This window comes from Pseudomonas sp. NFIX28 (assembly GCF_900107395.1).
GTDB lineage: Bacteria > Pseudomonadota > Gammaproteobacteria > Pseudomonadales > Pseudomonadaceae > Aquipseudomonas.
The window spans coordinates 1-53,852 of the sequence record NZ_FNPW01000007.1 but is presented as its reverse complement, the minus strand read 5'-3'; the positions used below and the strand labels follow the sequence as shown (position 1 = coordinate 53,852).

General features: G+C 56.5%; 61 protein-coding genes, 1 tRNA gene and 2 pseudogenes. 35 read left to right on the top strand and 29 right to left on the bottom strand.

Annotated elements, in window-relative coordinates; genetic code table 11:
- Nucleotides 1–185: 185 nt before the first annotated feature.
- The 10 genes and pseudogenes from BLV20_RS15160 to BLV20_RS15105 all read right to left on the bottom strand — a co-directional run bounded on the left by BLV20_RS15160 (nt 186) and on the right by BLV20_RS15105 (nt 13,103).
- The gene (locus BLV20_RS15160; protein WP_092302765.1) at nt 186–1,640 is read right to left on the bottom strand and encodes a DEAD/DEAH box helicase family protein; all 1,455 of its coding nucleotides are present in this window, start codon (nt 1,638–1,640) and stop codon (nt 186–188) included.
- 7 nt (nt 1,641–1,647) lie between these two features.
- The gene (locus tag BLV20_RS15155) at nt 1,648–1,875 is read right to left on the bottom strand and encodes a hypothetical protein (RefSeq protein WP_081232213.1); all 228 of its coding nucleotides are present in this window, start codon (nt 1,873–1,875) and stop codon (nt 1,648–1,650) included.
- A 119-nt stretch (nt 1,876–1,994) separates the two neighbouring features.
- Nucleotides 1,995–2,279 (bottom strand): hypothetical protein, encoded by a 285-nt coding sequence (locus tag BLV20_RS15150; protein WP_092302763.1) that lies wholly within the window; start codon nt 2,277–2,279, stop codon nt 1,995–1,997.
- The gene (locus tag BLV20_RS15145; protein ID WP_092302761.1) at nt 2,276–2,713 is read right to left on the bottom strand and encodes a hypothetical protein; all 438 of its coding nucleotides are present in this window, start codon (nt 2,711–2,713) and stop codon (nt 2,276–2,278) included. The genes BLV20_RS15150 and BLV20_RS15145 overlap by 4 nt, the downstream gene beginning before the upstream one ends.
- A 633-nt stretch (nt 2,714–3,346) precedes the next feature.
- Nucleotides 3,347–4,305 (bottom strand): annotated as a pseudogene (locus tag BLV20_RS32060) (tyrosine-type recombinase/integrase).
- A gap of 701 nt (nt 4,306–5,006) precedes the next feature.
- On the bottom strand, nt 5,007–7,457 hold the full coding sequence (locus BLV20_RS15125) for a fimbria/pilus outer membrane usher protein (protein ID WP_175540211.1): 2,451 nt from the start codon (nt 7,455–7,457) through the stop codon (nt 5,007–5,009).
- Between the two features lie 193 nt (nt 7,458–7,650).
- The gene (locus BLV20_RS15120; RefSeq protein WP_371914320.1) at nt 7,651–8,394 is read right to left on the bottom strand and encodes a fimbrial biogenesis chaperone; all 744 of its coding nucleotides are present in this window, start codon (nt 8,392–8,394) and stop codon (nt 7,651–7,653) included.
- A gap of 72 nt (nt 8,395–8,466) precedes the next feature.
- Nucleotides 8,467–9,057, bottom strand: a complete 591-nt coding sequence (locus BLV20_RS15115; protein WP_092302752.1) for a fimbrial protein — start codon at nt 9,055–9,057, stop codon at nt 8,467–8,469.
- 157 nt (nt 9,058–9,214) lie between these two features.
- On the bottom strand, nt 9,215–9,859 hold the full coding sequence (locus tag BLV20_RS15110) for a response regulator (RefSeq protein WP_092303170.1): 645 nt from the start codon (nt 9,857–9,859) through the stop codon (nt 9,215–9,217).
- Nucleotides 9,860–9,866: 7 nt separating this feature from the next.
- The gene (locus BLV20_RS15105) at nt 9,867–13,103 is read right to left on the bottom strand and encodes a hybrid sensor histidine kinase/response regulator (protein WP_092302750.1); all 3,237 of its coding nucleotides are present in this window, start codon (nt 13,101–13,103) and stop codon (nt 9,867–9,869) included.
- A gap of 402 nt (nt 13,104–13,505) precedes the next feature.
- On the opposite strand from BLV20_RS15105, the gene BLV20_RS15100 reads away from it, so the two are divergent.
- The 5 genes from BLV20_RS15100 (at nt 13,506) to BLV20_RS15080 (ending at nt 17,414) form a co-directional block, all read left to right on the top strand.
- Complete coding sequence (locus BLV20_RS15100; protein ID WP_092302748.1) at nt 13,506–13,868, top strand: NUDIX hydrolase; 363 nt, start codon at nt 13,506–13,508, stop codon at nt 13,866–13,868.
- Between the two features lie 136 nt (nt 13,869–14,004).
- Nucleotides 14,005–14,355, top strand: a complete 351-nt coding sequence (locus BLV20_RS15095) for a hypothetical protein (protein WP_092302746.1) — start codon at nt 14,005–14,007, stop codon at nt 14,353–14,355.
- 323 nt (nt 14,356–14,678) lie between these two features.
- A complete protein-coding gene (locus BLV20_RS15090; RefSeq protein WP_092302744.1) occupies nt 14,679–15,308 on the top strand; it encodes a lytic polysaccharide monooxygenase auxiliary activity family 9 protein in 630 nt (209 codons plus the stop codon).
- A gap of 46 nt (nt 15,309–15,354) precedes the next feature.
- Complete coding sequence (locus tag BLV20_RS15085) at nt 15,355–16,818, top strand: glycosyl hydrolase family 18 protein (protein WP_092302742.1); 1,464 nt, start codon at nt 15,355–15,357, stop codon at nt 16,816–16,818.
- A 134-nt stretch (nt 16,819–16,952) separates the two neighbouring features.
- Nucleotides 16,953–17,414 (top strand): DUF2214 family protein, encoded by a 462-nt coding sequence (locus BLV20_RS15080; RefSeq protein ID WP_092302740.1) that lies wholly within the window; start codon nt 16,953–16,955, stop codon nt 17,412–17,414.
- Nucleotides 17,415–17,462: 48 nt separating this feature from the next.
- Here the strand turns inward: BLV20_RS15080 and BLV20_RS15075 are convergent, their stop codons facing one another.
- On the bottom strand, nt 17,463–17,711 hold the full coding sequence (locus BLV20_RS15075) for a hypothetical protein (RefSeq protein ID WP_092302738.1): 249 nt from the start codon (nt 17,709–17,711) through the stop codon (nt 17,463–17,465).
- Nucleotides 17,712–18,058: 347 nt separating this feature from the next.
- Nucleotides 18,059–18,253 (bottom strand): carbon storage regulator CsrA, encoded by a 195-nt coding sequence (csrA, locus tag BLV20_RS15070; protein WP_007920550.1) that lies wholly within the window; start codon nt 18,251–18,253, stop codon nt 18,059–18,061.
- A gap of 268 nt (nt 18,254–18,521) precedes the next feature.
- On the opposite strand from csrA, the gene BLV20_RS15065 reads away from it, so the two are divergent.
- Nucleotides 18,522–18,878: a penicillin-binding protein activator LpoB gene (locus BLV20_RS15065; protein WP_092302736.1), complete on the top strand. Its 357-nt coding sequence runs from the start codon at nt 18,522–18,524 to the stop codon at nt 18,876–18,878.
- A 127-nt stretch (nt 18,879–19,005) separates the two neighbouring features.
- Here BLV20_RS15065 and BLV20_RS15060 read toward each other — a convergent pair whose 3' ends face one another.
- The 3 genes from BLV20_RS15060 to BLV20_RS15050 form a co-directional block, all read right to left on the bottom strand.
- Nucleotides 19,006–19,695, bottom strand: coding sequence for an endonuclease (locus tag BLV20_RS15060; protein ID WP_092302734.1), 690 nt, complete (start codon nt 19,693–19,695; stop codon nt 19,006–19,008).
- 4 nt (nt 19,696–19,699) lie between these two features.
- Complete coding sequence (locus tag BLV20_RS15055; protein WP_092302732.1) at nt 19,700–19,972, bottom strand: DUF1654 domain-containing protein; 273 nt, start codon at nt 19,970–19,972, stop codon at nt 19,700–19,702.
- A 201-nt stretch (nt 19,973–20,173) separates the two neighbouring features.
- A complete protein-coding gene (locus tag BLV20_RS15050; RefSeq protein ID WP_092302730.1) occupies nt 20,174–21,262 on the bottom strand; it encodes an asparaginase in 1,089 nt (362 codons plus the stop codon).
- Between the two features lie 323 nt (nt 21,263–21,585).
- Between BLV20_RS15050 and BLV20_RS15045 the strand changes: the two genes are divergently transcribed.
- The 8 genes from BLV20_RS15045 (at nt 21,586) to BLV20_RS15010 (ending at nt 29,274) form a co-directional block, all read left to right on the top strand.
- Nucleotides 21,586–22,035: a hypothetical protein gene (locus tag BLV20_RS15045; RefSeq protein ID WP_092302728.1), complete on the top strand. Its 450-nt coding sequence runs from the start codon at nt 21,586–21,588 to the stop codon at nt 22,033–22,035.
- A gap of 269 nt (nt 22,036–22,304) precedes the next feature.
- The gene (locus tag BLV20_RS15040; protein ID WP_092302727.1) at nt 22,305–23,258 is read left to right on the top strand and encodes a sugar ABC transporter substrate-binding protein; all 954 of its coding nucleotides are present in this window, start codon (nt 22,305–22,307) and stop codon (nt 23,256–23,258) included.
- Nucleotides 23,259–23,315: 57 nt separating this feature from the next.
- Nucleotides 23,316–24,869, top strand: coding sequence for a sugar ABC transporter ATP-binding protein (locus tag BLV20_RS15035; protein WP_092302725.1), 1,554 nt, complete (start codon nt 23,316–23,318; stop codon nt 24,867–24,869).
- Nucleotides 24,866–25,843, top strand: a complete 978-nt coding sequence (locus BLV20_RS15030; RefSeq protein WP_092302723.1) for an ABC transporter permease — start codon at nt 24,866–24,868, stop codon at nt 25,841–25,843. The genes BLV20_RS15035 and BLV20_RS15030 overlap by 4 nt, the downstream gene beginning before the upstream one ends.
- A gap of 3 nt (nt 25,844–25,846) precedes the next feature.
- Nucleotides 25,847–26,866: a LacI family DNA-binding transcriptional regulator gene (locus BLV20_RS15025; RefSeq protein ID WP_092302721.1), complete on the top strand. Its 1,020-nt coding sequence runs from the start codon at nt 25,847–25,849 to the stop codon at nt 26,864–26,866.
- Between the two features lie 23 nt (nt 26,867–26,889).
- Nucleotides 26,890–27,807 (top strand): ribokinase, encoded by a 918-nt coding sequence (gene rbsK, locus BLV20_RS15020; protein ID WP_092302719.1) that lies wholly within the window; start codon nt 26,890–26,892, stop codon nt 27,805–27,807.
- Complete coding sequence (gene rbsD, locus BLV20_RS15015) at nt 27,804–28,208, top strand: D-ribose pyranase (protein WP_092302717.1); 405 nt, start codon at nt 27,804–27,806, stop codon at nt 28,206–28,208. The genes rbsK and rbsD overlap by 4 nt, the downstream gene beginning before the upstream one ends.
- A 37-nt stretch (nt 28,209–28,245) precedes the next feature.
- On the top strand, nt 28,246–29,274 hold the full coding sequence (locus BLV20_RS15010) for a nucleoside hydrolase (protein ID WP_092302715.1): 1,029 nt from the start codon (nt 28,246–28,248) through the stop codon (nt 29,272–29,274).
- A gap of 34 nt (nt 29,275–29,308) precedes the next feature.
- Here BLV20_RS15010 and BLV20_RS15005 read toward each other — a convergent pair whose 3' ends face one another.
- Complete coding sequence (locus BLV20_RS15005) at nt 29,309–29,521, bottom strand: hypothetical protein (RefSeq protein ID WP_092303168.1); 213 nt, start codon at nt 29,519–29,521, stop codon at nt 29,309–29,311.
- A gap of 161 nt (nt 29,522–29,682) precedes the next feature.
- On the opposite strand from BLV20_RS15005, the gene BLV20_RS15000 reads away from it, so the two are divergent.
- Both BLV20_RS15000 and BLV20_RS14995 read left to right on the top strand, forming a co-directional pair.
- Entirely contained in the window at nt 29,683–29,988 is a 306-nt protein-coding gene (locus BLV20_RS15000; protein WP_092302714.1) for a hypothetical protein, read from the top strand.
- Nucleotides 29,989–30,149: 161 nt separating this feature from the next.
- A complete protein-coding gene (locus tag BLV20_RS14995) occupies nt 30,150–30,461 on the top strand; it encodes an I78 family peptidase inhibitor (RefSeq protein WP_092302712.1) in 312 nt (103 codons plus the stop codon).
- A 72-nt stretch (nt 30,462–30,533) separates the two neighbouring features.
- Here BLV20_RS14995 and BLV20_RS14990 read toward each other — a convergent pair whose 3' ends face one another.
- Nucleotides 30,534–30,746 (bottom strand): cold-shock protein, encoded by a 213-nt coding sequence (locus BLV20_RS14990; protein WP_003179963.1) that lies wholly within the window; start codon nt 30,744–30,746, stop codon nt 30,534–30,536.
- Between the two features lie 294 nt (nt 30,747–31,040).
- Nucleotides 31,041–31,340 (bottom strand): hypothetical protein, encoded by a 300-nt coding sequence (locus BLV20_RS14985; RefSeq protein ID WP_092302710.1) that lies wholly within the window; start codon nt 31,338–31,340, stop codon nt 31,041–31,043.
- Nucleotides 31,341–31,725: 385 nt separating this feature from the next.
- On the opposite strand from BLV20_RS14985, the gene thrS reads away from it, so the two are divergent.
- From thrS to BLV20_RS14940, 9 genes are all read left to right on the top strand, one after another.
- A complete protein-coding gene (gene thrS / locus BLV20_RS14980; RefSeq protein WP_092302708.1) occupies nt 31,726–33,648 on the top strand; it encodes a threonine--tRNA ligase in 1,923 nt (640 codons plus the stop codon).
- Nucleotides 33,648–34,199, top strand: a complete 552-nt coding sequence (infC, locus tag BLV20_RS14975) for a translation initiation factor IF-3 (RefSeq protein ID WP_169914426.1) — start codon at nt 33,648–33,650, stop codon at nt 34,197–34,199. The genes thrS and infC overlap by 1 nt, the downstream gene beginning before the upstream one ends.
- A 60-nt stretch (nt 34,200–34,259) precedes the next feature.
- Nucleotides 34,260–34,454, top strand: coding sequence for a 50S ribosomal protein L35 (rpmI, locus tag BLV20_RS14970; RefSeq protein WP_002553160.1), 195 nt, complete (start codon nt 34,260–34,262; stop codon nt 34,452–34,454).
- A 30-nt stretch (nt 34,455–34,484) separates the two neighbouring features.
- Complete coding sequence (rplT, locus tag BLV20_RS14965) at nt 34,485–34,841, top strand: 50S ribosomal protein L20 (protein ID WP_007905879.1); 357 nt, start codon at nt 34,485–34,487, stop codon at nt 34,839–34,841.
- A gap of 109 nt (nt 34,842–34,950) precedes the next feature.
- The gene (pheS, locus tag BLV20_RS14960; protein WP_092302706.1) at nt 34,951–35,967 is read left to right on the top strand and encodes a phenylalanine--tRNA ligase subunit alpha; all 1,017 of its coding nucleotides are present in this window, start codon (nt 34,951–34,953) and stop codon (nt 35,965–35,967) included.
- A 36-nt stretch (nt 35,968–36,003) separates the two neighbouring features.
- Nucleotides 36,004–38,382, top strand: coding sequence for a phenylalanine--tRNA ligase subunit beta (pheT, locus tag BLV20_RS14955; protein ID WP_092302704.1), 2,379 nt, complete (start codon nt 36,004–36,006; stop codon nt 38,380–38,382).
- Between the two features lie 3 nt (nt 38,383–38,385).
- Nucleotides 38,386–38,688, top strand: coding sequence for an integration host factor subunit alpha (gene ihfA, locus BLV20_RS14950; protein ID WP_002553164.1), 303 nt, complete (start codon nt 38,386–38,388; stop codon nt 38,686–38,688).
- On the top strand, nt 38,669–39,025 hold the full coding sequence (locus tag BLV20_RS14945; protein ID WP_007920509.1) for a MerR family transcriptional regulator: 357 nt from the start codon (nt 38,669–38,671) through the stop codon (nt 39,023–39,025). Before ihfA ends, BLV20_RS14945 begins: the two co-directional genes overlap by 20 nt.
- A 91-nt stretch (nt 39,026–39,116) precedes the next feature.
- Nucleotides 39,117–39,193 (top strand) — tRNA-Pro (locus BLV20_RS14940).
- A gap of 87 nt (nt 39,194–39,280) precedes the next feature.
- On the opposite strand, the gene BLV20_RS14935 is transcribed toward BLV20_RS14940, so the two are convergent.
- From BLV20_RS14935 to BLV20_RS32055, 5 genes are all read right to left on the bottom strand, one after another.
- Nucleotides 39,281–40,393, bottom strand: coding sequence for a phage integrase Arm DNA-binding domain-containing protein (locus BLV20_RS14935; protein ID WP_092302702.1), 1,113 nt, complete (start codon nt 40,391–40,393; stop codon nt 39,281–39,283).
- Nucleotides 40,393–40,605, bottom strand: a complete 213-nt coding sequence (locus BLV20_RS14930) for a hypothetical protein (RefSeq protein ID WP_087088479.1) — start codon at nt 40,603–40,605, stop codon at nt 40,393–40,395. The genes BLV20_RS14935 and BLV20_RS14930 overlap by 1 nt, the downstream gene beginning before the upstream one ends.
- Nucleotides 40,606–40,626: 21 nt before the next feature.
- On the bottom strand, nt 40,627–40,830 hold the full coding sequence (locus tag BLV20_RS14925) for a hypothetical protein (RefSeq protein ID WP_092302700.1): 204 nt from the start codon (nt 40,828–40,830) through the stop codon (nt 40,627–40,629).
- A gap of 279 nt (nt 40,831–41,109) precedes the next feature.
- Entirely contained in the window at nt 41,110–41,487 is a 378-nt protein-coding gene (locus BLV20_RS14920) for an ASCH domain-containing protein (protein WP_092302698.1), read from the bottom strand.
- Complete coding sequence (locus BLV20_RS32055; RefSeq protein WP_218190302.1) at nt 41,435–41,854, bottom strand: endonuclease VII domain-containing protein; 420 nt, start codon at nt 41,852–41,854, stop codon at nt 41,435–41,437. The genes BLV20_RS14920 and BLV20_RS32055 overlap by 53 nt, the downstream gene beginning before the upstream one ends.
- 458 nt (nt 41,855–42,312) lie before the next feature.
- On the opposite strand from BLV20_RS32055, the gene BLV20_RS31005 reads away from it, so the two are divergent.
- Nucleotides 42,313–42,966, top strand: a complete 654-nt coding sequence (locus BLV20_RS31005) for a hypothetical protein (RefSeq protein WP_139192708.1) — start codon at nt 42,313–42,315, stop codon at nt 42,964–42,966.
- A gap of 154 nt (nt 42,967–43,120) precedes the next feature.
- Here the strand turns inward: BLV20_RS31005 and BLV20_RS14910 are convergent, their stop codons facing one another.
- Nucleotides 43,121–43,627 carry a hypothetical protein gene (locus tag BLV20_RS14910; protein ID WP_092302694.1) on the bottom strand — a complete coding sequence of 169 codons (507 nt, stop codon included), beginning with the start codon at nt 43,625–43,627 and terminating at the stop codon, nt 43,121–43,123.
- A gap of 54 nt (nt 43,628–43,681) precedes the next feature.
- Between BLV20_RS14910 and BLV20_RS14905 the strand changes: the two genes are divergently transcribed.
- Entirely contained in the window at nt 43,682–43,969 is a 288-nt protein-coding gene (locus tag BLV20_RS14905; protein ID WP_092302692.1) for a hypothetical protein, read from the top strand.
- A gap of 16 nt (nt 43,970–43,985) precedes the next feature.
- Here BLV20_RS14905 and BLV20_RS14900 read toward each other — a convergent pair whose 3' ends face one another.
- A complete protein-coding gene (locus tag BLV20_RS14900) occupies nt 43,986–44,909 on the bottom strand; it encodes a DNA cytosine methyltransferase (RefSeq protein WP_092302691.1) in 924 nt (307 codons plus the stop codon).
- 54 nt (nt 44,910–44,963) lie between these two features.
- Here BLV20_RS14900 and BLV20_RS14895 point away from each other — a divergent pair, with 54 nt between their 5' ends.
- The gene (locus BLV20_RS14895; RefSeq protein ID WP_092302689.1) at nt 44,964–45,347 is read left to right on the top strand and encodes a hypothetical protein; all 384 of its coding nucleotides are present in this window, start codon (nt 44,964–44,966) and stop codon (nt 45,345–45,347) included.
- Entirely contained in the window at nt 45,344–45,724 is a 381-nt protein-coding gene (locus BLV20_RS14890) for a hypothetical protein (RefSeq protein WP_092302687.1), read from the top strand. Before BLV20_RS14895 ends, BLV20_RS14890 begins: the two co-directional genes overlap by 4 nt.
- A gap of 33 nt (nt 45,725–45,757) precedes the next feature.
- Here the strand turns inward: BLV20_RS14890 and BLV20_RS14885 are convergent, their stop codons facing one another.
- Nucleotides 45,758–46,558 (bottom strand): GIY-YIG nuclease family protein, encoded by an 801-nt coding sequence (locus BLV20_RS14885; RefSeq protein ID WP_092302685.1) that lies wholly within the window; start codon nt 46,556–46,558, stop codon nt 45,758–45,760.
- Between the two features lie 105 nt (nt 46,559–46,663).
- Here BLV20_RS14885 and BLV20_RS14880 point away from each other — a divergent pair, with 105 nt between their 5' ends.
- A complete protein-coding gene (locus tag BLV20_RS14880; protein WP_092302683.1) occupies nt 46,664–47,032 on the top strand; it encodes a hypothetical protein in 369 nt (122 codons plus the stop codon).
- A gap of 12 nt (nt 47,033–47,044) precedes the next feature.
- Here BLV20_RS14880 and yejK read toward each other — a convergent pair whose 3' ends face one another.
- Nucleotides 47,045–48,052, bottom strand: coding sequence for a nucleoid-associated protein YejK (yejK, locus tag BLV20_RS14875; protein ID WP_092302681.1), 1,008 nt, complete (start codon nt 48,050–48,052; stop codon nt 47,045–47,047).
- A gap of 108 nt (nt 48,053–48,160) precedes the next feature.
- On the opposite strand from yejK, the gene BLV20_RS14870 reads away from it, so the two are divergent.
- Entirely contained in the window at nt 48,161–48,601 is a 441-nt protein-coding gene (locus tag BLV20_RS14870) for a hypothetical protein (protein ID WP_092302679.1), read from the top strand.
- A 147-nt stretch (nt 48,602–48,748) separates the two neighbouring features.
- Here the strand turns inward: BLV20_RS14870 and BLV20_RS14865 are convergent, their stop codons facing one another.
- Both BLV20_RS14865 and BLV20_RS14860 read right to left on the bottom strand, forming a co-directional pair.
- Nucleotides 48,749–49,063: a hypothetical protein gene (locus tag BLV20_RS14865; RefSeq protein WP_092302677.1), complete on the bottom strand. Its 315-nt coding sequence runs from the start codon at nt 49,061–49,063 to the stop codon at nt 48,749–48,751.
- 69 nt (nt 49,064–49,132) lie between these two features.
- Nucleotides 49,133–49,660 carry a hypothetical protein gene (locus BLV20_RS14860; protein ID WP_139192707.1) on the bottom strand — a complete coding sequence of 176 codons (528 nt, stop codon included), beginning with the start codon at nt 49,658–49,660 and terminating at the stop codon, nt 49,133–49,135.
- Nucleotides 49,661–49,699: 39 nt separating this feature from the next.
- On the opposite strand from BLV20_RS14860, the gene BLV20_RS14855 reads away from it, so the two are divergent.
- The 4 genes and pseudogenes from BLV20_RS14855 to BLV20_RS31735 form a co-directional block, all read left to right on the top strand.
- Entirely contained in the window at nt 49,700–50,059 is a 360-nt protein-coding gene (locus BLV20_RS14855; RefSeq protein WP_092302673.1) for a hypothetical protein, read from the top strand.
- A 56-nt stretch (nt 50,060–50,115) separates the two neighbouring features.
- Entirely contained in the window at nt 50,116–52,254 is a 2,139-nt protein-coding gene (locus tag BLV20_RS14850) for a GDSL-type esterase/lipase family protein (RefSeq protein WP_175540204.1), read from the top strand.
- A gap of 49 nt (nt 52,255–52,303) precedes the next feature.
- A complete protein-coding gene (locus BLV20_RS14845; RefSeq protein ID WP_092302669.1) occupies nt 52,304–53,665 on the top strand; it encodes a GDSL-type esterase/lipase family protein in 1,362 nt (453 codons plus the stop codon).
- 56 nt (nt 53,666–53,721) lie between these two features.
- Nucleotides 53,722–53,852: pseudogene (locus BLV20_RS31735) on the top strand (structural protein); the annotation flags it as partial.

Here is a 53,852-nt window from a genome sequence, read left to right as displayed (position 1 = left end):
TGTCGGCTGTGCCGACGTTGCTTTTGCTTTTAAACTCATGAGTGGTAATCTAGAGTTCTAGGTGCCTTGCTAGTTAAATCTTGGTGAGAATACCTAGTAAGCTATACAAATTGTGCAATTTCTCTTAAGGAGTCTTTAAGGAAAAGTGCACAAAATATGACGACGTTGCACAATTTAAACAGCCCTTAAACAGCCCGTTGTAGCTTTGCAGTCCAGCGTCTAACCTGATGATAGGGAATGTTTAGCTTTGCAGCTATTGTCTGTCTGTCAATGCCTTCAGATTGAAACATACTCACTGCTTCTGCTTGAATGATAGCTTTAGCTTTCTTCTTTTCAGATTGCTGTTTCTCCCAAGGAGTCATTAGCAACTCGGTGCTGATTATTGCTAAGCGGCCAAGCATTCCTTGGAGGTATTTAGCCATATCCATATTCTGAACGAATAAGGTGACAGGCTCTAGATTGTCTCTGTCTCTCAAAGAGGTGCGAGCAATAGCCTGTAGTGTGCTTTCATAAAAGCGTTCAAACTCAATTGCTTTTCTGATCTCTGCTACAGGTACTCCTAGCATCTCGCTTAAGGTATGTAAGCTAAGCGCAATATCAGGGCTCACATTGCCATGCTGAAGGCAGATAGCAATTCGTCTATCTTGATAACCGTTAATGCCTCTGCTATCTATTGGGAGTTTAGTTACGTTAGCATCGAATTTGAACTTAACCCATTCATGCATAAAGGCTAAGCTTTCTTCATCTCCAATCATCGCTATAACACCACGCAACCACGCTGCTAGCTGTACTTCATCGTCCCAGGCTTCTGCACTATCACCATTGCGTTGCATCATGCTTTGGGTCTTGGAGTAGCGACCAGTTAGAAATGGATGTAACTCGACACGCTTGCCGTATCCATCAAACATGGGAGTGAATTCAGATGGTTCAAATTCCCAGCCTTGATACTTGGCATGCACCCCTAGGAGGGTGTCCTGTACGTTGTTAGCAAGGACATGAACACTGTTAGCGTATGAGAAGGCTGGTAGGAAATCTCTATAGCTTACGATGCGTACCAAGCGCTTACCCTTGGTGCTCTGTGCTTCTACCTCAACGCTACACTTAGGTGTGAGCATAGCTTGAAGCACTTCAAGAGCGGGCTTGCTGAGAGCGCTGGTGTCCTTAGCCCTAATCATGGTTTCGACCAAGGCAATGTGTTCAGGATTCAGTGAGGCTTTCTTGTCAGGTCCAATAGTCAGGTAGTTGGCAAGACTCCCGAGATAGCTGGTGCTATCAAATGGGTGTGTCTTACAGTCTGAGACGCTAGGCACCTCATCCACTACAAGCTCCCAGCCTTCAAGGAGGCGAGGGTCTACAAGTCTTAGCGCCTCATGAGTAACCATAATCAATGGTTGTTTATTTGCAGCTAGGACCTTTTCAAGGTGTGCTGTCACATGATCCACAGTCTCAGATGTGATGACTATAGGTGAGATGCCAGCGTTGATTTTTATATTCAGTTCAAGCTCTCTAATAAGAGCGTTCGTAGGCATTGCATACACAATCTTGCTGGTGTGCATCAGTGTAGGTAGCGCCTCAATAAACTTTGTAGATTTTCCACTTCCAGGAAGGGACTCTGCTATAAATATTGTCTTAGGATTCATAATGTCCTTATTTGTATTTGATTGACCGTTCTATCTCTGCTAGCTCCAAGTTGGATATATAGCTAGCGGCCTGGAGAGGAACCCTGTATTGTAATGAAAGTTTATAAATGGCCTGGCTGTTGCCTTTTGCTGCTACCAGTTCTTTTGCTATCCATCGTTTGATGGCTATAGGTCTCAAAAATCGTGTGTTGGGAATGAGGTTGGGTACTAGAATAAAGTCTTCATCTGAAGCCATATTTATTCCTTATTAAATGATGTAGGAGATGGCGCTAATGACTAGTTTGGCGAGTGTTAGTAAGGTTAGACATAAGGCGTATACGATGAAGGCTGTAGTCAGCCAGCTAATGAGTAGTTTCACTTCCCTATTTTAGGAAGCTTCTTCAGTCTTTCCATGTCGTCGATGATCTTATGTAGAGCAAAGGCAGAAGTGAATGAGCCTTCTAGCCCGCTAAGAGACGGAAGATTAAGGCATACGTATGTGCCCCTTGGTTCCATCTGATAGTTAATGCCCTTGTAAGTCTTAACATCTCCTACCAATCTGCTGTTCTTGGTTTCAATGAGGAGAGCCAGGGCTGCTGATTCAGCTTTACGCTTCTCAAGATACTGACGCTCTCCATCAGACATATAGTGCGCAGTCATTCGTCCACTCCAAATCGTTTGTAGATATCCGCCTTGATTGCTTTCATTGCGTCGGTTTGATGCTTGCCAGTGGCGTGTATACCATTGATAACGCTTTTCTTAAGTCCTTTGAAATTCCCATGCTCGTCATAGATTAGATTGGTGGGTTTGCTTGTTTCTTGACTAGTGCGTGCTTGTTCAATTGCTGAGTGAGCATTGATGCTTTCACGAATCAGCGGATCATTCTGATACAGGTTGGAGAGAGTTTGTTCCTTAACCTGTTTCATCATGGTGTAAGCGTCAGCAGCATTATCAAGGCCACGCAAGCGTTTAGCAGGTTCTGTAGCCTCTGAATAATTCCAGCCTGATTGCTGGGCAATCTGCATTACTTCGTAAATGGAGCGACCAGTGGCTTGTGATAGTTCTATAAGATCATTACGGTTTAGAGTTTTCATTGTTTTCTTCCTTAGGATTAGGGATTAATTACACGATATTGATATGGAGAGGAGTGTTGAGTGCCTGACTTGCGACGCTCTACCATTGCTGTCTTGGTAAGGTGCTTTACAATGGATTCTACAGAGCGTCGAGAGAGTGCCGTTGCTTTGCAGAAATCCATGCTTGAGATAGTGGACCACCCTTCTTGATTGACTTGGTTTCTCATCATCAAATAAACGATTTTTCGAGAGAGTGTGTTAAGTTGCTGATGTTGGAGTGCTACAATTTCTTCTAGTGTGATACTCATTATTACTACCTATGGTTATTGTTAATATGGTGCGGCTGCCCCCTATATCCCCCATGAGATATGTGGTGTCCGATTTGTGGGCGCGTGAATGCGTCCTACATGGTTATAGGGTGGATTAGTAGGGGTGGGAAGTTTATCTCATACTTATATATACCTAGATTTTTAGGAAAGGCCTACAAAGAAGTATAAAAATATTTTCTAAGTTTAATTCTTGAAGGTGCCCATCTCATTACCTACTATCAATGCTTTCTGTCACGCCCTACAGGCTCGTATAGGGAGGATTGAATTGTTATATATAGCTGGTGAGGGTTCTGAACTGTCGCCTCACCAGTGAGCTTACAGGGGGTTAGTCAATCAGATGAAGCACGTCCTTGGCATTCAAATGTGAGTATCTAGCGACAGACCTTGTATCCCGGTGGCCTGACACAATCATTATTTGAGCGTTGTTAAACCCTTTCTTGGCTACGTTCGTGATTCTGGTATGCCGTAATTGATGAAGCCTAACGCTACTGTCTAGGTTCGCCTTGATGCGTGCCTTCCTAACAGCCTGAGAGACGCTATGGGGCGTTACAGTGAACAAGAGTCCTCGCTGTATGCGCTGTGCTACAGCCAATCTCTGTGCTTCTTTCAGTAGCTCTACAGCACGGAGGGTTAAGGGCACAGACCTAGTGCCGTTCTTTCCATCAATCACATCCGCAATACGTTCTTCTAGGTGCAGGCAATTAACTGTGAGCTTGAGTATCTCAGAACGTCTCATAGCTGTTTCATAGGCAAGTTCCACTATATAAGTGCCATGGTGGGGGAGAGCTTGTTGAGCAATTGTTTTAGCTCGCCAGCACTGATTACCTTGTCACTCGATTTGTCTGGCTTGGGCAGGGCTATGTCACTTACGGGATTGGGAATGTCGATAAGCAGGCCACGTTTAGCAAACCTGAAGAAACGAGACATGAACGCTAGCTGTATGCGACAGGTAGCAGGCTTGACCGTCTGTAGACGCTTCAGCTTGAAGTCATTGACCAGCTGAGGGGTGATGTCATGGATTGACTGAGGGAACACAGCAAAGAGCTGGTTAACGATCTTGATTGCATGGTCATAGCTACCCTTACCCTTGAGCAAGGTTTCACAGTAGGTCATGCCCAATGTGTAAATCGTGTGGGTTTGGTGGTCCTTGGTGACGGCTTCAAGCTGGTCAGCCCATGCTTGGGCCAACGCTTGTGTAGGAAAGGTTTTAGATTGAGCAGGTTTTCCTTTCAATCGTACCTGAGCATTCCAGTTCCCTGACGGTAGTGAGCGGATATTAGCCATTGTTGACGCCTCATAGTGTGAATGGGCGTTCTCTTAGGGCCTTGAGCCATATGGCTTGGTGCTTAGCACAGTGGTCCTTGACATGGTGGGGGTCGTTGGTTCGAGTCCAATCGCGCCTACCAAACAAAATCCGCTCTGCTGGGCGGTCTAGAAAGGCTCACCGAAAGGTGGGCCTTTTTTTGTTGTCTTGGATTCATGCAGAGCGCTCACAAATTAGGTCCAGCTCGTGGTGGGCATCGAAAGCGAGGCTTGCGATTGTTTTTTGCGGTGCGTCGCTCCTGGTATCCCTCTTTCTGCATTGCCGATGAGGCGCTGTCTTTGATTAGGCATTGGGTGGGGGTGAAGGGGGGAGATGTGCTCTTTCAAATGGAGAAGGGCGCTGCCGTTACTCTCATTGTTCGGTGCAAAGGGGGGGGGGGGCTGGAAGCGGCTTGAGCTTGGTTTGGGTGGGCATGGGGCATCATTGCCGCAGGAAAATGCTCATCAGGCGTGCAGTCTCCGGCAGGGAGATGCCCCGCCGATGGCATTGCCATTCACCTGGACTAAAAAGAACAACGGAGTGTAGTGGGATGGAGGTTGGCGTACCTGGCTCTCTAAACATGGCTGGTTAACCACTATCGAGAGCGGAGCCCCACAACCTCCACTGTCCGTGGAGGCGATGGTTCAGCTTCGGGGAATGTGTTCGTGGTGCGGCTTACGCCCTATGGCTGGCATTCCAGCCGCACCCGTACATAGTTCAGCGCCTTGTCGTGTGCTGGCAGTTCATAGGGCGCTTGGCATTGCTGCCCGTCCCACTTGATGACGAGGCTGCCTGAGTCCTCTTCCATCAAAGCCAGCGCCTTGCCGCTGGGATCCGCCATCGCGATCTGCTTGCCAGTCGCATCTTCAACGGTTGCGCCGAACGGGATTAGCTTGTGCTCCCGGTCGAATAGCTCGAACTGCACTCGTCGTCCGGTCTTGCTGATATATCGAGCCAGCACTACTGCACCGCGTCGAGGTACTACCTGCTGGGTCGCGTTATCAATTTCGATTTCCCCGCCCAAATCCCGAGTGTCCAGGTTGATCCAGTTCACTCGATACGGTTGTGCGTTGGGTACCACCGCGAAACCATTGCTACCGGTCTTGGTGCCGCTGTGGCTGCTGATCTTGACCCCGGCCACACCTGGAACTTCCGCCAGTGCAAAAGTTTCGCCAATGGTTTGGCCCAGGTTGATTCCACCTGCGTGGCCCACGACCGAACCCGCCAAATTGAGGTTTTGCGAGGTGTAGCCACGTCCCTGGCTGTAGCCCGCGCTGATATCCGCTACCGAGGTGCGCGTGCTGAGGTTGGCCGATGCGGTGCTGCCGCCAGTGTTGCTTTTGCCACCTTGCAGGGAGTAATAGGTGTCGCTGTTTTCCGAAAGATAACCGTTGATGCCTACCTGGGTACTATTGCTGTCCTTCTGAGTGTTGGCGGAAACGAAGGCCCGGGGTGCCCGTGGTTTTGAGCCCAAAGGAAATGACAGGGACAGGTTGATCAGGGTGTCGTTGTTTGACGATCCGTAGTTGCCGACATCCTTGGTGTAGGTAGCCCCGAGGTTGTAACTCACCTCGCCCCAGCTATTGCTATAACCGGTGGACAGGCTTTGGGAACCACCGCGCCCCCAGTAGCGTTGATCGCTGGCGTTCAAGTACAGGCTGCCATATTGCTGGTTGCGGCCAAGGCTTTGGTTGATGGTCAGGTCGGTTCGGGTTTTCGAGTTGCCAGTGCGCTTGTGCCCATCGATGCTGAGCTCTTCAACGTGTTCGGTGAGGGTTCGGTAGCCTTCGGTGGAATAGCGGTACGCGGCCAGGGTGAAGTTGGTGTCGGTGCCGGTGAATGTCTTGGCATACAGGGCCCGCAAGCTATTACCCTTGACCGATCGGCCATAAGTTCGGCTGGAGGAGTGGGTCAGGTCCAGGGAAACTGCGCCGATAGAGGTATTTCGCCCGGCACCGAGCGACCATGCATTGAAGTTTTCCGTGGCCTGGACTCCGACGATCCCGGACAGGTCGCTGCTGAGGCCATAGGCCAAAGTGCTGCTGAGAAACTGTGGTGACTTCTGTCCATCGCTGTTGCTGTTGTATTGGCCTGCCGAGATGCTGTATTTCGCCTGGCCTTCACGGACCATGATCGGCAGGCTGGAAAACGCCTGCATCGTCACCCGGCGACGGCCGTCGGCTTCGATGATCGTCACTTCCAGGTCGCCGTTGGAGCCGCTGGGATAGATGTCACTGATCTCGAACGGGCCCGGCGGTACGTTGGCGGTGTAGAGAATGTAATCGTTCTGGCGGATTTCCACCGTCGCGCTGGTTTGCGCCACGCCGCGAATGATCGGTGCATAGCCGCGCTCACTGTCGGCACGCATGCCGTCGTCGGAGGCCAGTTTCAGGCCGCGATAGCGCACGCTGTCGAACAGGTCGGCGTCGGAGAAAATATCCCCGGCGCTGAATTGGCCTTTTAATGCAGTCACGTCATGTTGCAGGTAAGTGCGGTTGCTCTTGAAGGTATTGGGGCGGTCGGTGCTGCTGTTGAAGTTCGATTCGTTACGCAGCCGCCAGGCACCCAGGTTGATACCGTTGCGCAAGCTCAGGTTATTGGAAAGCGTGGTGACGTGATCCGTGCTGTTGCGGTTGCTGCTCAACTGATAGTTGATAAACGCCGCTGGCACGCCGTCATCCCATAACGCAGGGTCGACGTAGCCACGCCGGCCGCGTTCCATGGCCTTCTGCGGCACGCTGACCATCAGGCGCAATCGGGCGACGTCGTAGCGTACGGAGGCATGCTCGATCAGCGCGGGCAGGTCATGGCAGGCCTGGGGATCATCAAGGGAAAGTGTTCCAGCCGCTTGCAGCGGGGCAAGGTTGATGCCCAGTTGTTGCAACATGTCCAGGGTCAGACAGGCTTCGACCTTGCCATTTTTGGGGTTGCGGCGAAAGTCGATATCACGACGACCTACCAGCGTTTCGTTGGAGTAGAGGTCAACTCGGTAATTGCCGGGCAATACGCTGTTGGCTGACAGCAAAAGCTGCAGGTCAACGGATGACGAGGCTCCTTGCAGGAAGGAAGTATTGAACTCTTCCACCGGTGGCTGTTCATTTTCGCCAGCCAGACATAAAGTGCTGGACGCCATGGCGATAAAGAAAGGAGTCAGCCAAGTATAAGTGCCTGGAAGTCGCGCACAAAGTATCGCGCCATGGTCGAATTTGCGGCTGGTAATTAGAAACATGCAAGGAACCTATATATCACCTTCGGTGCAAACTGCTGAACGAAGCGAAGATAAATATGGTGAATGTGCAACTGCCAATCCGACAGGCGCGGTTAGTTTATTCTTTGATTTGTTGGGCCTCGGTTGCGGTGTTCTTGCTAAGTTTCGCGGTATAACGGTCTTGTGCGCCATAATCATTAATGCTGGAGAACGATAAAGTAACTTCGTTATTGCCGTTGAACTGCTTGAGGGTGAATTCTTTTTGTTCGCCGGGTGCGATCATTGCAGAATCAAAAGGCTGTTCTGTCTGTTGCCCTGATTGAAGTTTTATGTTCGCGATCGAGACATGGTAAACCCCGGGGTTTTTAACGCGCAGGGCTGGTTTTCCGGCCTGGTTTTCCAGGGTCCACAACAGTTTTGTGGGGGCCAGGTAGGCCTCGGAAGTCATTCCGGCAGGGCGAAAGAACACTTTGATGCGCTGGCGCACGGCAAGCTGCAAGGTGTTTTTTATTTTCGATGCCTGGGGAATTTCCTGGACATTGAGCCAGACCACCGACTCTTTGTCGGAGGGCATGCCTTTGCCTTCGTAGATGACCCGCAACAGTTGTTGCTCATTCCCCGCGACCCGTACCAGTGGTGGGGTTATGGCAAAGGGGACCGAGCCGAAGTCGGGGTTATCCGTGTCGACCCATGACTGGATCAATACATCTTCACCGGTGTTGCGTACGGTGATACTGGCTTCCTTGTGATTGCCGTCAAACACTAGGCGAGTGGCGCTCAACGAAATGCCGGCATGGGCTTGGCTGATTGCGAGCAAGCCGAGCAGGCCCAGACAGAATGACCGAGGGGAGTGACGAAACATAATGATTACCGCTTGCTTGAAAAGGAGGGCGGGGCCGTAAGACCCCGCGCCGAGGCAGTCAGGTCCTCGGAATTACTCGTATTGCAGGGTGAACGGCAGGGTGGCGTCGCCTCGACCGGCGACAACAGTCTCTTTAGCGCCAGTGGTGACGTAGGCCGCCGAGAATTTCAGCGAGGCATTGCTGTCTTGCAGGCTGTTTACGATCTTCGCGGTGGTTGGCGAGCTCAGGTCGATCAGTGCGCCATTGGAATCGAGCAGAGCAATACCGATGTTCTTGGCAGCGCCGTAACCGTCGATCAACTTCAAAACCTTAGTGCCGGGAAAGACGCCCGAACCTGCACCCCTGCTCGGTTCGAAGATCATTGACACTTTGGTGCCAGCGTTGCAGTTGACCTTCATTTCGAAGTTTTCGGCGCTCAGTTTGCCAGTGCCGATTGGTGCGGTAGCTGTGCCCATGTCCTTGATGGAAACTTCACCCATTGCCACAGAAATGGTCTTTTGCAGGTCGGCGCCTTCAACCGAGCAAGCGTCGTTGTTAATCACGCCGCTGAAGCTGATAGTGCCGGTGCCAGCCTTGGTTGGAGCTGCCGGCTCGGCTGCGAAAGCACTACCGGTAGCTGCCAGCATGGAGAGAGTCAAGAGTGTCAGGGAAAGCTTTTTCATTTTGATTTCCATTGTTGATATGGGGTTCTACGTAATGCCAAGGCATGATATGGAACTTATCTTCAAGGGAAAATCAGACGATTCTTAGAATTGACAGGTTGAAATAAAGTATTACGGCTGATAGGAATTTAATTTTTTTGAATAATGGTTAGTGCAGTTAATTAAAGAGTTGGCGCTCAATGCAATAAGTCAGCAAGTCCTGGTCGCTGCTGACCTCCAGTTTTCGCATGGCCGATATTTTTTGCGTACTGATGGTCTTGGCGCTTCTATTCAGGCCGCGGGCAATTTCATTGACGCTTTGCCCGGATACGAACAGCCGCAGGATTTCGTGCTCCTTGGGCGAAAGGCGGGTGAAGCGTTCGTCCAGGGTCACCGCTTCCAGTACCGAGCTTGGTGATATCCCGGAGCTTTCGAAGGGATTGCCATAAGCGATAGCCTTGAGCGCCGCCTGAATTTCGTTGTGCAACTGGTTCTTCTGGATCACGCCGACCACTCCGAGCTCCTGTAGCCGGGTCAGGACCAGTGGATTGGAGATCATTGTCAGTACCAGGATCCGCAGAGCGGGGAAGCGCCGCCTCAGGTATTCCACCAGTTTGAGGCCATCACCATAAGGCGAGTTCGCAGGCATGTTGAAATCGGTGATGACCACATCAACCGGCTGACGCTCCAGCAGGTTTACCAGCTCGTTGGAGCACATGGCTTCGCCCACCACGCTGAAGCGTTCATCGCGCGCTACCAGTTCGCGAACTCCCAGCAGGACGATAGGGTGATCATCAGCGATGACAACGTTCATTTTTTTCACGTGGCAATTATCCGGCATGTGTCGCAGGTGGATGTTGAGGTGATTCAAGGGTGGCAAGCAGTTCGCTTAGTCGCTGCAAATGCTGTCTGACTTCCAGTGCCAGCGCCGGTGTGATCGTGAGATCTGCCAAGCGGCATTCCAGGTCGACGAAAGCGGTTGCCATGGCGCTTGCCCGCACTGCGCCCAAGGCGCCTGCCATGCTGTGCAGCTGCTGGGCAACGGCAATGGCATCGTCGCGCTCCAGTGCCGCCAGGGTGGTTTGCCGGTCCTGATGCAGGGTGGTGACAAACAGCTCGCGCATGCTGGGCGACAGCTGGATCTGCTCGACGATGGCCGCCGGTGCGGGACGGTCTTCGGTGGCAGGTGCAGGAAGCTTGCAATGCTTGATCAATTGCGCGCGCAGGGTGGACAGGTTCAGCGGCTTGACCATCCAGGCGTTCATGCCCACGGCGGCGCAACGTTCCCCTTCTTCGCGAAAGGCATTGGCCGTCACACCGATGATGGGCACGTCCTTATTCTGCCGGCGCAGGGTGGCGGCCAATTCGTAGCCGTTCATGACTGGCATGTTGACATCGGTCAGCACCAGATCGAATCGACCGGGCAGCCATTGCGCGAGGGCCTGTTCGCCATTGGCGGCGAGGACGACCGAGCACCCTAGCGTTTCCAGTTGCTCCTTGATAATCGCCGAATTGATGAGGTTGTCCTCGGCCACCAGGATGCGCAGGCTCAGCTTGCGCAACGGCTCGGGTACCGGCACGGGGTGATGTTCCGGGGCGCCGTGTTGCGCCAGGGAGACTGCCCTGGCAATTGCCCGCACATCATGCATGTCCACCTGCCAGTCCTTGGTGGAATGTTCCGACGGATTGCTCCCGCTCGCGGTGGCGACGATGCGTATACCCGGCCACGGCCGATCGTTGGTCGAAGGCAGCATGTCCACCAGCACCGCCGACGCCGCTGCCGATGACATGTCGCTGTCCAGGATGCAGGTTTCGATACCCAGCCGGTTGAGCCAGGCACAAAGGTGTTGCGCCAGCTCCGCCGCCGGGGCCCGAACGTAAACCGGTGCGGTTTTCGCCGCGAATTTCGGGCAGTCCGTGAGCGTTCCGGGAGCGCGCTCCAAAGGCAGCTGCAGAGTAAAGCTGCTACCCAGGCCGGGCTCGCTGACGACGTGCAATTGGCCATCCATCAGTTCATACAACCATTTGCAAATGGCCAGCCCCAAACCGGCTCCTGCCTGGCTGCTGGCATCGCTGACCTGATAGAACGGATCGAACAGGCGTTCTTGTTGAGCCTGGGAAATCCCGATGCCTGAATCGCTGACCTGCCATTGCAGGTGGCTGATGGCATCGTCGTCTTGCAACAGCCGAACCCGCAGCACCACTCGCCCGTTATCGGTGAACTTGATCGCATTGCTCAGCAGGTTGTTAAGGATCTGCCGGATCCGCAGGGGATCGCCACGCACCTGATCCGGCAGCGCCGCATCGATGCAGGCGTAGAGCTGCAAGCCCTTTGCCTGGGCGAAAGCGCTGTAGGTGCGCACGGTGTCTTCGGTCAATTCCAGCGGGCAGAAATCCTGGATTTCGAGGGTCATCTGCCCGGCCTCGATCTTTGACACATCCAGTACGTCGCTGATCAATTGAAACAAGGTCGCGGAGGAGCGTTGGATGGTCTGCAGGTAGGCTTGCTGACGAGGATCGAGCGCGGTCATGCCCAATAGTTCCAGCGTACCCAGCACGCCGTACAGAGGCGTGCGAATTTCGTGGCTCATGGTGGCCAGGAATCGAGTCTTGGCTTCATTCGCCGAGTCGGCGATCTGCCGGGCTTCCTCCAGGGCCACGGCATCGTCGATATGCCGGGTCACATCATGAAAGGCGCACAGCCAGGCGTCCTGCTGTTGATAGCGCGTGCGAATAAAGGCGACATGCAGGTGGCGGCCGTCGATTTCCAGGTCGGCTTGGCCGGGTTCGTTGAGGTCATGCTGCTGTTTGAGGACGCTGATCAGTTGGCCGGTGTCTTGCCATTGCTGCGCCCGCTGGTTTTCCAGCAGCACTTTATGATCGTTGCGGCGCACCACGCACAGGCCAGTGGGAGCCGTGTCGATAACCGCACGGCTGAACGCTTCGCTTTCGGCGATGCTGGCGTGGGCTTGATGCGCCGGCAGCACCACGTGGGTGGCGTACCAGCGATGAAAGGCCCCGCCGCAGCCCAGGACTGCCAGGATAAAGGTCATCAGGCCAAGCAAGGGCCAGAAGGCGTAGTCCAGGAAGCTTCGCAAACCGATGACGTAGATTGCCGTCCAAGGCTGCGGGCCGGTGCTGATCAGTTTGAAGGTCAGGCCGTCCGTGGTGAAGTTCAATCCTTGGCGCAGCACCTGGCCAGGCTTGAGGCTACCGACCAGCGCTTCGCCGGACGGGGCGATCAGGGTGAACTGGTCGTAGATCGACCATTGCATGATGCGCTCGATATCATTGACCTGGGACAGGTTCAGCAGTGACGTCAGGACCACCAAGGTATTGGCTCCGGTGACATTCAACGGCGTGGAAGACAGGTCGATATCGACGTAAGCGAGGAGGGAGGGAGTATTTATGTCCTTGGAAGCGGTGCGGTATTGAATCCAATGCACCTTGTTGTCCAGTGCCTGCGGTTTTTTATCATGTAGCAGGTCCGTCACCTGCGTGACTACCTCCAAGAACGTTCCGCTGTGCCTGCGCTCGGCGCCCCTCAGTCGGCCGGCTGCGGGTACGGCGATATCGAAGTTGTTCGGGAAGTTGAGCAAGATGATCTGTGGCGACTGATAGTGCGACGCGGACCAGAACGCGCTGTAGTAATCGGCCAGTTGCGTGCCCAGGGCAAAGATTTTTGAATATTCAGCGGACTCAATTTTGTCCGGATTGATCTTCAGGCTATAGGGCAGGGAGAACGAGAAATCCCGACCCTCATAGATATTCGGCCCTTCTTCCAACAGCGGTTTTTGCAAAGGCGGGCGCAAGGTGGTCGATGGGTTTAGATCGCCCCTGGCAATTTTGCGCGAGATGTTGCTCAGGAAGGATTCATGTTCATGGATGTTTTCCATCAACCGGGCAAAGTGAAAGTAAGTGGTGTCGCGCTGTTCTTCCACCATGCGCTGCACGCCCAGATAGCTGATACCCAGCAATAGCAAAACCAGGGCGCCGAGCACCATCAGGGTTTTGTTCAGGCGCAAGGAGTTGGCGGCGAGTTTCTGAAAGTCGTTGGGGTGATTCATTAAGCAGCCCACAAGGAGTGGGGCATAAAGCCGTTGGACACGGTGACCTCTTATTAGGCAAGGAGAACATCATCATGCGGGTCAATCGGCACTTGCCGGACTTTGAGGCGGCAATGGCTGGAATTGATCCGAAGAAACTGAAATGCGGCTCAGAAAACTCTGAACCTGAGTGCAGCTGATTTTACGCAACCGCGCAAATTCGTGCGCGATTTCTGTGCTTTTTGCCAGCAGATGCATTCGGCCAAGTTGTGGCTGGTGCGCAGATGGGAATGGAGGGCGCCGGTTTGGCATCCTTAATGCTTATGTTTTTGATGACATTTTTGTGACACTTTTAAGTCGGTCTGCCGTCTATAGGCACGTTCGTGTGTGACACGGGCTGGGCATGGTCGGATGGGGTGCAGTATGAAAAGCAGAGCGACGGTTATTTGTGCGCAGGGAGGGCAAATTCTTTTCGTCCGCAAGGATCGCTCTAAATGGGTTTTACCAGGTGGCAAGGTTGAGCCTGGCGAGGCTCCCGTTGACGCCGCGATACGTGAGCTGCGTGAAGAGACCGGGCTGGATGCCAGTGAGCCCCTTTACATCCTGGAGTTCGAAGCCGGCAATGTGCGGCATCACGTCTTCGAGGTTTCCGTGGTCAATGCCGGGGCTGCTCGTCCCCAGAATGAAATTGCAGCCGTTGGTTGGCATGCCTATGGAGCGGCCCGCGAACTGGACGCAACGGCCGCCACCAAGAGCATCGTGAATTCGTTTTTACGCCGCCTGTAATCCGCTACGTGATCGACTCACCCAAAAGCCCGCCTTGCGCGGGCTTTTGGTTTTCCGCAATGGGCTTTCTCACAGGAGGCTACCGATCGTTAGCCATGTGAGTGGTACAGTCGCGTTTTCACGACGAGGAAGCATGATGCGGGTGTTGATGGTGGTAGTGGTCACGGCGTTGCTGGCGGGATGTGCCGGCTCGGTGATGAATGAGGCGCGTGCGAAAAGCCCCGGCAAGGTGCTCTCGTCGACCAAGGCGGAACAGGTCGTGGCTCAATGCGTGCAGTTTGCCTGGCAGGACGAAGCCGTGTTCGGTGTGGATGCGGCGGCGTATCTGGAGTCTGCCAAGGTGGGTGGATACACGGTCTACACCCGCTCGGCGGAGTCCTTTGCCGATATTCGCGGGCAGGCCTCGGGCACCACGGTCAGTTATTACGCGACCCAGGACGACTGGGTCGCCAAGCGCCGGCTGGCAGCATTGGCGACGTGCCTGTAACTCCTTTTTAGCGTTATCGGTACCAACAAACACAAACCCGGCCTTTGCCGGGTTTGTGGTTTATTGAGGTTATCCATTGTTTTTTCGGATGGCGATTAGCCTCAAGTTTAGTTGTGCCAGTTCTTTCGACTTACTTGTGTAAGCTATTTGCCTTTCTCCCTGTAGGTTTGCGCTGTAATTATTTTGCCGGTGGCCAGGCTTTATTGAGGTGCGACATTTTGCTCGGTGTTTTGTAGGCCAGGATCGGTAGACAAAATACTGATTTGGACTAGTTTAAAAGTTCTCCTCGAGAAGGAGTTTTATTTAATCAAAGGAGTGAAAAAATGAATAAGCCATTAGTGCAACTGAAACACGGTCGTGTCGTTTCCCCATCCAGCCGCGGTGCCGTCGCGGTCGAACTGGGGCTGCTCGGTACCTGGCAAGTCAATGAGATGGAAGGCGGCAAAAACTTCCCGGCCCTGGTGGGCGGACCTTTCCCGACACCTTACGAGAGCGACGTTGCGAGCGTTGTGCCGCCGGCTGACGGGCATATCCTCAGTGGCGGCAAGAGCGACGAGCGAGATTGCATCAACTTCACGAATGAAGAAATGTCGAAAAAGATCGGGCGTCCGTTCTCCTGGCCGCTGCTCAATGTCGAGCCGGGCCAGGTATTCCAGGTCAAATGGGAATACACCGCTCCGCATGTCACCCGTGGTTATAGCTGGTTCATCACCAAAGATGGCTGGGACCCCAAGCAGCGCATTAGCCGTGCGCAACTCGAGCCGCAGGCTTTCTTCAAGGATTTCTATACACAAGTTCCCTACGACAAGTACGGCGATGAAATGAAAGCCAAGGTCGAACATCAAGTGACCTTGCCTAAAAACAAGAAAGGCCACCATGTGATTGTTCTGGCATGGATTGTCGCCAATACCGGTAATGCGTTCTATCAAGCGTTCGATGTCGACTTCAAATAACAGCGAAAGCTATAAATTTTCCTTAATGGTTCTGAAGGATTAGAACGTGAACACTATCAACTTTGCATCGGTAAAGACCCAGGCGAACGACTCGGCATCGTTGATGCCATCGATCGCTGGCAAGAAGATTCTCATGGGCTTCTGGCACAACTGGCCGGCGGGTCCCAGTGACGGCTACCAGCAGGGGCAATTTGCCAATCTCGACCTGGTGGATGTGCCCAAGGAATACAACGTGGTGGCAGTCGCCTTCATGAAGGGCAACGGCATTCCCACCTTCAAGCCCTACAACCTGTCGGACGAGGAGTTCCGGCGCCAGGTTGGCGTGCTCAACAGCCAGGGGCGGGCGGTATTGATTTCCCTTGGCGGCGCGGACGCCCATATCGAATTGCACAAGGGCAACGAGCAAGCGCTGGCTAACGAAATCATCCGCCTGGTGGAAACCTATGGTTTCGACGGGCTGGATATCGACCTCGAGCAGAGCGCCATCGATTTTGCCGACAACAAGACTGTGCTGCCGGCGGCGCTCAAAATGGTGAAGGATCACTACGCGGGCGAAGGCAAGCATTTCATCATCAGCATGGCGCCGGAGTTTCCCTACCTTGTCACCGGCGGCAAATATGTCGGGTACATCCAGGCGCTGGATGGCTACTACGATTTCATCGCGCCGCAGTACTACAACCAGGGTGGCGACGGTTTGTGGGTGCAGGAGGCCAATGGCGGGCAGGGAGCCTGGATTGCCCAGAACAATGACGCGCTGAAGGAAGACTTCCTGTTTTATCTGACCGAGAGCCTGGTCACCGGTACTCGCGGCTATATCGCCATTCCTGCCGACAAATTCGTGATCGGCTTGCCGACCAACGTCGACGCGGCGGCGACCGGGTATGTCATCGACCCCGCAGCGCTGAGCAATGCCTTCAAGCGCCTGGAGCGTGCGGGCTTGCCGATCAAGGGCTTGATGACTTGGTCGGTCAACTGGGATGACGGTATCAACAAGTATGGCGTCCACTACAACTGGCAGTTCCGTGACCGTTATGCGCCGCTGATTCATGGCGGCAGTGGCGAGGAGCGACCTTCGGCGCCAGGCAATCTGTTTTCTCCGGTACAGACGGAAAGCAGCGTGACCTTGAGCTGGAGCGCTTCCCATGGCGTGCGCCCGATCGAGTTCTACACGCTGTTCCGCGACGGCAAGCCGGTGGCCCAGACGGCCTCGCTGACCTTGAAGGACGACGGCCTGAAAACCGATACGCTGTACAGCTACTTCGTCAGTGCCACGGATGCCCAGGGCAATCAGTCGCTGCCAAGCACCAACCTGAACATCAAGACCGCCGGCGGCGTGCCAGATCCGCAATACCCGGAATGGCAGTTGAATCATCATTACCGCAAGGATGATGGTGTGACCTATGGGGGCAATCTGTATCTGTGCTTTCAGGAGCACACTTCCAATGCCGGCTGGACGCCGGACGTCGCTTTCACCCTCTGGGCCAAAGTGGCGATCCAGCGTCGTGCGTGAGAAATAACCAAGGCGGTACACAGGCGCCCCGATGACGGGCGCCTTTTTTGTTGCGAGAGGTGCAAGGCAAAGCGACGGGTTATGGGCTAATACTGACAGGCCGTTTTTGTCATCCGTGAATGGAGAATGGAGCGATGCTCATGCACTGGTTTCTCGGGGCTGTACATCTGTTGGCCTTTGCTGTCGCGTTTGCGGCGGTGCTCGCTCGAGGCACTGCGCTGCGCCGTATGGTCACCGAGGGGGCCGATGTGCGCCGGGCGCTGCTGGCCGACAACGGCTGGGGGCTGGCCGCCGCGGTGTTATTGATCACCGGCTTGCTGCGCGCCTTCGCCGGCTACGAAAAAGGTACGGATTACTACCTGCATCAGCCGCTGTTTCACATCAAGATGACTTTGTTCATCATCATTCTGCTGTTTGAAATATGGCCGATGGTCGTGCTCATCAAATGGCGAATCGCCCTGAGGCGCGGAGCGTCGATCGATATCGGCCGCGCCACATTGTTCGCGCGTATCAGCCATCTGCAGGCGCTGCTGATTGTGCTGATGGCGATAGCTGCCAGCGGCATGGCGCGTGGGGTCATGTTCGGCCAGCCGTGAGACGAGCAACAAGCAACGGGGCGCGTTTGCCTGCTATCGCTGCGCGCCTTAGCAGAGTTGGCTGAACGCCTTGCTGATGGTGGCTCGGCTGGTTTTGAACTCGGCCTGCTGCACCGGAATGATGCCGAATTCATCGCTGACGATGGCCAGCGCGCGATGCAGGTAATCGACGTCGGCCTGGGAGCGGAAGGTGAATATCCCGCGTTTGACTTCGTAGAGCCCCTCCGTCGAACAGGCGGCAACGGTCCGCATCGCATTCAGGTCATTGGTGATCAGAAGGTAAGCGAACTCTTGCATATGACCGCTCCTTGTTCATTAAGCGTCTGCCGGTGGCAAGGGGGGAGCGCCTCGGCAGGCTCGCGCAGGCGGTAGGTCTTGAAATTACTCCTCCTGCTCCTGGTGACGCTACTGAGTATTTATACAAAGACAGGGGAGCCTTCTCCCGGCCCAGTCGTGTCGACAGATTGCCGGGATGGAGCGCTATCGGTGGGGAGGGCTTCGCTAATGCACTTGCCAATGCTGGTGGTGGCGGCCTTGCTGCGCCGCTGCCATTTGAAGAGGGGAAGGTATTGCGGGGGGAATCACTCAACGACGACGCTGCGCCAGCCATTGTGGTGAGACAAAGGGCTGGCCACTCATGACGCTCAAGGTGTTTCGCGTTTGTCCGGGGCGGTGAGGCCGGCTTGGATCCGTTGGTAGATTTCTTCGCGATGGACTGCTACGTCTTTCGGGGCATTGATGCCAATCCGGACTTGCTGGCCGCTAACGCCCAGAATGGTGATCGTGATGTCGTCACCGATATTTATGCTTTCACCGACTTTGCGGGTGAGTATCAGCATGATCTTCTCCTTGATTGCTTGGTAGGGGCACCTGATTCAGACAGTGCAGATGTCGGTAGTAGTGCGTATAGATTACTGCGAAGTCCCACTGTGTGGGTGCCTCTTTCTGACGCGCAGACGCTGTATTAATTCCCGAGGTGCAACTATACAGAGGCGATAAATATCATTCTCCTTGTTTCGCGCTGATTTTGTGGCGTTTATGCAGGGGATTGGGGTGCTAAAATCGCCGCCTCAGACTTTCAAGGGGTAGGTTGTGCGCACAGTAGCGATGATGATGGCGGTTCTGGCACTGGCAGGATGCGGTGAGGGCAAGAATGTCGAGGCCGACAAGAAAGTGGCGCCGGTCGTCCAGGCGCAGCCGCCGCAGACCGCCACGACCCAGCAATGGGATGTGCTGGTCGCCGGCACCCTGCCTCAGGCGACAAGCGATCTGGCCGGCTGGCTGATCGAGCACGGCATCATTTCCTATGTCGTCGTCGAAGATGGCAAGGAGCGGGTGCTGGTCGGCCCATTCGATTCCCAGGCCGAAGCCGAGGCCAAGAAGGCCGAGTTGGTCGAGAAGCTGGCCAAGGCCAAGAAGCGCAATATCGAACCGCAGGTGATCGAGCACCGCGTCGCGCAATAAGCCGTTCCCTTGAATGCCAGGCAGGCCGTCGCTGGGGTGTGAGCGACCGGCCTTGCCGGCGCTCATTGATCTTTGCGGAGGCTGGCCTGTCCAGGCGCCAGGTGTTTATCGGCAACTTGAACGAGGATCAGCCGCAGGCCTTCAGGTTGACCGGGCCGACGAACTCGTTGCCGCGTCCCATCACACAAGCCACGCTTTGATTGCGTTGGCGTTCCCAGGGTTGTACCGGATAGGTCTTGTTCCAGGCTTCGTACAACTGGCGATCCTGTTTCGACAGGCGCAGGCCGTATTGCTTGCTCATATAGAAGTAGGTCCGGGCGATCATGCCGCGGATAGAGGGGCGCGGCATGACCTTCTTGGCCTTGAAGTCGACCTGGGTCAGGCATGAGCCGTATTGGCCGGATTGCGCCGGCAGCCAGCCGAAACTGAAGTTGTTACGGTCGCCATTGACCTCGCCAATGCTCGGCACCAGGTTGTGCAGATCGGCTTCGGCACGTTGAAAAACCGGGTCGTGGCGTGTGCAGTTCTTGCGCCCGCCCTGCTGCCAGCATTGGCGCTGATGGCCGATATGCCAGGCGGGGACTATGTGTTCCCACTCAATGCGCGCGGCGCGATTGGCATTCTTGCGGGGTACATAACCGCAGGCGGCGAGGTTGACCCGATTACCGCTGTATTTGCAGCCGCAGTAGAACTCGGTGGATTGCGGGGCATACAGCTTCCAGGCGATTTTCTTCGCTTCGTTGAAGGTACGGGGCGCATCGGCTTGGGCATTCAGGGCAACGAGAAACAGCAATACAGCAAAACAGCGGACAATCATCGACTCAGTCTTCCTTCGGCACGACCCAGAAAATCTGCACACCGCCGTCATCGCGATAGGCGAGGGTGACGTTGTCGTTCTCGGCGATTTCCTCGAGCAGGCGTTCCCACTCGGCGACCGCTTCGTCGGGCTGACGGAAGATCAGGGCAGCCTTGGCTTTTTGTGCGTTGGGCGAATTGATGATTTTCTGAACGCGCAAACCGAGGCGTTCATAAGAGCTTGGTGGGGTAGTTGCTGCGGCGGGCACGGAACATTCCTTATTAAGCTGTATGCGCATACAGTATTTTACTGTAGGAAATTTCGCAACCGCTTAAAATTCAAGAAGTTCTTCAGACCGCGATATCCGTGGATTGCTGCAAATGGATAGGGATTTTTTGTCTGCGGGAAGAAAACGGGGCCGGCCGACGGGGGCGGAGCACTCGCCCAGGGCGGGCGAGTGCGTGGTAGAGCGATGCCCGACCAAGGTCGGGCGGGTCAATCAGTATTCCCAGAACATGCGCTGCAGTTCTTTGCTGTCCTGGGTCTTGGTCAGGGCGACCATGGCCAGGATGCGGGCTTTCTGCGGGTTCAGGTCGTTGGCCACGACCCAGTCGTATTTGTCGTCAGGCTGTTCCGCGTTGCGCAGTACAAAGCCGCCGGCATTGACGTGGGACGAACGAATGATCTGTACACCGTTCTTGCGCAGCTCTTGCAGGGCTGGCACTACGCGGGAAGACACCGAACCGTTGCCGGTACCGGCGTGGATGATGGCTTTGGCGCCGGATTGGGCCAGGGCCTTGTAGGCGGTGTCGCTGACATTGCCGTAGCCATAGGCGATTTCGACGTCAGGCAGGCTCTTGATGGTCTTGATGTCGAATTCCGAACCCACGGTGTGACGCTTGGCCGGCAGGCGGAACCAGTAGGATTTACCTTCCACCACCATCCCCAGCGGGCCCCATTGGCTCTTGAAGGCTTCGGTCTTGATGTTGATCATTTTGCTGACGTCGCGACCCGATTGGATCTCGTCGTTCATGGTGACCAGCACGCCCTTGCCATGGGCTTCCTTGCTACCGGCGACGGCAACGGCGTTGTACAGGTTGAGCATGCCGTCGGCCGACATGGCGGTGCCTGGACGCATCGAGCCAACCACTACGATGGGCTTGTCGGTCTTTTCCACCAGGTTCAGGAAGTACGCGGTTTCTTCCAGGGTGTCGGTGCCGTGGGTGATCACGATGCCATCGACGTCCTTGCTGTCGGCCAGTTCGGCGACGCGGCGGCCCAGTTGCAACAGGTTTTCGTTGGTGATGCTTTCAGAGGCGATCTGCATGACCTGTTCGCCGCGCACATTGGCGACCTGGCTCAGCTCGGGGATGCCGGCGATCAACTGCTCGATGCCGACTTTGGCGGCCTGGTAGGTGGCGCTATTGGCGGCACTGGCGCCAGCCCCGGCAATGGTGCCGCCGGTCGCGAGCACGACCACGTTGGCCAGTTTCTGTTTGGTTTCGACTTCCTTTGCCTGCAACGCAGTCGGAAGAAGCAAGAGGAGGGCCAAGGCGCCCGGAACAAGGGTGTTGAAAGCAGATTTCATTATTTTCTCTCTAGTAGTGAGACGGTGCTGGTGCAGGTTCATCTAGATACACCCGAGACAGATCTGAATGCCGCGGGCGAAAAGGAAGAGCAGGATCTGTACCAGCCGGACTGTGGTCGCAAAACTCTTTTAAGTTAATGATTTATATCAATTTATTTTTATTTTTCGAATGCCGGGAAAGTTTCGTCGTCCGGTTTTCCGAATGCTTGGAGGATTCGCGTTCGGTTGTCCGACAGTTCTGGTTGGCGTTGCGGAAGTTCTGAATTAAAGAGCTGGCCCCGGCAGCCGATGCCCTTCAAGGATCGTTTCTTTATGGAGCTCACATGTCTATTTCTGTCGGTTTTCCCGCTGCCGGGGCCATCACTATCAACGGTAAATCACCAGCCACTATCGAGGCTCTGAGCCAGGGCGCCGCCGATAACGCTGCGCAAGCCCTGGGGATCGATGAAGAGGGCAAGCTGCGAGTGGCATCCGCTTCCGAGGCCGAGAAGGCAGAGACCCAAGGCTCTGAAGGGGACAATCAAAGCCTGGTGGTGAAAATGCTGCTCAAGCGCATGAAAGAACTGCAGGCCCAATTGCAGGAGCAACAGCAGCAGTTGGCCGCTGCCCAGGCGGCGAGTTATCCGACCCCTGAAGCCAAGGCGACCGTGGTGATGGCGATTCAAGGCCAGATCGTCGATACCAACGGCGCGCTGCAGGAAGTGGCGGGGAAGCTGGTCAAGGAACTGAGCAAGGACGCTTCGTCGGGCGCACTGGTCAGTACCACGGCTTGATCGTGCAATGTCTTGATTTGGCGAAATACGAAGCGTCTTTGCGGGCGTTCCGCGGTGCTCGGCGGCGCGTGGTATTGGCGTTGACAAATCCCGGCAGGGTTCGCATAGTTCGTTCTACGCAAACGTTTGCGCAGGTTCCGGGAATGCCTGGACAATAAAGCTCGCACGCACTTCAGGTTCGCTTCAAGTCGCACTTATCAGGCCTGGAGTTCGTCGAGCGTCGTCGGCGCAAGCGTTGCTCACAATAATCATAAGATCGGAGTGAACCCATGAAGCTGCCATTCGCTGGACGTCTTCTCGCTGTCGCTGTTCTGGCTGCCGCATCCGCTACGCTTCCTCTCTCTTCGGCATTCGCCGAGACCTCGGAAAAACCCAAGGTCGCCCTGGTCATGAAGTCCCTGGCCAACGAATTTTTCCTCACCATGGAAGACGGCGCCAAGGCATATCAAAAAGACCATGCCGCCGATTTCGACCTGGTTTCCAACGGCATCAAGGATGAGACCGACACCGCCAACCAGATCCGTATCGTCGAGCAGATGATCGTTTCCAAGGTCGATGCGCTGGTAATCGCCCCGGCGGATTCCAAGGCCATGGTGCCGGTGATCAAGAAGGCGGTGGACGCCGGTATCACCGTGATCAACATCGACAACCAGCTGGATCCGGCCGTCCTCAAGAGCAAAAACATCAGCGTGCCTTTTGTCGGCCCCGACAACCGCAAAGGCGCGCGCCTGGTGGGCGAGTACCTGGCCAAGGACCTGAAGGCCGGTGACGAAGTCGGCATTATCGAAGGCGTGTCCACCACCACCAACGCCCAGCAGCGCACCGCAGGCTTCAAGGATGCGATGGAAGCCGCGCAGATCAAGGTGGTCTCGCTGCAATCCGGTGACTGGGAAATCGACGCCGGCAACCGTGTCGCCGCCGCCATGCTCAGCGAATACCCGAACCTCAAGGCGCTGCTGGCCGGTAACGACAGCATGGCCGTCGGTGCCGTCTCGGCGGTGCGCGCGGCGGGCAAGGCCGGCAAGGTCAAGGTGGTCGGCTACGACAACATCAATGCCATCAAGCCGATGCTCAAGGACGGCCGAGTGCTGGCGACCGCCGATCAGTTCGCCGCCAAGCAGGCTGTCTTCGGAATCGAGACGGCGCTGAAGATTCTCAAGGGCGAGAAGGTAGATGGCGCCAATGGCGTGATCGAAACTCCGGTTGAGCTGGTCACCCAGTAATCGTTCTGGCGGCGCAACGGCGCCCGCCTGATCGGGCGGGCGCATGGAGAGTTTCTTATGTCAGTTTCCGCTGTGAACGCTGTCCTTTCGGTCAGCGGTATCGGCAAGACCTACGCGCAACCGGTATTGACCGGCATCGACCTGACGCTGATGCGCGGAGAGGTGCTGGCGCTGACCGGGGAAAACGGCGCGGGTAAAAGCACCCTGTCGAAAATCATCGGTGGCCTGGTCGCCCCGACCACCGGCGAAATGCAATTCAACGGGCAGGCGTACTGTCCCGGCAGCCGCACCCAGGCCGAAGAGCTGGGCATCCGCATGGTCATGCAGGAACTCAACCTGCTGCCGACCTTGTCGGTGGCCGAGAACCTGTTCCTGCATAACCTGCCCAGCCTCGGCGGTTGGATCAGTTGCAAACAGTTGCGCAAGGCAGCGATCGAAGCCATGGCCCAGGTCGGTCTGGAAGCGATCGACCCCGACACCTTGGTCGGCGAACTGGGGATTGGCCACCAGCAGATGGTGGAGATCGCGCGCAACTTGATCGGCGACTGCCATGTGCTGATTCTCGATGAGCCGACGGCAATGCTCACGGCCCGCGAGGTCGAGCTGCTTTTCGAGCAGATCACGCGCCTGCAGGCCCGTGGCGTGGCCATCATTTATATCTCTCACCGCCTGGAAGAGCTGGCCCGGGTCGCCCAGCGCATTGCCGTGCTGCGTGACGGTTGCCTGGTGTGCGTCGAGCCGATGGCCAATTACAACAGCGAGCAACTGGTCAACCTGATGGTGGGGCGCGAGCTGGGCGAACACATCGATCTCGGCCCGCGCAAGATTGGCGCGCCGGCCCTGACGGTCAGCGGCCTGAGTCGTTCCGACAAGGTTCTGGACGTGTCTTTCGAGGTGCGCAGCGGCGAGATCTTCGGTATTTCCGGGTTGATCGGGGCAGGGCGCACCGAACTGTTGCGACTGATCTTCGGCGCCGACAAGGCCGACAGCGGCACGGTGGCCCTGGGTTATCCGGCGCAAGTGGCGAATATCCGTTCGCCGGTCGACGCGGTGGCCCACGGCATTGCCCTGATCACCGAAGACCGCAAGGGCGAAGGCCTGCTGCTGACGCAATCCATCAGCGCCAATATCGCCCTGGGCAACATGCCGGAAATCTCCCGTGGCGGCCTGGTCAATGGCCGTGACGAATCGGCGCTGGCGCAGCGGCAGATCGATGCCATGCGCATTCGCAGCTCGGGGCCGGCGCAGCTGGTCTCCGAATTGTCTGGCGGCAACCAGCAGAAGGTGGTCATCGGCCGCTGGCTGGAGCGCGATTGCGCGGTGCTGCTGTTCGACGAACCGACCCGAGGCATCGATGTCGGCGCCAAGTTCGATATCTATGGCCTGCTTGGCGAACTGACCCGCCAAGGCAAGGCGCTGGTGGTGGTCTCCAGCGACCTGCGGGAGTTGATGTTGATCTGCGATCGCATTGGCGTGCTGTCCGCCGGGCGCCTGATCGATACCTTCGAGCGCGACAGCTGGACCCAGGATGAACTGCTTGCCGCGGCTTTCGCCGGCTATCAAAAACGTGATGCGTTGCTCAACGAAGCGGCGCCTAGGGACCTCCCATGAAAACTGCATCTTCGGCCGGCAAGCGTGGCGGCAACTACTACGGCCTGGGCACCTATCTGGGGCTGGCCGGTGCCTTGCTGGCAATGATTGCGCTGTTCTCGACGCTGAGCAGCCACTTTCTTTCCTATGACACCTTCAGCACCCTGGCCAACCAGATTCCGGACCTGATGGTGCTGGCGGTGGGCATGACCTTTGTCTTGATCATTGGCGGCATTGACCTGTCCGTGGGTTCGGTACTGGCCCTGGCAGCCTCGACCGTCAGCGTGGCGATTCTCGGCTGGGGCTGGAGCGTCCTTCCGGCGGCGTTGCTGGGCATGGCCTGCGCGGCATTGGCCGGGACGATCACCGGCTCGATCACCGTGGCCTGGCGTATTCCCTCGTTCATCGTCTCCCTAGGCGTGCTGGAAATGGCGCGTGGCGTGGCCTACCAGATGACCGGCTCGCGCACCGCCTATATCGGCGATGCCTTTGCCTGGTTGTCGAACCCGATCGCCTTTGGTATCTCGCCATCGTTCATCATTGCCCTGCTGATCATCTTCATCGCCCAGGCGGTGTTGACGCGCACGGTGTTCGGCCGTTACCTGATCGGCATCGGCACCAACGAGGAGGCGGTACGCCTGGCGGGCATCAACCCCAAGCCCTACAAGATCCTGGTGTTCAGCCTGATGGGCCTGCTGGCGGGCATTGCCGCGCTGTTCCAGATCTCGCGCCTGGAGGCGGCGGACCCGAATGCCGGTTCCGGCCTGGAGCTGCAAGTGATTGCGGCCGTGGTGATCGGCGGGACCAGCCTGATGGGCGGGCGCGGGTCGGTGATCAGCACCTTTTTCGGGGTATTGATCATTTCCGTGCTGGCCGCGGGCCTGGCGCAGATCGGCGCGACCGAGCCGACCAAGCGCATCATCACCGGCGCAGTCATCGTGATTGCGGTGGTACTGGATACATATCGAAGCCAGCGCGCAAGCCGGCGGAGCTGAGTCATGGCAACGATCAAAGATGTGGCGGCACTCGCGGGAATTTCCTACACCACGGTTTCCCATGTGCTGAACAAGACGCGCCCGGTCAGCGATGAGGTGCGGATCAAGGTCGAGGCAGCGATCCAGCAGCTCGACTACGTGCCCAGTGCCGTGGCGCGCTCGCTGAAGGCCAAGACCACGGCGACCATCGGCCTGCTGGTGCCCAACAGCCTCAACCCGTATTTCGCCGAGCTGGCCCGGGGGATCGAGGATTATTGCGAGCGCAACGGCTACTGCGTGATTCTCTGCAACTCCGACGACGACCCGGAAAAGCAGCGCAGCTACTTGCGTGTGCTCCTGGAAAAGCGCATCGACGGCCTGATTGTGACTTCGGCCGGTGGCGACGGTGGGTTGGCCAAGGGATTGGCTGCCGTGCGCACGCCAATGGTGATAGTCGACCGTGGGCTGGAAGGGGTCGATGCGGATCTGGTGCGCATCGATCATGAATATGGCGCGTATCTGGCGACCCGGCATCTGCTCGAGTTGGGCCATCGCGATATTGCCTGCATCGGCGGCCCGGACTACACCAGCGTGGCGCAGTTGCGCTTGGCGGGGTTTCAGCGGGCATTGCGCGAAGCCGGTGTGGAGGTGCCCGCGGAGCGCATCCTGCAGAGCGATTTCACTAGCACCGGCGGTTATCACGCGGCGGCGCGGTTGCTGGAGGACAACCCACCGAGCGCGATTTTTGCCGGCAACGACATGATGGGTATCGGTGTGCTGCGTGCAGCGGCGGAGCGCAATATCAGGGTGCCAAGCGAGCTGTCGGTGATCGGCTTCGACGATATCCAGATGAGTCGTTATGTCTACCCGGCGCTGACCACGGTCGGCCAGTCGATCCTGCAGTTGGGCGAGCAGGCGGCGGAGTTGTTGCTGCGCCGCATCGCCACCCCCGGGCTGCCGACCGACCAGCGTATCGTCACGCCGAGCATTGTCCTGCGCGAGTCGACGGCGCCCGTGGCCGGCGCATTCGCCGAATACCGTTGAATCGAATTGATGAGTATCGATGTATGCCAGCAAAAGTAGTGGTAGTAGGCAGCCTCAACATGGACCTGGTCACCCGGGCCGAGCGGCTGCCGCGTGCCGGTGAAACCCTGGTTGGCCAGTCGTTTGCCACGGTTTCCGGCGGCAAGGGAGCGAACCAGGCGGTGGCGGCGGCCCGTCTGGGGGCCCAGGTGTCGATGGTTGGCTGCGTCGGCGACGACGCTTATGGCGAGCAATTGCGCTCGGCGCTGCTCGCCGAACAGATCGATTGCCAGGCCGTCACCACCGTCTCGGGCTCCAGTGGCGTCGCCTTGATCGTCGTGGATGACAGCAGCCAGAACGCGATCGTGATCGTGGCGGGTGGCAATGGTCAGCTCACCCCGGAAGTCGTCAGTGGTTTCGATCAGGTGCTGCAGGCCGCCGACGTGATCATTTGCCAGCTCGAAGTGCCGCTGCCTACGGTGGGGCATGTCCTCAAGCGCGGTCGCGCACTGGGCAAGACGGTGATTCTCAATCCGGCGCCTGCCAGTGGTCCTCTGCCGGCGGACTGGTACGCCTCCATCGACTATCTGATTCCCAACGAAAGCGAGGCCGCCGCCCTCAGCGGCTTGCCGGTGGACTCCCTGGCGAGCGCCGAAGCCGCGGCTGGCCATCTGGTAGCCGCTGGGGCCGGTAAGGTCATCATCACGCTCGGGCCCCAGGGCTCGTTGTTCGCCGATGGCACACGCTTCGAACATTTCCCGGCGCCGAAGGTCAAGGCGGTCGATACCACGGCTGCCGGCGACACCTTCGTCGGTGGTTTTGCCGCAGCCCTGGCTGCCGGCAAGAACGAGGCCGAGGCGATTCGTTTCGGCCAGGTCGCGGCCGCACTGTCGGTAACCCGGCCAGGCGCGCAGCCTTCCATTCCCACGCTGTCCGACGTACAGGCATTCTCCCCGGCATGAAAAAAACACCTTTGCTCAATGTCGCCCTGTCGCGACTGATTGCCTCCCTAGGGCACGGCGATATCGTGGTCATCGGCGATGCCGGCCTGCCCGTGCCCGCGGGCGTCGAGTTGATCGACCTGGCCTTGACCCAGGGCATCCCGGATTTTCTCAGCACCTTGCAGGTGGTGCTTTGTGAGATGCAGGTGGAAAGCCATGCACTGGCCCGGGAGACCCTGGACCGACAGTCCCCGACTCTGCAGGCGCTTGAGGCGTTGAGCGCCGAGGGCGCGCTGGGTGTGCGCAAGCTGTTGAGTCACGATGAATTCAAGGTGCTCAGCCGACAGGTGCGAGCCATCGTCCGCACAGGGGAGTGCCAGCCTTATTGCAACATCGCTTTGATTGCCGGGGTGACGTTCTAAGCGCCCCATTCTGTTTAACCACGCAAAGGAGTGCGCCATGCGCCGTTATGCTCAGTTACTGAAAGGTCTGATCCGGAGTGTTCTGCTCGTGTCCCTGTTCACTGCTACAAGCGCCCATGCCAAAGAAAAAATCGACCTGATCATCGATACCGATCCAGGGGCTGATGATGTGGTGGCGTTGCTGTTCGCCCTGGCATCGCCGGAAGAGTTGAGTGTCCGCGCGCTGACCACGGTGGCCGGTAACGTGCGCCTGGACAAGACTTCGCGCAATGCACGCCTGGCCCGTGAGTGGGCAGGGCGCGAAGAGGTGCCGGTGTATGCCGGTGCGCCGAAGCCGCTGCTGCGCACGCCGATCTATGCCGAGAATATCCATGGCAAGGAAGGCATTTCCGGGGTCACGGTACACGAGCCGAAAAAAGGCCTGGCCGAGGGGAGTGCCATCAATTACCTGATCGACACTTTGCGGGCCGCCAAACCCCACAGCATCACCATCGCTATGCTCGGGCCGCAGACCAACCTGGCGCTGGCGCTGATCCAGGCACCGGATATCACCCAAGGCATCAAGGAAGTGGTGGTCATGGGCGGGGCGCATTTCAATGGCGGCAACATGACCCCGGTTGCGGAGTTCAATCTGTTCGCCGACCCGCAGGCTGCCGAAGTGGTGCTCAAGAGCGGCGTGAAGCTGACGTACTTGCCGCTGGACGTCACCCACAAGATGCTGACCAGCGAGGCGCGCCTGCAAAAGATCGCGGCCTTGAATAACAATGCCAGCAAGGTGGTGGGGAATATCCTCAACGAATACGTCAAGGATGATATGGAGCACTACGGTATGCCGGGTGGCCCGGTGCATGACGCAACGGTCGTTGCCTACCTGCTCAAGCCTGAGTTGTTCAGCGGGCGCCAGGCCAATATGGTGATCGACAGCCGCGAAGGCCCGACCTTTGGCCAGACTGTCGTCGATTGGTACGACGGCCTGAAGCAGCAGAAAAATGTGTTCTGGGTGGAGAATGGCGATGCCCAGGGTTTCTTCGATCTGCTGACCGAGCGCCTGGCTCGCCTGAAATAGCTGATATTCCCGGCAGGTGCCAGCCTGCCGGGTGTTACGCCTTCTCTGTATCCGGCGTGCCCGAGTGGTCGCCGGGATACTTGTCGAATATCTGCTCGATGAATGCCTGGGCCGCCTCGGTCCCCAGCTCCCTGACCAATAGATCGATCCCGATGATCGCCAGTTCTTCGGGGCTGCCCGGGCTATAGGAACAATGGCCTTCAGGCCATTTGGCTTTGATGTCGGCGTCGATAGTCACGGTGGCCATGGAAGTCTCACTCGCTCGGAAAGGGAAGGCCGGACAGGCGCTTGGCGAGGGCTTCCGGTCTTGTAAGTTAAACATCTTGGCGGGCATTTCGCACTGCGACTTAGGCATGAGTGGAGGGCTGTGCGACACTTGGTCATTGTCTGTTTTCAAAGGAGGCCAGTGTGCAGATCGATTTGAACAACCCTGACGCCTTGACCTTCGAGGCGGTACGCCAATTGCTGGCATCGGCCAGTGACGATGTGCATACCCAATTGCGAGTGACCAGGACGGGCATTGCCTATATCTCGTCGGGGGTGGTGGGTGGCGCACAAATCGACGGCCTACTGTTCAGGCTGGAAACCTGGGCGGCCGGGTCCGGTTATGTCGGGCTGGTAGCGGCCAGCGATGAGGTCTGGGTGATGCAGATTTTTAATGCATTGAAACAGAACTGGCCGAAGCCGCCGTTCGATTACATCGATATTTACTGAGGCTGTTCATATCCGGTCACGATTGTCGGGTGAAAACCTGGCTGTACCTGATGCAGACTTGCCCGCTGTCTGGCCAAGAGGCCATTGGCCAGTGCGTTTGTGAAACCAATAGTCAGAGCGGTTGTCGCACTGTCTCTGCTTATTTTTGAAAAGGAGGCTTCATGCCTTGGAAGCTCGCGTCATTCGGTACTTTGTTGGCTGCTGTCGTTTTGACAGGGTGCAGCACTTCTTCTCCGGATAAGGATCCGGTAGTGACCGAGAGCGGCCATAGCCGCTGTGAGGCTAAGGCGGCAGAGTTCGCCATCGGCAAAAAAGCCTCGCCTGAGCTGCTGGAACAGGCACGGACTCGCGCCGGTGCGCAAAACGCTCGTATCCTCAAGCCGAATGACATGATCACCCTGGAGTACCGCTCCGATCGGCTGAACCTCAATACCGATACCAACCTGGTGGTGACCCGGGTCAACTGCGGCTGATTCCTCAGCGCTTTTGTATCCCGCATAAAAAACCCCGTCACATGGACGGGGTTTTTTTAGCTCGCTGAGAAATTACTCAGGACGAACTTGTGCAGCTTGCATACCCTTTTGGCCTTTCTCAGCCACGAAGGAAACGGTTTGGCCTTCTTTCAGGCTTTTGAAACCGTCGCTTTCAATAGCTTTGAAGTGTACGAACAGGTCGTCACCGCCACCTTGAGGAGTGATGAAGCCGAAGCCTTTTTCATCGTTGAACCATTTTACGGTGCCGGTTTGGCGATTAGACATGGTGTATCTCCAAGAAACATATATTTTCAGTAGTACTGTGCTGCTCAGGCCAACTGGGCACACCGGGCTATCATAGTCGAAATGTTCGACTTGGGAGCCCCCCGGACATGCCGATTCCCAGGTGGTTGAGTCCGTTTTGTTGCTTCAATCCGCTGAAGGCCCCGGTTTAAGGGGCTTTCACCGAAAATATCCGGTGATAAAAAAAGCCGTAAAAGCTGCGTAAATTGTGAAAAAAGACCTGTTTTCAGATCGCATCTGGCCGGAATCAGGGCCATGTCTCGCACTTTTAAAGACTTATTTCACTGCCCGGCAAGCGGCAATAGCGTCCAGCGCCTTGGTTCTCAGCGCCGGATCAGGTGGGGTCTGCCTGCTCATGAGTTGCTTGATTTCGTCTGTCGTGAATTTCTCATTGAGCTTGTCCGCACCGCAGGCGCAGTGCTTTTCAGCACTTTTCACATCAACGCTCTGGCTGGCGGCAGCCGTGCAATCCTTCATGTATTCGGCACGTACCCCGGCTGGCCAGGCGGCTTGCGCGCTCAATGGCAGCAGTAGGGCGAGAGGTGCGGCAAGGGCGAATAGTTGGGTGAGGCGCATGAGTCGAGCTCTCCTTGAGATGGGGTACAAGAATAGTAATTCTCGGTGTATTTGAGACCTTGGATACACACCAAGTTCATTTCTAGCTTAGAAAGCGCTAATACGCTGCTCTTAGGGGAAGTACGGCGCGATGACCGTTCATCTGTGCTAGCATGCCCGGCTTGGGTGTTTTCAGGCTCTGGGCAGGTTTCAATCCCACCGCGGTTTATGCCTCTATTTTTCTGATTTGAACTCCAGTCACTCTGGTTCGTTTTACCGGTTGGCCGCAAGGCTCCTGCCACTGTGAGGCAGGCGTTCATCACGAACGGCCTGGATCGAACCGCGTACTGGCTCATCCCAACCCACGTGACCTTTGGTAGGGGTCACCACTAGGAGAGGAGGCGCCATGCCCACTATTACTCTTCCCGACGGCAGTCAACGTTCATTCGATCATCCGGTTTCCGTAGCTGAGGTCGCCGCATCCATTGGTGCAGGTCTGGCCAAGGCCACCGTAGCCGGCAAGGTCAATGGCAAACTGGTCGATGCCTGCGATTCGATCGACGGCGACGCGACCCTGCAAATCATCACGCCAAAGGATGAAGAGGGGCTGGAGATCATTCGCCACTCTTGCGCTCACCTGGTTGGCCACGCCGTCAAGCAGCTGTATCCGACAGCCAAGATGGTTATCGGGCCGGTGATCGATGAAGGCTTCTATTACGATATCGCCTACGAGCGTCCTTTTACCCCGGACGACCTGGCGGCCATCGAACAGCGCATGCAGCAGCTGATCGAGAAAGATTACGACGTCATCAAGAAAGTCACTCCGCGCGCCGAAGTGATCGAAGTGTTCAAGGCTCGTGGCGAAGACTACAAGTTGCGCCTGGTCGAGGACATGCCGAACGAACAGGCAATGGGTCTGTATTACCACGAAGAATACGTCGACATGTGCCGCGGTCCGCACGTGCCGAATACTCGTTTTCTCAAGTCTTTCAAGCTGACCAAGCTGTCCGGCGCCTACTGGCGCGGTGATGCCAAGAACGAGCAATTGCAGCGTGTCTATGGCACCGCTTGGGCAGACAAGAAACAACTGGCGGCTTACATCCAGCGTATCGAGGAAGCCGAGAAGCGCGACCACCGCAAGATCGGTAAGCGCCTTGGGCTGTTCCATACTCAGGAAGAAGCGCCGGGCATGGTGTTCTGGCATCCGAACGGCTGGACCCTGTACCAAGTGCTCGAGCAGTACATGCGCAAAGTGCAGCGCGACAATGGCTACCTGGAGATCAAGACTCCGCAGGTGGTCGATCGCAGCCTGTGGGAGAAATCCGGGCACTGGGCCAACTACGCCGAAAACATGTTCACCACCGAGTCGGAAAGCCGCGACTACGCCATCAAGCCGATGAACTGCCCGTGCCACGTGCAGGTATTCAATCAGGGCCTGAAGAGCTACCGCGAGCTGCCGATGCGTCTGGCCGAGTTTGGTGCTTGCCACCGTAACGAGCCGTCCGGTGCATTGCACGGCATCATGCGGGTACGTGCCTTTACCCAGGACGACGCGCATATTTTCTGTACCGAAGAGCAGATGCAGGCCGAATCCGCGGCATTCATCAAGCTGACCATGGATGTCTATGCCGACTTCGGCTTCAAGGACATCGAAATGAAGCTTTCCACCCGCCCTGAAAAGCGTGTGGGTTCCGATGAGCTGTGGGATCGCGCTGAAAACGCCTTGGCCGCCGCACTTGATAGCGCTGGTTTGCCATACGACTTGCAGCCGGGCGAAGGGGCGTTCTATGGCCCGAAAATCGAATTCTCGCTGAAAGACTGCCTGGGCCGTGTCTGGCAGTGTGGTACCTTGCAGCTCGATTTCAACCTGCCGATCCGTCTGGGCGCCGAGTACGTTTCCGAAGACAACAGCCGTAAGCATCCGGTGATGTTGCACCGGGCGATTCTCGGTTCCTTCGAGCGTTTCGTCGGGATTCTGATCGAGCATTACGAAGGGGCGTTCCCCGCGTGGCTGGCTCCGACCCAGGCCGTGGTGATGAATATCACTGATAAGCAGGCAGATTTTGCCCTTGACGTGGAAAAAACCCTCAACCAAAGCGGATTTCGTGCCAAGTCCGACTTGAGAAATGAAAAGATCGGCTTTAAAATCCGCGAGCATACTTTGCTCAAGGTTCCCTATCTCTTGGTTATTGGAGATCGGGAAGTCGAGACGCAGACTGTCGCTGTGCGTACCCGTGAAGGTGCTGACCTGGGCTCGATGCCCGTAGCTCAATTCTCGGAGTTCCTTGCACAAGCGGTTTCCCGGCGTGGTCGCCCAGATTCGGAGTAATTATTATTAAGCGTGAAATGAGACAAGATAAACGAGCTGCACCGAAAGCCCCGATCAACGAGAATATCTCGGCACGCGAGGTTCGGTTAATTGGCGCTGACGGCGAGCAGATTGGCATCGTCTCGATTGATGAAGCGCTTCGTATTGCTGAAGAAGCCAAGCTTGATCTGGTGGAAATCTCCGCCGACGCAGTCCCACCGGTTTGCCGTGTGATGGACTACGGCAAGTCGATCTTCGAGAAAAAGAAGCAGATTGCCGCGGCGAAGAAGAACCAGAAGCAGATTCAGGTAAAAGAAATCAAGTTTCGTCCAGGGACGGAGGAAGGGGATTACCAGGTAAAACTGCGCAACCTGGTACGTTTCCTGAGTGACGGGGACAGGGCCAAGGTATCCTTGCGATTCCGCGGCCGTGAGATGGCCCACCAGGAGCTGGGGATGGAACTCCTCAAGCGGGTTGAAGCTGACCTGCAAGAGTACGGTTCGGTCGAACAGCATCCTAAGATGGAAGGACGCCAGCTGATCATGGTCATCGCCCCGAAAAAGAAGAAGTAATCAACAGGGCACGGCAGGCCTTCTGATTATGTTTATCAACTGAATGCGGAGTATCCGAACATGCCAAAGATGAAAACCAAAAGTGGTGCTGCTAAGCGGTTTCTGAAAACTGCTAACGGTATCAAGCACAAGCACGCTTTCAAGAGCCACATCCTGACCAAAATGTCGACCAAGCGTAAGCGTCAACTGCGCGGTAGCAGCTTGCTGCATCCGTCTGACGTGGCAAAAGTCGAGCGCATGCTGCGCCTTCGTTAATTTTTGGATCAAGAATAGAGGAAGTAACTCATGGCTCGTGTAAAGCGTGGCGTCATTGCCCGTAAACGTCACAAAAAAATTCTGAAACTTGCTAAAGGCTACTACGGCGCACGCTCCCGCGTATTCCGTGTTGCCAAGCAAGCGGTAATCAAGGCAGGCCAATACGCCTACCGTGACCGTCGTCAGAAAAAACGTCAGTTCCGCGCTCTGTGGATCGCTCGTATCAACGCTGGTGCTCGTATCAACGGTCTGTCTTACAGCCGTTTCATCGCCGGCCTGAAAAAAGCGTCCATCGAGATCGACCGTAAGGTTCTGGCTGATCTGGCAGTGAACGAAAAAGCGGCGTTTGCTGCGATTGTCGAGAAAGCTAAAGCCACTCTGGCTTAAGTACCCCCGACAGTCACCCGGGCTCGCCTTTGTGGGCTCAGGTGTTAAACGTCATAAATAGGGGAAGAGCCTACAAGCTCTTCCCCTATTTTGTATCTGGAGTCTGTACATGGAAAACCTGGATGCGCTGGTCTCTCAAGCACTAGAGGCTGTGCAAAGCGCTGAAGATATCAATGCCCTGGAGCAAATCCGGGTTCAGTACCTTGGCAAGAAGGGTGAATTGACTCAGGTGATGAAGACCCTGGGGAATTTGCCGGCAGAGGAGCGCCCGCAGGTGGGGGCCCTGATCAACGTTGCCAAGGAGCGTGTTACAGAGGCTCTCAATACGCGCAAGGCTTTGTTTGAAGAGGCCGAGCTGGCTGCCAAATTGTCCGCTGAGTCCATTGACGTGACCCTGCCTGGCCGTGGCCAGGTCTCCGGTGGTCTGCATCCTGTGACCCGGACTCTGGAACGTATTGAACAGTTCTTCACCCATATCGGCTACGGCATCGCCGAGGGCCCTGAGGTTGAAGACGACTATCACAATTTCGAGGCGCTCAACATCCCAGGCCACCACCCGGCCCGGTCGATGCATGACACCTTCTATTTCAATGCGAACATGCTGCTGCGTACCCATACCTCGCCGGTACAAGTGCGCACCATGGAATCGCAGCAGCCGCCGATCCGCATCGTCTGCCCAGGCCGTGTGTACCGTAGCGACTCCGATATCACCCACTCGCCGATGTTCCACCAGGTCGAAGGCCTGCTGGTCGATCGCGACATCAATTTCGCCGACCTCAAAGGAACCATCGAAGAGTTCCTGCGAGTGTTTTTCGAAAAAGAATTGGCAGTGCGTTTCCGCCCTTCGTACTTCCCATTCACCGAGCCATCCGCTGAAGTCGATATGGAATGCGTGATGTGCAGCGGTAAAGGCTGCCGTGTCTGCAAGCAGACTGGCTGGCTGGAAGTCATGGGTTGCGGCATGGTTCACCCTAACGTGCTGCGCATGTCCGGGATCGATCCGGAAGAATTCCAGGGCTTTGCCTTCGGCATGGGCGTCGAGCGTCTGGCCATGCTGCGTTACGGCGTGAATGACCTGCGCCTGTTCTTCGACAACGACTTGCGGTTCCTCGCGCAATTTCGCTAGGTCGCACGCCCGTAACGAATCTTTCAGGAGAGCAGGATGAAATTCAGTGAACAATGGCTGCGCGGCTGGGTAAGCCCGCAGGTAAGTCGCGACGAGCTGGTTGCTCGTCTGTCGATGGCCGGTCTTGAGGTCGATAGCGTGACGCCGGCCGCCGGTGTTTTCAGTGGCGTGGTAGTGGGTGAGGTGCTGAGCACCGAGCAGCACCCCGATGCTGACAAGCTGCGTGTTTGCCAGGTCAGCAATGGCGCGGAAACCTTCCAGGTCGTATGCGGTGCGCCAAATGTGCGCCCGGGCCTGAAGATCCCTTTCGCCATGATCGGTGCGCAACTGCCTGGCGACTTCAAGATCAAGAAAGCCAAGCTGCGCGGTATCGAGTCCAATGGCATGCTGTGCTCCCAGGCAGAACTGCAGGTGGGCGAAGGCAATGATGGCCTGATGGAGTTGCCGGCCGATGCGCCGGTAGGCAAGGATTTCCGCGAATACCTGGAGCTGGACGACGCCAGCATCGAGGTTGATCTGACCCCTAACCGTGGCGATTGCCTGTCACTGGCGGGCCTGGCTCGTGAAGTCGGCGCGCTCTATGCCGCACCCGTCACCCGGCCGGTGGTGATATCTGTCGCGCCTGCGCACGACGAAGTGCGTCCGGTTGAAGTGCTGGCTCCGGCGGCTTGCCCTCGTTACCTGGGCCGGGTCATTCGTAACGTCGACCTGTCCAAGCCGACACCGTTGTGGATGGTCGAGCGCCTGCGTCGCGCTGATGTACGCAGCATCGATGCGGCCGTGGATATCACTAACTACGTAATGCTGGAACTGGGGCAGCCGCTGCATGCTTTCGATCTCGCTGAGATCAACGGCGGCATCCGCGTGCGGATGGCCGAAGAGGGCGAGAAGCTGGTGCTGCTCGATGGCCAGGAAGTAACGTTGCGCGCTGATACCCTGGTTATCGCCGACCATACCCGTGCCCTGGCGATTGCCGGTGTCATGGGCGGCGAGCACAGCGGTGTAACCGCAACTACTCGTGACGTTTTTCTGGAAAGCGCGTTCTTCGATCAAATCGCCGTCGCTGGCAAAGCCCGCTCCTATGGCTTGCATACCGACGCTTCGCATCGTTATGAGCGTGGTGTGGATTGGCAGTTGGCCCGTGAAGCCATGGAGCGTGCCACTGGCCTGCTGCTGGAAATCACCGGCGGTGAAGCAGGTCCGATCATCGAAGCGGTCAGCGAGCAGCATCTGCCGTCGATCGCCCCGGTCACTCTGCGAGCTGAGCGCATCACCCAGATGCTGGGCATGGAAATCGAACCTTCGGAAGTCGAGCGTTTGCTCGGTGCCCTGGGCCTGAAGATTGCTGCCGATGGAGCAGGGCAGTGGCGCGTTGAAGTGCCAAGCCATCGCTTTGACATCAGCCTGGAAGTCGATCTGATCGAAGAGCTGGCTCGCCTGTACGGCTACAATCGCCTGCCGGTTCGCTACCCACAGGCGCGCCTGGCTCCACAGGCCAAGGCTGAGGCCCGTAGCGACCTGCCAGAACTGCGCCGTTTGCTGGTCGCCCGCGGTTACCAGGAAGCTATTACTTACAGCTTCATCGATCCGAAACAGTTCGAGTTGTTTAATCCGGGTGTCGAGCCGCTGTTGCTGGCCAACCCGATTTCCAACGACATGGCTGCCATGCGTTCATCGTTGTGGCCCGGTCTGGTCAAGGCACTTCAACACAACTTGAACCGTCAGCAGGACCGTGTCCGTTTGTTTGAAAGCGGTCTGCGTTTCGTTGGCCAATTGGAAGGCTTGAAGCAAGAGCCGATGCTGGCCGGCGTGGTTTGCGGTAGCCGCCTGCCGGAAGGCTGGGCGCAAGGTCGCGAGGTCGTGGACTTCTTTGACGTCAAGGCCGACGTAGAAGCAGTACTGGGTTTTGCCGGGGCACTCGACGCGTTTACTTTTGTGCCTGGCAAGCATCCTGCGCTGCACCCAGGGCAAACCGCACGCATCGAGCGTGAAGGTCGTTTGGTGGGTTATATCGGCGCTATCCATCCCGAATTGTCGAAAACCCTCGGTCTCGACCGTCCGGTCTTCGTATTCGAGCTGGTTCTGGCCGAAGTAGCCGCAGGAAAAATGCCTGAATTCCATGAGTTGTCGCGCTTTCCTGAAGTGCGTCGTGACTTGGCCTTGCTGGCTGATCGCGATGTGGCCGCCAGCGCAGTGCTGGATGTAATCCGTGAGAATGCAGGCGAATGGCTGACAGACCTCAGGTTGTTTGACGTATACCAAGGTAAAGGCATTGATCCTCATAGAAAAAGCCTTGCAGTTGGCTTGACCTGGCAGCATCCATCGCGCACTCTTAATGACGATGAGGTGAATTCCGCGACGCAAAATATCCTCACCTCGCTCGAACAAAGGTTGAACGCCACGTTAAGGAAGTGACGTATGGGGGCTCTGACGAAAGCTGAAATGGCCGAACGTCTCTACGAAGAGCTGGGCCTGAATAAACGTGAGGCCAAGGAATTGGTCGAGCTGTTTTTTGAGGAAATCAGGCACGCTCTCGAAGACAACGAACAGGTCAAATTGTCCGGTTTCGGTAACTTCGATCTTCGGGATAAACGCCAGAGACCTGGCCGCAACCCGAAGACGGGTGAAGAAATCCCGATCACGGCACGCCGTGTGGTCACCTTTCGTCCAGGGCAGAAGTTGAAGGCCCGAGTTGAGGCTTATGCTGGAACCAAGTCATAACGACGAGCTCCCGGTCATTCCGGGCAAGCGCTACTTCACCATCGGCGAAGTCAGCGAGCTCTGTGCGGTCAAACCGCATGTGCTGCGTTATTGGGAGCAGGAGTTTCCTCAACTCAACCCCGTCAAGCGCCGCGGAAACCGTCGGTATTATCAGCGCCAGGATGTGCTGATGATCCGACAGATCCGCGCGTTGCTTTATGATCAGGGGTTCACTATCGGTGGAGCGCGGCTGCGCCTTTCCGGTGATGAAGCCAAAGACGACACGACCCAGTACAAGCAATTGATCCGCCAGATGATCTCCGAGTTGGAGGACGTTCTGGTGGTGCTCAAGAAGTGATTTTCTGCTTTTAAAATACTTCCAAATTTCAAAAGCTTGCGATATATTCTTGAGCGCTTCGTTAAGAAGCAAACCCAGTAACACGCCTAGTCGGGGCGTAGCGCAGTCCGGTAGCGCACTAGCATGGGGTGCTAGGGGTCGAGTGTTCGAATCACTCCGTCCCGACCATATTCCTAAGAGAGATCAAGCACTTAGCGGCCTGATCTCTTTTTTCGTTTAGGGGCAGCACAAAACCTGCGCAATACTCGCGCAAAACTAGCCAGTGATTTCGCTGATATTCAGGTCGGGAATCGCCTCTGACCAGATGATCTCGGCGTGGTCGCGCTGGTAGTTTTTTGTCATTACCTCACTCGCGTGACCCGCGATCTTCTGCCCATCTTTACCGGCCTTCTGGTACAGGTGCAGCGACAGCGCCCTGACTTCGTGAAAGCCCGGCATCTCTTCTTCCTTCCACCCTGCGTAGCAGCCGGCGGCCTCTCGGGCTTCCTTGAATGCGCGCGTCAAATACCGTTCCTCAACCTTGGTCCAGTGATCCTTGGTCTGCGCCTGCTTCTGCTTCAGGCGATCAGGCTTGCGATGCACCAGATAGGGGGAGGCGATGTTGTCCCGGCATCGAGTGATAACGGCCTGCAGCTCCTCAGTGATTAGAAAGCGTATCCAGGCAGCATCAGTGGCCTTGGCCGTCTTCTTCTGCACCAGGTACAGGTATCCATCACGAGCCCCATCGAACCGCATGTCCAGGATGTCAGTCCGCCTTTGTGCGGTGATCAGGGCTAAGTCGATTGCGTTCTTCAGCCAGTTGGGCGCCTTATCGCGAATGGCTTTCAAGCCCTCCACAGTGTGACGTTTTCGTTGTTTCTTCTCGATTCTGTTGATCGTGTTAGCGGCCGGATTGTCCGGGCAAAGACCCTTTGAGGCGGCATGATTGAAGATATCAATCAGCAATGCCCGGCATTGATTCGCTGTCCACGGGGTCAATTTATCCAGTTCGGCTGCGACCATGCGTATGGTGATCTGGTCTACAGCTTTGCCTTCAAACCACTTTCGGAACCGCCGGAAGTGCACTGCGTACAATCCGAGGGTTCCTTTCGCAAGCTCCCTTGGTGGCAGGACCTCTGCCTCGTACTTGTCGAGGAACCCCTCGAAGCTATCGGATAGGGTATCCATTACGGAGCCAACAAGGTCAGCGCCTCGCATGAATTCCAGATTCAACTGCTTCGCGGCGTCAATGGCTTTCAGGCGGTCAGCGCCGAATGGGAAGAATTTCCCATCGGTTGGCCGCCGATAGCGATATGTTCCGCGCCGCGCATCGAAGTACAGGTTCTGCGGAAGGCTCTTGTTCGCAGCTTTGCGCGGCCTTGGTGCCATCATGCAGCTCCTTTCAATACCATCGCGACGAGGTCGTTGCCGGCTGACTTGGTGAATGCAGTCCAGTCAACGTACCAGAGCTTGCCTATCTGCTCGCCTGGGAGCTGACCATTGCGGATGTAGTTGCGGATCGCCTGGGGGCAGGGCGGCGTTCCGTTCACCCCCCAGCGTCGGCGCTGAAACTCGCTGATCTTGATCAGTTCTCGATTCATTATTGGTGATCTCCTTGCGGCTCAGGGCCTGGCCCACTGGACGATGTAGATAGCGATGCATGCGGTGGCGCATATCCACAGCATCGAGCCGAAGCCCCCGACAATGAGGGCGGCTTCAGTCCTGCTCTCCCACATGCTGGGGACGGCGTAGAGAAACCAGGGCAGGGTGATCAGCAGGTAGGCCAGCATGCCGACCAGGATCTCGAAGAGTTTTTTTGCAGACATGGGGAATCCTCGCCCGCGCGTGGCAGGCCTTCAGGTTTATTCAGAATTGTGTGCGGGACAGTTGTCGCGACAGTTTGTAAAGTTGCGCCGCTCGACCGGCCCAGCGCACTTGTAAAGGGGCGAATGTGCTGGCCGGGACGGGCGCCAGTTCAGATTCTTGATTCAGGGTTTTCGGAAAGGTCTTGCAGACGCCGGCGTTGCGCGCGGCTACTGTTGGGTTGTTCGCCCAGTCCGTTGTCCTGGCTATCCTTCGACTGCAATACGGGCTGTGGCGAACTCCTATTGCTGGATCAGCTCCGCGGGAACTTCGAAGAAGCCGAGCCGGCCCTTGAACGGGGTGAACGGCAGCGGCTTCGGATCGCGCAACATGAATCCCTTCTGCCCCATGTACCAAGGCGAGTCGCTGGTATCGAGGCTGTCGACCAGCTCAACCGAGCCGATGATGCCGCCGCGCTGCATATCGGCACGGTCAGGCATTGGCAGGCCACGGTCGTAGCAGTACAGCAGCGCCCGGGTGAACTCAGCGCTGGTCATGCCCTTGGCGGCGTGCACCAGGAACCGCCCGCGGAACTTCGTGTGCCAGCTGCGGTTCTCGATGTTTTTCCTATGATGGGTGATCAGATGCGCCCATGGCTGCCTGATCGATAGCGCTTTCATTTGCCACCTCTTTGCTGTGTTTTTCCAGGTAGGCCAGTGCTGAGCGGAGTACTGCCAGGTCGTCACCAAACATTCCTAGCCCTTTGTTGCACGGTCCACAAAGGATGCCCCTGACCTGTCCTGTAGCGTGGTCATGATCGAGATGCGGCCTAAAACCTCGCGGATCCTCTGGATACTTCAAGCAAATTGCACAAAGCCCTCCCTGCGTCGCCAGAATCTCGTTGTATCGCTCAGGTGTGATCCCGTACTGGCGCTTTAGGTGGGACTTCCAGCGGCTCCGCTCCCACTCTGATGGGTTTGCTTCGGCCCAGGCCTTGATTGCTGAACGAGCGCAGGCCTTGCATTTGTGCGGTGCCGACTTCGACATTTCTCGCGTCGGCTTCTTGGTGTTGCACCCCTGGCATATTGGGAGGGCACCCAGCAGATGGGCGCTATAGGCTTTTTCCGCATCCGAACGCCTGGCAAATGGTTGAGCTACCCACCCGCATGTGCAGCTCATTGCCCAGCCATCTTTTGGTGATTGGCGAGGGCCTGGAACCGGGCTGAGTGGGGTCGCCTTTCGCTCATGTCCTGCGATAGTTCTACCGCCCATGATCGCCGCCGTGGACGATCAGCCAGGCCCAGGGCTGTCGAATGCTCAAGGCCTTCATCGTTTCGGCCCCGTGTAGATCGGCCAGGCCATGTAAAGCAGGGGGAATGGTCATTGCTGACATCGATCTGGTCGCCGGTGAGGTCGGGGAGGCTTGATCTTCTTTTCTGTGGGCATGAGGATACTTCAATACTTTTGCGCTGTAGAATCGGAAGCAGATCAAAAAAGGAGTTTTTATGGGTAGGATGCTTGCACTAATAGGGGTAGTTTTTACTATCCTTTACGTTGTTTTTGTTTGGTGGTTAGTTGGTGATCGACTTCAGACACTTCAAGGTATGGAGCTGAATGAAGTTGGCGATTTTCTTGCCGGTGCTTTTGGTCCTTTAGCTATTCTCTGGCTCGTTTTGGGATTCTTTCAACAAGGCATCGAGCTTCGACAAGGTACAGATGCACTTAGATTGCAGGCCGAAGAGCTGAGTAGATCCGTCGTTCAGCAGTGCGAAATGGTTGCAGCTCAAAAAGCCAGTTTGCAAAACTATGAGAGGTCGCTTGAGCCCTTGCTGCACGTGTCAGTTGGCGATGCTGCCTGGGGTGAAGGCGAATTTTACATTGATGTAGATGTTAAAAATACCGGAGATTATTGTGAGTCGGTAAAAGTTCATGTAGATGCAGGTGACGGGGACAGAGATCCTCTCGATATGGATCCATTGATTAGTGGCGGCAGCAGTTGGGTGCGTGTCGAGGGGCTAGATGAGTGGGGAAATTGCAAATTAGTTGTCTCGTACAAAACAAGAAGTGGAACATCTAATTCCCAGTCTTTTACGGTTTCACATTATCAAGATGATGACAGACATCAATATTATGTGACCAAGCATCCGTTCTTGAGCTGAATGATTGAAAAAAGATTCAGTACAGTCAGGCAGCAAGACGCTGATAAGGGCGACGATGTAGCAGTCACAAGTCCTCCTAGTTTGCGACCCGTTCTTGCGGCACGCTGACCATTTCGTTATTGCTCATCTTTCACCTCATTGCCCATGGCGGCGGTCAGCGGAACCAATGCCAATTTCGGTAAGTTGCATGGCCGGCATCGGGAAATGTAGCTATCACGCATGCCTTCCGCCGATGACTTTGACGGCCCGCAGAGATCCAGTTTGAATTGAGCTCGCCGTTTATGGTGAGCGCCCAAGCGACTACCGGCTTTGCGGAAGATTCACGGTTATGAACGAAGCCGTTCAAAGCTGCCTGCGCGATATCGAGCATTTCAACGTGGCCAACTTGATGACTTCGCTCATGCTGCCCCGAATAAATCAGTAACGCTTCCCGCAAGGCATCTACCTCAGCTTGCAGTTCGCCGATTCGATCCATGGCCTGGTCGACGACCTTTTGCGCTTCGTGCACATCGATCCAGTTGCCCAGGGCCTTGTTCTCGAACTTCTGGACCGATGTACTCGACCGGGAAAGGAAGAAGGCATACCGCGGTAGGGCGTTCAGTTTGTCCCAGAACTCGCGCCCTGGGCGCTGCGCGTTGCTGGGTTGGTTTTCTATAGGCATGGGAATGTCTCGCGGCTATCATGGCGGTTTGATGGCTTAGAAAAAGAGGAAAGGATGTCTGACGGCCCAACTACGGTGCACATAACCCTATTCGTTACAGTGGGAGCCTTCACTGTTGCGGCTCTCAGCCTGTTCTTGGGGTTTCTTTTGATCGAGCATGGAACGACAGGGGCGATGTCGCTTGAGATTCAAAGCGGCGATACGAAGGTGAACCTATTCACTTTTGTGCCCGGCGTCGGTTTCGGATTTTTTGGGTCGGCTATCGCCTGGAAGGCGCTATCTGTACTGGTTGGTAACGGCGTCCGAGTTGTCTTGGCGCAGCCACCAAAAGCCTCTAAGTAGACCCTCCTAACACAAGCTATGCCGCCTTCAGTAGCGCCTCGATGACGCGCTGACCAGCCAGCGGCGGCACTGCGTTGCCGGCCATGTGCATCGTCAACCGGTGGTTGTCTGGCCGCAAGGTGTCTGCCGGGAACGACATCGCGGCGAGGGCTTCGGTGGCGTTGAGCATTCGCATCTCGTTGCCACGTACCAGCGCCCATCGATCCAGTGTGGTGATGGTCCCGATCGGGCGATTGATGTCACGCCCAGTCAGCCCGGAGCCTTTACCGTAATAGGGCATGATGAACTGATCGCCGAAGCGTGCTCGACCATTGCGCACCCGCTCCAGAGTGGCTTGCGCCCGTCCCGGCTTCTCGATCGACGACCAGCGCCCGGTGTCGAAGTTGAGGAAGTTGGCGGCAGGGACATGCTGTCGCTTATGCAACTCGAGCATCAGTGGCGCTTGGCTTCGCGTCAGCACCAGGAACAGCCGGACGCGGTGTTGCGGCACACTCAGATCAGCACAATCAACGACATGCGGCGCGACCTGATAGCCCAGGGCATGGACTGCCTGCACCCAGGCCGGATACAGAGCCCATTTAGTAAACTCGGGCACGTTTTCAACGAGGCCGAATTGCGACCTGTGAAACTCCAGGGCAGAGACAACGGCCCAGGCTGTAGACCTTGACGAGTCATGTTGTGGGTTTCCATTGGCCTTCCCGCGTGCCGGGCTGTGGCCCTGGCAGCATGGCGATGCTAGAAGCAGGTCGTGAGCTGGTACTTGATCCCAGCGGGCCTGATGCAAGTCCTGGCAAACGTGCTGGGTGTCAGGGTGGTTTGCGCTGTGCCATTCCACGGCGGCCGGCCAGTGGTTTGCCGCCCAGAGAACCTGGACGCCTGCGGCGCGTGCGCCGGTGCTCCATCCGCCGAGGCCGGCGAAAAGGTCAATTGCTGTGCTCATTGTTTTATCTGCCCTACTTGGTAGACTTCCCAGATTTTGGGATGGAATGAACTTATGAAAGACAAGGACTTGGTTAGGTCATATATAAATAACTTTCGTCGTCATATGGCGCGGTATTTGCTGCCAAATGTTTCTTTGAAGGCAACGGCGATATTGGCGAAAGATGATGGGGGAGTTGTAAAGTTTGCCTTTGAAGTTAACGGGCAAAATTCGGACGAAATAAAGCGAGGGGTTGATTCAATCGGTGACGCCATTCTTGAGTTAGGGTTGAAAACATTTGGCGACCCGAGAGGTATAAGTTTTTCTGGAACTAATGTTGTCATGGAAAAAGACAGCATGTACTTAATCAAAGGTGGCGATCCTAAGCTTTGGGGGGACTCATCTGCTAAGGCCGACGTGGCGAAGATTGTTGGTTCGTCGCGGAGCTCAAAGAAATGAAGGTCAAAGGGATTGAGGGAACCCCACAGGAAATACACGACCTTTTTAAAAACAATGGGCTTGATATAAACAAATATATTTCTGCGCCATTGGCAGCCCGATGGGTAATTGTCCCGGCAGTTGTTCTGGTTTTGGTTCTTCTCGTGATGGTCTTTGGCCCGGTTTTTTACGAGAAGTTCGCTACAAAATGCTTGGCGGGTGTGGTGGTAGCTGCTCTTATAGCTGTCGTCTGGCTTGCGATAGCCACCCAGGTTCGATTTGAGAGCGCAACAGGAACGCTGATCTGCCTGGTTGGTGGCGTTGTGATCATTCTTGTAGCTGCTGGGGTGATGACGCCTTCCGAAGCTCTAACTACTATCAAAGACTTCAAGAAATAGGCTGCCTTAGACGCCCAATCCTGTTGGTGGGCGTTATCGTTGAATAGGGGGGCTCTGCCCGCCAGCGCCGGAGGGGCAGGCCAGATCTGCGAGCAGCAGAGGCACCTGGGCTTGGTCGGCGATACCGGCGGGGCGGACGGTGTTGAACCCTGTGTCTACCGCCGATAGAACCTCGATCCAGTGGCTTTCGCGCTGAGTGATGTAGGCCGCTCGATTGGTGCAACCCTCTGGATAGGCGATCACCTCGATCACGGAGAATTCCCAGTCGGTAATGTTGCTGCTGCCCAGCGCTGAGTGGAACTTGCAGTTCGTTGGGTTGCTCAGGTGCTGCCACCAGCGCAGCGTGAACGGTTGGGTGGTCTGGCCAACGTAGACCCGTCCGGTGGACTTCTGGCGAACCTGGTAGATTACGGCGGGTGACCGGCCTTCGTTCAGCAGACGGAACTCCTGCACATCGCGGAATCGCGCGGCCTGCTTGCACGCCTCGGTGCAGTAGTCGTGGCTGGTCGTTTCCGTGTTTGGGTCGTTGTACTTGTCGATCAGCTTGAACACCGCGCCACACTCCTTGCAGGCAGTTTCTTCGAAGCGGCGCAGCAGATAGGCGTCGTGTTCGCGCAGCTCCTGGATGTGCAGGAGATACGCGTGATCACTCACGTCCGAACGCAGCACACGTGATGGAAACTGCCGCTCATACAATTCTTCGACCTGAGCCTTCGCAGCTTTTCGGTTTTCTGCTTCGACCATGCCACTGAACACCGGCGGCCAAGCCCATTCTGCTTCGCGGTTGGGGCCGGCTGGCTGGCGGCCTTTGATCTGGTAGTAGAACTTGGTCATGGATTCTCCAAGCATGCGCCGCCCTCCGTAGCCGGATGCGGCATGGTGATATCGTAGAATTGATGATGTAATGCAGGGCTGGCTTAGCTACTGCACCGAGGAGCAATGGTGGAGATTTATCGCAAGGGATCGGAGAGCTCGGGGGGCTGGGTTCACATCGCAAAACGCAAGTCGAAGAAAGCTGAGCCGTGGCGACTCTCAATGGGGGCCAGCCATCTGGGTGTTCCTTACAACGGCCCTTGTGTGGCCCTTGTGCACAAACGCTGCAAGATCTCGGAGAACGGTGAGCGCGACTACAAAGTTGAACTCGACTTCCATGAGATTGCCTCCATGCTCAATATGTTGGCCGAGGAAGGGATTGATCAATATGGTCCTTCGCTCGCCGAAGCCTTATCTGGATCTATCCGTTCTCTCAACCGATTGATGTCCGCTGCGAGCGGTTTGCCCTTGCCTGGGCAAGAGCACGATGACTAGCCTTCGCCGTTCTTAAGTCGCAACGCGCTTCAACTGGTCGACCAGCTGCGTCGGCAGATTCTTGATGGTCAAGCTGGCGCTTATCTGGTCGAACTCGACGCGCTCGCCGAGGAGGTGCGCTTCGAAGCTGATGGACATGCCTTCGGCGCGCCCGGTGAAGCGGCGGTATTGGTTGATCGTTCGATTATCAATTGGGATCGCTGGCGACAGCCCGTAGTCCTTGTTGCGGATGTGATCGTAGAATGCCTTGGGGCGCTCCTCGTCTATCAGTTCAGACAGCTCCTCGAGATTCACCGGCTCTCCCAGCTTGGTCTGCGCAGTGGAGTAGCTGACCAGGGCCAGGGTCTTCTCCCGGGCCGACTCTTCCGGCAGATCCTCGCCTTCGACGAAGTCGCTGAACGCCTTGAGCAGGGTGCGGGTTTCACCTGGGCCGTCGATGCCTTCCTGGCAGCCAATGAAGTCGCGGAAATAGTCGTTGGCCTTCCGACCGTTCTTGCCCTTGATGTACGAGATGTACTGGCGCGACTTGGGATTGTTCTTCCACTCACTGAGATTGATGCGCGCCGCCAGGCGGATGTGATCCAGATCCAGGCGCTTGACCGTCATCAGGCTTAGCTCTTCGGTCATGGTCACCGCATCCGTCTCCTGCACCAGGGCAATGACCAAGTATTCGGTCATACCTTGCTGGTAGTGGCAGAAGAGCGCGTGCCCGCCGGTTGTCAGGTTCGACTCTTCCATCAGCTTTGTCAGGTGCTCGACGGCGGTAGTGCTGAAGTCCAGAAAGTCGCTACCGCCGGCTAGGTACTTGTCGAGCCATCCACTCAGCGGGTATGCGCCCGATTCGGCGTGGAAGAAGCCCCAGCCCTTACCGGAGGTGGCGTTGTAGCTTTCATTGAACTGGCACATCAGGTCGTCCCGGGCCTGACTCTCGACCTGCTCGGCACCGCCGAGGAACAGAGCGGCTGGGGTGCCGTCAGGCTTTTTGTCGATCTTGTGGATCACGCTGTGGAGTACAGGCATTGCAATTACCTCGGGTAGGCGCCGCCCTCCGTGACCGGTGGTGGCAATTTGGTTTGGGTTGGGGTATTACGGGTGACCGGCATGGGGCCGGAACAGGGAATTGTGAAGATGGAAAAGAACGATTTTGAGTACAATGCCGATCTCTTCCGTGGGGAGCTGGCATCCGCTGATTTTGCCGTTAAGCTTGCAAGGGCAAAGCTACTCACAATGTTTAACCATTGGCGGGAGCTGGGGCAGCTTTACCTAGACGGTGCAGTACTGATTTCGCCGGACTCGGGAGAAAGTCGGCTAGATGGTGAGGTGATGGGCAAGAAGTTTTCAGTCCACTACCAAGCGGATTGGCGAACCGGGAACGGCATGGTAGAAGCTGCTGTCTGCACGAATTCTATGATTTCTTTTGAGCCCATTGAAGTTGCCCGATTTCTGGTGAGTCAGAACGGCGGGATTTTCTCTGCAGTCGGTGAGGAGCTTGTGAGTCAAGATCACCCCAACTGTAGCTATGTAACCTTCGCCACAATTATCAGGCGTGTACTCAACGTCTCGTCGTGATTCTCAAGACGCAGGGGTGAAGAGTTATCACCCGGATCCTGCAGAATCATCAGCATGCTCTTGCGGTTGAACTCCAGCTCCACAGATTGCGAGGTATCGTATTTGTGGCGCGGCGGAGTTAAGAGGGGAAGGGCGCGGCCTAGTTGGTTATGTTTCCTCGACGTCGAGCTGAGACGCTTTGCGCTGGCCTGCAGCCTGAATCATCAGCGCCACATTTTCACTAACTGTTATTTTGTGGCGCGGACATTCGATTGCTTGATAGGAGAGGGATGGGCCCAGGGCGTGAGCATTTAGGATCAGGTTCTGGATCGCCTCACTGATCTCCTCAATATCATTCCAGGCCATCAGCTCTTCAAGCTTCTGTCGGGCGCCTAGCCGCAGTCTGTGCCGCAGTTCCTTCTCGTCGTACTCGATCCGCTTCAGCGCAGCTTTGGCCGATCGTTCTTGCCCGGTCTTCGCCATAGCAGTTCTCCGTTATTCCACTGGCCGGCAGTGCCAGCCAGGTTTGTCGTTTGCGTTGTTGGGTGCGAGCTATGCGGCGCATGAAGTGCAGCCGCGCTGTGCTTTTGGATAGTCGATCCCGTGTTCGGTCAGGATTCGCTCGAGGGTCTTGTTTGCGATACCAAGCTTCCCGCACACCTGGCGCCGAGTGATGCCCAGCTCCTTGAACTCCTTGATACGCTCGGCGAGCTTCGCGTCCCTGGCCTTCATTTGCTCAGTTCGATGGGCGTCGTTCGCGCCGCCGTGAACTGGGCGCTTGAACGTCAGGCCGTAATCCTGAGCGATGCTGTAGAGCTGCCGACGGCCGATCCCCAGAGTTTCTACAATCTCAGACTGGGTGTGCGTGGGCGCCATGCCTTTGATCTTTTCGACCAGGGCCATTCGCTTCTGGTGGCGAATGTCCGCCGGGGTGAGCGGCTTTTGCTCAGGCTCAACCCGTCTCCGCACGAACGGCTTCGGCGCTGGCGGCATTTGGTTGCGGTAGGTGATCGGCTTGGGCTTGTAGCCGATAGGTTCGGCCTCCTCGATCTTTCCGCCGGCCGCCAGGTACTGTTCCACCTGGGCGGCTAGTTCACACCGGGCTACGGACAGAGCGCGATGCTTAAGGGCTACGCCAAGCTGGGCGACCTGCACATGCTGGTTTCCACCGAGCCATTCAATTGGTCAGCCGGCGGCGAGCATTGGATTGCCCTGCGACGGCGTGACGGCAGCGCATCCGGGCCCTACGTGGCCACCCGAATCGACGACTGCCGCCTGACCATCCCGAGCCTGGACTTCATCCCGGTACTGGGCAGCGCGATGGACGCGCCAGTGCTCCAGTTCGGACCCAGGGCCAAGTTCTGCTACCCGGCGTTGATAAAGGAGGTCAACCCGAGCGGCACCGTCAGCTGCAACGTCACCGCTGTGAATTACGACGAACGCGTCTATCTGGACGACGACAACTTCCCGCCGGCCTGACCGGATCCTAACGAGCATGCCCGCCCTGCGCGGGCTTTTTCATGCCCGGAGAAAATATGCGCTACAACACTGGCAACCCGGTTGGAACCGATGGCTCGAGCGATCCTCGCGACCTGTACGACAACGCTGCCATCATCGATTTACTGTTGACCGGGCCTCTGGGTGAGTGCCTGAACCGCCTCGGTGCGCCGCTTAAATCCTGGGTCGGTATCATGCAGCAGGTGACCGATTACCTCATCGACCAAGGCTATGAGTCGGTATTTCTGATCTATGGGTCAGGCGTTGTCGTTGAGCGCCAAACTCAGCTCGTTCAGCGCGATGGTGAGCTGTATCGCGTAATGGATGCAGCTGATATCCCTCTCACGCTGACTGGAACATGGGCAACTGATGCACCTAAGCTTCAGGCGGTCGGTGATGCCGCACTGCGCCAGGCCCTCGCCTCTTCGACAGGTGCAACCTATGTGCATCGAGGTAGTAGTACAGTTGACGCCGACCTTGCTGCGCTTGAGTCTGCCGATGCCGATCAGGACATTAAGATTCAAGCAAACACTGATTCGATTGCTGCTGCGGGGAATGTAAATCGCATTTTCAGCAATACGATAGAGCCTGCGGTAATCGACTTGCACTTTGGCACTCTTAAGGGGGTTGGCTGGACCGCATCTGAGCCAGGAAACATCGTGGCTCATACCGTCACTGGCTCCACAGCCAATACCATTACCTTAAACAACGTGACCGGTTTGTATCCTGGCCAATTAATCAGCTACCAAGGCACAAACGGCGAGTACTATGCGTCGGTCATCAAGCTGATCGGCACGCTGACGCTTACTATGGCGATACCGCTGCCACAACCCATCGCCAATGGCGCCCAGCTTTACAACTTCTACCGCGATGATGCGCACGGCAACACCTACGGCTTTAATGCCGTTGCCGATGACGCGCTGCGCCAACTGGCTGCTGGTCGCTTGTTTCGCACTGAGTACCAGGCCAAGGATACTGCGATTTGGTCGCCGCTGCTCGGTGCGACCCTGACAACCCAAACCGTCACTGCATATGACAACCCAGGGGCAAGCGCAATTGGTGAGCGCGGCCTGCTTGTGCAGAGCTCAACAATCAATGCCGGGGTACTTTCGTCGCTTGTTGCACTCATCGGCGGTGATTACGAGACAGTGATTGCACTCAACCCAGGGAGCCGTGATGGCGGGTTCACTGGAGCAATTGATATTTCAGTTGAAGAGGTGACTGCTGATGGGGTCACACAGACCATTGCATATATCCCATTGACGCTAAGCTGGGGCGCGGTCGGCGTCCAGAAGCTCAAGTATTCCGTCCGACCAGGCAGCATGATCCGAGTACGGGTTACGTCGCCGAACTCCGGGCCTTGGCGTTTCTACGTCGGCCCAATGGTCCACAACCGTGTCGGTGGCTACCTCAACAACTTGAACCGCGGCAAGCATGTCTTGCTGGGGGATAGCTGGTTCACAAGCGGTGGCGACTTCCACAACCGGCTCATTGCGCGCCTGCCGAAAGCGACTGTTGTTAGCGCCGGCGTACCAGGAAACCGGGCATCACAGCTCATCGCCAGGTTCTCGACCGACGTGACGCCGCAGAACCCCGACTTCGTGTGGGTGATGGTTGGGACCAATGACTACTACGCAAGCGTGAGCAATTCCGACTTCGAGCAGCAGATTCACCAGCTGCGCAACATGATTCAGGGGATTGGTGCGCAGCCGATCTTCTTTAATGCAACGGTGGGCGCGATCAGCTACGTTCCTGAGCAACTGACCAAGTCGCGCAGCTATGCGCTCAACGTTCGATACGTAGGCCAGGAGCAGGCGTCCAACGGCGCTGGGGCAGTCATGCGCAACATTGCAATGTCCCGTGAAGTCATTGTTCCGGCAGCTGGCTCGGCGACAATTGTGGTGACCCCCGGACAAACTCGCCTACCTGCATTGATTCGGTTCCTCACGCAGTCAATTACCGGCATGACCATCAGCGTGTCATACGCATCGACGGCAGACGGAGCCGGGACTATCGACCCCAGCACCTTCACAGGAGTCGGCATCACAAAAGATTTTCTGGCCCCTCGGACAGACACCTCCTTGCGCTTTGTTGTGGTGAAAGTTTCGAATGCCACAGGCTCATCTATCACCGCAACCATCCTTGCCGATATCTGCTGGCAACAATCGTTGGTCTGATCGACCTCTATGTAATAATGCGGGCACATTCATGGACGGATAGTCCCGCATGCGATTTCTGCTTTCTTTCTTCACTGCTCTTTCCCTGTCTACCGCTGCAGTTGCTGAGCCGATCAAGCACACCGACCTGAACCCTGCATTTATTGATCTGCACTTCGGGACGCTGGCCGGGGTAGGTTGGTACACCAATGAGCCGGGCGGCGTCGTGGAAGCCGCGGCCAAGGCCGAAGGGAAGGTCGGCGACTTCGCCATCAACCTCACTTCTACCAGTGGTTTCAGCCGCGGCCAGCTGGCTTGCTACCAGGGCGACGATGATACGCTCTACCCGGTGGTCATCAAGGACGTGAAGGCAGACCAGGTCGTCGTCGACCGGCCGTTGCCGCGGGCAATGCCGGCAGGGGCGAAGCTCTACAACTTCTACCGTGACGACGCTCACGGTAACCAGTTTGGTTTTGCATGCGTTGTTGACGACGCACTGCGTCAGTTGGCCGAGCGCCCAATGCTTCGCCGCGCAGCACAGTACAAATCAGCGTCGGGCTGGGAAGTGATCAACGGCGCACGGTCTGTTCCGGCCCCAACGGCCGGATACGGGGATGTTGGCGGCCATTCAGAGGATGGAGTAGGGATCGCGGTACACGCCGGAAATGCCGGTGCTGGGGTTGCATCCAAGCCGGTCGTTTCGCTCTACGAGAACATGGTCACGAACGTGGTGATCAACCCGGGCAAGCAGGCCGGCAAACAGGCGGCAATCCTTGACATCGTCGTCACCGAGATTCGCCCGACCGGCGAGACCATCGAAGCGGCCAGAACCCAGGTCACCCGCGACGACACCATCGCATCGGTGGATATCCCGTACACCATTGTTGCCGGCAGCAAAATCCGAGTTAAGGTTACGGTCCCGACGTCCGGAGGCGCCGTCTTCTATCCTGGGTCGATCACTCACTACCACGCGCTGTCGCCAGTCGAAGACATCAACCGCGGGAAGCATGTGATTCTCGGAGATAGCTGGTCGACTCCTGGCGCCGGCATCCACAAGCGGCTGAAAGAGCGCCTTGATAAAGCAGTGGTCATCAGCAAAGGCATCCCCGGAAATCGCACCGACCAGATGGTTGCCCGATTCTTCAAGGATGTTGCCAATGAGAAGCCAGACTATGTGTGGATCATCGGCTCGACAAACGACTATTACCAAGGTACGTCCAACCAGGTGTTCCAGTTCCAGATCACATATCTGCTTGACTACATCCGCTCCATAGGTGCCAAGCCAATCATCTTCAACCCAACGGTTGGAGCAATTGCCCCGCTTACCGGCGGCAACCAACTGTTTAATTCCCGAAGCTTTGCGCTGAACACGCTCTATGTTCCAGCGGTAAGCTTCCTGCGAAGCCCGCTTCTGCAAGTCAAGCAGCAGTAGAGACATCATTTCAAATGAACCCGCTTAGGCGGGTTTTTTATTGCCTGGAGAAAAGTATGCCGACCACCGAAACCCGCGGGGTGCGCAATCGAAACCCCGGGAACATCGACTACAACCCGGCCAACAAGTGGCAGGGCCAGCTCCCACCAAACCCAGCGCTTGAGAAGCGGTTCGCCTGTTTCGATAC

What these genes read in the sequence shown, in the direction of transcription:
- thrS (WP_092302708.1), top strand. Translation starts at nt 31,726, where the DNA reads ATGCCCACTATTACTCTTCCCGACGGCAGTCAACGTTCATTCGATCAT.
- BLV20_RS14945 (WP_007920509.1), top strand. Translation starts at nt 38,669, where the DNA reads ATGCTGGAACCAAGTCATAACGACGAGCTCCCGGTCATTCCGGGCAAG.
- BLV20_RS14845 (WP_092302669.1), top strand. Translation starts at nt 52,304, where the DNA reads ATGCGATTTCTGCTTTCTTTCTTCACTGCTCTTTCCCTGTCTACCGCT.
- BLV20_RS15155 (WP_081232213.1), bottom strand. Translation starts at nt 1,875, where the DNA reads ATGGCTTCAGATGAAGACTTTATTCTAGTACCCAACCTCATTCCCAAC.
- rbsD (WP_092302717.1), top strand. Translation starts at nt 27,804, where the DNA reads ATGAAAAAAACACCTTTGCTCAATGTCGCCCTGTCGCGACTGATTGCC.
- BLV20_RS14850 (WP_175540204.1), top strand. Translation starts at nt 50,116, where the DNA reads ATGCGCTACAACACTGGCAACCCGGTTGGAACCGATGGCTCGAGCGAT.
- BLV20_RS14990 (WP_003179963.1), bottom strand. Translation starts at nt 30,746, where the DNA reads ATGTCTAATCGCCAAACCGGCACCGTAAAATGGTTCAACGATGAAAAA.
- BLV20_RS15115 (WP_092302752.1), bottom strand. Translation starts at nt 9,057, where the DNA reads ATGAAAAAGCTTTCCCTGACACTCTTGACTCTCTCCATGCTGGCAGCT.
- rplT (WP_007905879.1), top strand. Translation starts at nt 34,485, where the DNA reads ATGGCTCGTGTAAAGCGTGGCGTCATTGCCCGTAAACGTCACAAAAAA.
- BLV20_RS32055 (WP_218190302.1), bottom strand. Translation starts at nt 41,854, where the DNA reads ATGTCGAAGTCGGCACCGCACAAATGCAAGGCCTGCGCTCGTTCAGCA.
- BLV20_RS14930 (WP_087088479.1), bottom strand. Translation starts at nt 40,605, where the DNA reads ATGAATCGAGAACTGATCAAGATCAGCGAGTTTCAGCGCCGACGCTGG.
- BLV20_RS15075 (WP_092302738.1), bottom strand. Translation starts at nt 17,711, where the DNA reads ATGCAAGAGTTCGCTTACCTTCTGATCACCAATGACCTGAATGCGATG.
- BLV20_RS14890 (WP_092302687.1), top strand. Translation starts at nt 45,344, where the DNA reads ATGAAGGTCAAAGGGATTGAGGGAACCCCACAGGAAATACACGACCTT.
- BLV20_RS15035 (WP_092302725.1), top strand. Translation starts at nt 23,316, where the DNA reads ATGTCAGTTTCCGCTGTGAACGCTGTCCTTTCGGTCAGCGGTATCGGC.
- BLV20_RS14920 (WP_092302698.1), bottom strand. Translation starts at nt 41,487, where the DNA reads ATGAAAGCGCTATCGATCAGGCAGCCATGGGCGCATCTGATCACCCAT.
- BLV20_RS15030 (WP_092302723.1), top strand. Translation starts at nt 24,866, where the DNA reads ATGAAAACTGCATCTTCGGCCGGCAAGCGTGGCGGCAACTACTACGGC.
- BLV20_RS14895 (WP_092302689.1), top strand. Translation starts at nt 44,964, where the DNA reads ATGAAAGACAAGGACTTGGTTAGGTCATATATAAATAACTTTCGTCGT.
- yejK (WP_092302681.1), bottom strand. Translation starts at nt 48,052, where the DNA reads ATGCCTGTACTCCACAGCGTGATCCACAAGATCGACAAAAAGCCTGAC.
- BLV20_RS15005 (WP_092303168.1), bottom strand. Translation starts at nt 29,521, where the DNA reads ATGGCCACCGTGACTATCGACGCCGACATCAAAGCCAAATGGCCTGAA.
- BLV20_RS14885 (WP_092302685.1), bottom strand. Translation starts at nt 46,558, where the DNA reads ATGACCAAGTTCTACTACCAGATCAAAGGCCGCCAGCCAGCCGGCCCC.
- BLV20_RS14870 (WP_092302679.1), top strand. Translation starts at nt 48,161, where the DNA reads ATGGAAAAGAACGATTTTGAGTACAATGCCGATCTCTTCCGTGGGGAG.
- pheS (WP_092302706.1), top strand. Translation starts at nt 34,951, where the DNA reads ATGGAAAACCTGGATGCGCTGGTCTCTCAAGCACTAGAGGCTGTGCAA.
- BLV20_RS15090 (WP_092302744.1), top strand. Translation starts at nt 14,679, where the DNA reads ATGAATAAGCCATTAGTGCAACTGAAACACGGTCGTGTCGTTTCCCCA.
- BLV20_RS15100 (WP_092302748.1), top strand. Translation starts at nt 13,506, where the DNA reads ATGAAAAGCAGAGCGACGGTTATTTGTGCGCAGGGAGGGCAAATTCTT.
- BLV20_RS14985 (WP_092302710.1), bottom strand. Translation starts at nt 31,340, where the DNA reads ATGCGCCTCACCCAACTATTCGCCCTTGCCGCACCTCTCGCCCTACTG.
- BLV20_RS14865 (WP_092302677.1), bottom strand. Translation starts at nt 49,063, where the DNA reads ATGGCGAAGACCGGGCAAGAACGATCGGCCAAAGCTGCGCTGAAGCGG.
- BLV20_RS15080 (WP_092302740.1), top strand. Translation starts at nt 16,953, where the DNA reads ATGCTCATGCACTGGTTTCTCGGGGCTGTACATCTGTTGGCCTTTGCT.
- BLV20_RS14925 (WP_092302700.1), bottom strand. Translation starts at nt 40,830, where the DNA reads ATGTCTGCAAAAAAACTCTTCGAGATCCTGGTCGGCATGCTGGCCTAC.
- BLV20_RS15045 (WP_092302728.1), top strand. Translation starts at nt 21,586, where the DNA reads ATGTCTATTTCTGTCGGTTTTCCCGCTGCCGGGGCCATCACTATCAAC.
- rpmI (WP_002553160.1), top strand. Translation starts at nt 34,260, where the DNA reads ATGCCAAAGATGAAAACCAAAAGTGGTGCTGCTAAGCGGTTTCTGAAA.
- BLV20_RS15095 (WP_092302746.1), top strand. Translation starts at nt 14,005, where the DNA reads ATGCGGGTGTTGATGGTGGTAGTGGTCACGGCGTTGCTGGCGGGATGT.
- BLV20_RS15025 (WP_092302721.1), top strand. Translation starts at nt 25,847, where the DNA reads ATGGCAACGATCAAAGATGTGGCGGCACTCGCGGGAATTTCCTACACC.
- BLV20_RS14900 (WP_092302691.1), bottom strand. Translation starts at nt 44,909, where the DNA reads ATGAGCACAGCAATTGACCTTTTCGCCGGCCTCGGCGGATGGAGCACC.
- BLV20_RS14935 (WP_092302702.1), bottom strand. Translation starts at nt 40,393, where the DNA reads ATGGCACCAAGGCCGCGCAAAGCTGCGAACAAGAGCCTTCCGCAGAAC.
- BLV20_RS15010 (WP_092302715.1), top strand. Translation starts at nt 28,246, where the DNA reads ATGCGCCGTTATGCTCAGTTACTGAAAGGTCTGATCCGGAGTGTTCTG.
- BLV20_RS15145 (WP_092302761.1), bottom strand. Translation starts at nt 2,713, where the DNA reads ATGAAAACTCTAAACCGTAATGATCTTATAGAACTATCACAAGCCACT.
- BLV20_RS14995 (WP_092302712.1), top strand. Translation starts at nt 30,150, where the DNA reads ATGCCTTGGAAGCTCGCGTCATTCGGTACTTTGTTGGCTGCTGTCGTT.
- rbsK (WP_092302719.1), top strand. Translation starts at nt 26,890, where the DNA reads ATGCCAGCAAAAGTAGTGGTAGTAGGCAGCCTCAACATGGACCTGGTC.
- BLV20_RS15160 (WP_092302765.1), bottom strand. Translation starts at nt 1,640, where the DNA reads ATGAATCCTAAGACAATATTTATAGCAGAGTCCCTTCCTGGAAGTGGA.
- csrA (WP_007920550.1), bottom strand. Translation starts at nt 18,253, where the DNA reads ATGCTGATACTCACCCGCAAAGTCGGTGAAAGCATAAATATCGGTGAC.
- ihfA (WP_002553164.1), top strand. Translation starts at nt 38,386, where the DNA reads ATGGGGGCTCTGACGAAAGCTGAAATGGCCGAACGTCTCTACGAAGAG.
- BLV20_RS15060 (WP_092302734.1), bottom strand. Translation starts at nt 19,695, where the DNA reads ATGATTGTCCGCTGTTTTGCTGTATTGCTGTTTCTCGTTGCCCTGAAT.
- pheT (WP_092302704.1), top strand. Translation starts at nt 36,004, where the DNA reads ATGAAATTCAGTGAACAATGGCTGCGCGGCTGGGTAAGCCCGCAGGTA.
- BLV20_RS31005 (WP_139192708.1), top strand. Translation starts at nt 42,313, where the DNA reads ATGGGTAGGATGCTTGCACTAATAGGGGTAGTTTTTACTATCCTTTAC.
- BLV20_RS15040 (WP_092302727.1), top strand. Translation starts at nt 22,305, where the DNA reads ATGAAGCTGCCATTCGCTGGACGTCTTCTCGCTGTCGCTGTTCTGGCT.
- BLV20_RS14880 (WP_092302683.1), top strand. Translation starts at nt 46,664, where the DNA reads ATGGTGGAGATTTATCGCAAGGGATCGGAGAGCTCGGGGGGCTGGGTT.
- BLV20_RS15120 (WP_371914320.1), bottom strand. Translation starts at nt 8,394, where the DNA reads ATGTTTCGTCACTCCCCTCGGTCATTCTGTCTGGGCCTGCTCGGCTTG.
- BLV20_RS15065 (WP_092302736.1), top strand. Translation starts at nt 18,522, where the DNA reads ATGATGATGGCGGTTCTGGCACTGGCAGGATGCGGTGAGGGCAAGAAT.
- BLV20_RS15055 (WP_092302732.1), bottom strand. Translation starts at nt 19,972, where the DNA reads ATGCGCATACAGCTTAATAAGGAATGTTCCGTGCCCGCCGCAGCAACT.
- BLV20_RS14905 (WP_092302692.1), top strand. Translation starts at nt 43,682, where the DNA reads ATGTCTGACGGCCCAACTACGGTGCACATAACCCTATTCGTTACAGTG.
- BLV20_RS15125 (WP_175540211.1), bottom strand. Translation starts at nt 7,457, where the DNA reads ATGGCGTCCAGCACTTTATGTCTGGCTGGCGAAAATGAACAGCCACCG.
- BLV20_RS15105 (WP_092302750.1), bottom strand. Translation starts at nt 13,103, where the DNA reads ATGAATCACCCCAACGACTTTCAGAAACTCGCCGCCAACTCCTTGCGC.
- BLV20_RS15150 (WP_092302763.1), bottom strand. Translation starts at nt 2,279, where the DNA reads ATGACTGCGCACTATATGTCTGATGGAGAGCGTCAGTATCTTGAGAAG.
- BLV20_RS15050 (WP_092302730.1), bottom strand. Translation starts at nt 21,262, where the DNA reads ATGAAATCTGCTTTCAACACCCTTGTTCCGGGCGCCTTGGCCCTCCTC.
- BLV20_RS14910 (WP_092302694.1), bottom strand. Translation starts at nt 43,627, where the DNA reads ATGCCTATAGAAAACCAACCCAGCAACGCGCAGCGCCCAGGGCGCGAG.
- BLV20_RS14855 (WP_092302673.1), top strand. Translation starts at nt 49,700, where the DNA reads ATGCTTAAGGGCTACGCCAAGCTGGGCGACCTGCACATGCTGGTTTCC.